Annotated in this window: 44 protein-coding genes, 1 tRNA gene, 1 other RNA gene and 1 pseudogene (1 of these 47 running past the window's edge); 18 read left to right on the top strand and 29 right to left on the bottom strand. The window is 29.8% G+C overall.

The features are described from left to right. Window positions 1–51 precede the first annotated feature (51 nt). The 7 genes and pseudogenes from ACIQ66_RS04520 to tpx form a co-directional block, all read right to left on the bottom strand. Window positions 52–136, bottom strand: a tRNA-Ser gene (locus tag ACIQ66_RS04520). Between the two features lie 148 nt (window positions 137–284). Next, on the bottom strand, window positions 285–1,418 hold the full coding sequence (gene ribB, locus ACIQ66_RS04525; RefSeq protein ID WP_396211618.1) for a 3,4-dihydroxy-2-butanone-4-phosphate synthase: 1,134 nt from the start codon (window positions 1,416–1,418) through the stop codon (window positions 285–287). 385 nt (window positions 1,419–1,803) lie between these two features. After that, window positions 1,804–3,243 (bottom strand): annotated as a pseudogene (locus ACIQ66_RS04530) (LptF/LptG family permease); the annotation flags it as partial. Window positions 3,244–3,252: 9 nt separating this feature from the next. Next, window positions 3,253–3,894, bottom strand: a complete 642-nt coding sequence (locus ACIQ66_RS04535) for an outer membrane lipoprotein carrier protein LolA (RefSeq protein ID WP_396211619.1) — start codon at window positions 3,892–3,894, stop codon at window positions 3,253–3,255. Window position 3,895: 1 nt separating this feature from the next. Then, the gene (locus tag ACIQ66_RS04540) at window positions 3,896–6,361 is read right to left on the bottom strand and encodes a DNA translocase FtsK (protein ID WP_396211620.1); all 2,466 of its coding nucleotides are present in this window, start codon (window positions 6,359–6,361) and stop codon (window positions 3,896–3,898) included. Between the two features lie 16 nt (window positions 6,362–6,377). Next, window positions 6,378–6,752 (bottom strand): diacylglycerol kinase, encoded by a 375-nt coding sequence (locus ACIQ66_RS04545; protein ID WP_396211621.1) that lies wholly within the window; start codon window positions 6,750–6,752, stop codon window positions 6,378–6,380. Window positions 6,753–6,762: 10 nt separating this feature from the next. Continuing rightward, window positions 6,763–7,260 carry a thiol peroxidase gene (gene tpx, locus ACIQ66_RS04550; protein WP_396211622.1) on the bottom strand — a complete coding sequence of 166 codons (498 nt, stop codon included), beginning with the start codon at window positions 7,258–7,260 and terminating at the stop codon, window positions 6,763–6,765. A 140-nt stretch (window positions 7,261–7,400) separates the two neighbouring features. Between tpx and ACIQ66_RS04555 the strand changes: the two genes are divergently transcribed. The 4 genes from ACIQ66_RS04555 (at window position 7,401) to arsB (ending at window position 10,080) form a co-directional block, all read left to right on the top strand. Beyond that, entirely contained in the window at window positions 7,401–7,724 is a 324-nt protein-coding gene (locus ACIQ66_RS04555; RefSeq protein ID WP_396211623.1) for an ArsR/SmtB family transcription factor, read from the top strand. Window positions 7,725–7,758: 34 nt separating this feature from the next. Further along, window positions 7,759–8,238: a DUF6428 family protein gene (locus ACIQ66_RS04560; RefSeq protein ID WP_396211624.1), complete on the top strand. Its 480-nt coding sequence runs from the start codon at window positions 7,759–7,761 to the stop codon at window positions 8,236–8,238. Between the two features lie 143 nt (window positions 8,239–8,381). After that, on the top strand, window positions 8,382–8,999 hold the full coding sequence (locus tag ACIQ66_RS04565; protein WP_396211625.1) for a protein-tyrosine-phosphatase: 618 nt from the start codon (window positions 8,382–8,384) through the stop codon (window positions 8,997–8,999). A gap of 49 nt (window positions 9,000–9,048) precedes the next feature. Next, on the top strand, window positions 9,049–10,080 hold the full coding sequence (gene arsB, locus ACIQ66_RS04570) for an ACR3 family arsenite efflux transporter (protein WP_396211626.1): 1,032 nt from the start codon (window positions 9,049–9,051) through the stop codon (window positions 10,078–10,080). A 150-nt stretch (window positions 10,081–10,230) separates the two neighbouring features. Here the strand turns inward: arsB and ACIQ66_RS04575 are convergent, their stop codons facing one another. The 8 genes from ACIQ66_RS04575 to ACIQ66_RS04610 form a co-directional block, all read right to left on the bottom strand. Continuing rightward, window positions 10,231–10,725 (bottom strand): hypothetical protein, encoded by a 495-nt coding sequence (locus ACIQ66_RS04575; RefSeq protein WP_396211627.1) that lies wholly within the window; start codon window positions 10,723–10,725, stop codon window positions 10,231–10,233. A 22-nt stretch (window positions 10,726–10,747) separates the two neighbouring features. Beyond that, entirely contained in the window at window positions 10,748–12,232 is a 1,485-nt protein-coding gene (locus ACIQ66_RS04580; protein ID WP_396211628.1) for a hypothetical protein, read from the bottom strand. Between the two features lie 283 nt (window positions 12,233–12,515). Beyond that, a complete protein-coding gene (locus tag ACIQ66_RS04585) occupies window positions 12,516–13,073 on the bottom strand; it encodes a hypothetical protein (RefSeq protein WP_396211629.1) in 558 nt (185 codons plus the stop codon). Window positions 13,074–13,218: 145 nt separating this feature from the next. Beyond that, window positions 13,219–13,761, bottom strand: coding sequence for a hypothetical protein (locus ACIQ66_RS04590; protein WP_396211630.1), 543 nt, complete (start codon window positions 13,759–13,761; stop codon window positions 13,219–13,221). A gap of 303 nt (window positions 13,762–14,064) precedes the next feature. Next, window positions 14,065–14,709, bottom strand: coding sequence for an MAE_28990/MAE_18760 family HEPN-like nuclease (locus ACIQ66_RS04595; RefSeq protein ID WP_396211631.1), 645 nt, complete (start codon window positions 14,707–14,709; stop codon window positions 14,065–14,067). Continuing rightward, the gene (locus ACIQ66_RS04600; protein WP_396211632.1) at window positions 14,699–15,808 is read right to left on the bottom strand and encodes a DUF262 domain-containing protein; all 1,110 of its coding nucleotides are present in this window, start codon (window positions 15,806–15,808) and stop codon (window positions 14,699–14,701) included. Before ACIQ66_RS04600 ends, ACIQ66_RS04595 begins: the two co-directional genes overlap by 11 nt. Window positions 15,809–16,283: 475 nt before the next feature. Further along, window positions 16,284–17,906: a M1 family metallopeptidase gene (locus ACIQ66_RS04605; protein ID WP_396211633.1), complete on the bottom strand. Its 1,623-nt coding sequence runs from the start codon at window positions 17,904–17,906 to the stop codon at window positions 16,284–16,286. A 123-nt stretch (window positions 17,907–18,029) separates the two neighbouring features. After that, window positions 18,030–19,658: an acyl-CoA carboxylase subunit beta gene (locus ACIQ66_RS04610; protein WP_396211634.1), complete on the bottom strand. Its 1,629-nt coding sequence runs from the start codon at window positions 19,656–19,658 to the stop codon at window positions 18,030–18,032. 150 nt (window positions 19,659–19,808) lie between these two features. Between ACIQ66_RS04610 and ACIQ66_RS04615 the strand changes: the two genes are divergently transcribed. From ACIQ66_RS04615 to ACIQ66_RS04630, 4 genes are all read left to right on the top strand, one after another. After that, a complete protein-coding gene (locus ACIQ66_RS04615) occupies window positions 19,809–20,453 on the top strand; it encodes a DUF47 domain-containing protein (protein WP_396211679.1) in 645 nt (214 codons plus the stop codon). A 24-nt stretch (window positions 20,454–20,477) separates the two neighbouring features. Next, a complete protein-coding gene (locus ACIQ66_RS04620) occupies window positions 20,478–21,806 on the top strand; it encodes an anion permease (protein ID WP_396211635.1) in 1,329 nt (442 codons plus the stop codon). A gap of 89 nt (window positions 21,807–21,895) precedes the next feature. Then, entirely contained in the window at window positions 21,896–23,119 is a 1,224-nt protein-coding gene (locus ACIQ66_RS04625) for a porin (RefSeq protein WP_396211636.1), read from the top strand. Window positions 23,120–23,263: 144 nt separating this feature from the next. Next, window positions 23,264–23,611: a toxin-antitoxin system YwqK family antitoxin gene (locus tag ACIQ66_RS04630; RefSeq protein WP_396211637.1), complete on the top strand. Its 348-nt coding sequence runs from the start codon at window positions 23,264–23,266 to the stop codon at window positions 23,609–23,611. A 73-nt stretch (window positions 23,612–23,684) separates the two neighbouring features. On the opposite strand, the gene ACIQ66_RS04635 is transcribed toward ACIQ66_RS04630, so the two are convergent. Together ACIQ66_RS04635 and ACIQ66_RS04640 are read right to left on the bottom strand one after the other, a co-directional pair. Further along, window positions 23,685–24,851 (bottom strand): hypothetical protein, encoded by a 1,167-nt coding sequence (locus ACIQ66_RS04635; RefSeq protein WP_396211638.1) that lies wholly within the window; start codon window positions 24,849–24,851, stop codon window positions 23,685–23,687. A 145-nt stretch (window positions 24,852–24,996) separates the two neighbouring features. Next, window positions 24,997–27,783, bottom strand: coding sequence for a carboxypeptidase-like regulatory domain-containing protein (locus ACIQ66_RS04640; protein WP_396211639.1), 2,787 nt, complete (start codon window positions 27,781–27,783; stop codon window positions 24,997–24,999). Between the two features lie 342 nt (window positions 27,784–28,125). On the opposite strand from ACIQ66_RS04640, the gene ACIQ66_RS04645 reads away from it, so the two are divergent. Continuing rightward, window positions 28,126–29,661, top strand: a complete 1,536-nt coding sequence (locus tag ACIQ66_RS04645) for a YifB family Mg chelatase-like AAA ATPase (protein ID WP_396211640.1) — start codon at window positions 28,126–28,128, stop codon at window positions 29,659–29,661. 180 nt (window positions 29,662–29,841) lie between these two features. Here ACIQ66_RS04645 and ACIQ66_RS04650 read toward each other — a convergent pair whose 3' ends face one another. From ACIQ66_RS04650 to panB, 6 genes are all read right to left on the bottom strand, one after another. Continuing rightward, entirely contained in the window at window positions 29,842–33,822 is a 3,981-nt protein-coding gene (locus tag ACIQ66_RS04650) for a PAS domain S-box protein (RefSeq protein ID WP_396211641.1), read from the bottom strand. 202 nt (window positions 33,823–34,024) lie between these two features. Then, window positions 34,025–38,005, bottom strand: a complete 3,981-nt coding sequence (locus ACIQ66_RS04655) for a PAS domain S-box protein (RefSeq protein WP_396211642.1) — start codon at window positions 38,003–38,005, stop codon at window positions 34,025–34,027. Between the two features lie 110 nt (window positions 38,006–38,115). Then, window positions 38,116–38,895: a hypothetical protein gene (locus tag ACIQ66_RS04660; RefSeq protein WP_396211643.1), complete on the bottom strand. Its 780-nt coding sequence runs from the start codon at window positions 38,893–38,895 to the stop codon at window positions 38,116–38,118. A 20-nt stretch (window positions 38,896–38,915) separates the two neighbouring features. After that, complete coding sequence (locus ACIQ66_RS04665; protein ID WP_396211644.1) at window positions 38,916–40,316, bottom strand: hypothetical protein; 1,401 nt, start codon at window positions 40,314–40,316, stop codon at window positions 38,916–38,918. Between the two features lie 73 nt (window positions 40,317–40,389). Further along, window positions 40,390–41,085, bottom strand: coding sequence for an RluA family pseudouridine synthase (locus ACIQ66_RS04670; protein ID WP_396211645.1), 696 nt, complete (start codon window positions 41,083–41,085; stop codon window positions 40,390–40,392). Window positions 41,086–41,118: 33 nt separating this feature from the next. Continuing rightward, complete coding sequence (gene panB, locus ACIQ66_RS04675; RefSeq protein ID WP_396211646.1) at window positions 41,119–41,937, bottom strand: 3-methyl-2-oxobutanoate hydroxymethyltransferase; 819 nt, start codon at window positions 41,935–41,937, stop codon at window positions 41,119–41,121. A 124-nt stretch (window positions 41,938–42,061) separates the two neighbouring features. Between panB and ACIQ66_RS04680 the strand changes: the two genes are divergently transcribed. Both ACIQ66_RS04680 and ACIQ66_RS04685 read left to right on the top strand, forming a co-directional pair. Beyond that, complete coding sequence (locus ACIQ66_RS04680; protein WP_396211647.1) at window positions 42,062–42,493, top strand: nuclear transport factor 2 family protein; 432 nt, start codon at window positions 42,062–42,064, stop codon at window positions 42,491–42,493. A 3-nt stretch (window positions 42,494–42,496) separates the two neighbouring features. After that, entirely contained in the window at window positions 42,497–43,555 is a 1,059-nt protein-coding gene (locus ACIQ66_RS04685) for a porin (protein WP_396211648.1), read from the top strand. A 314-nt stretch (window positions 43,556–43,869) separates the two neighbouring features. Here the strand turns inward: ACIQ66_RS04685 and ACIQ66_RS04690 are convergent, their stop codons facing one another. Continuing rightward, window positions 43,870–45,195 (bottom strand): TlpA family protein disulfide reductase, encoded by a 1,326-nt coding sequence (locus ACIQ66_RS04690; RefSeq protein WP_396211649.1) that lies wholly within the window; start codon window positions 45,193–45,195, stop codon window positions 43,870–43,872. A gap of 21 nt (window positions 45,196–45,216) precedes the next feature. Then, entirely contained in the window at window positions 45,217–46,641 is a 1,425-nt protein-coding gene (locus ACIQ66_RS04695; RefSeq protein ID WP_396211650.1) for an L-serine ammonia-lyase, read from the bottom strand. A gap of 271 nt (window positions 46,642–46,912) precedes the next feature. Between ACIQ66_RS04695 and dnaK the strand changes: the two genes are divergently transcribed. Beyond that, complete coding sequence (gene dnaK / locus ACIQ66_RS04700; RefSeq protein ID WP_396211651.1) at window positions 46,913–48,802, top strand: molecular chaperone DnaK; 1,890 nt, start codon at window positions 46,913–46,915, stop codon at window positions 48,800–48,802. 89 nt (window positions 48,803–48,891) lie between these two features. Here the strand turns inward: dnaK and ACIQ66_RS04705 are convergent, their stop codons facing one another. Together ACIQ66_RS04705 and ACIQ66_RS04710 are read right to left on the bottom strand one after the other, a co-directional pair. Next, a complete protein-coding gene (locus ACIQ66_RS04705) occupies window positions 48,892–49,773 on the bottom strand; it encodes a hypothetical protein (RefSeq protein ID WP_396211652.1) in 882 nt (293 codons plus the stop codon). 48 nt (window positions 49,774–49,821) lie between these two features. After that, window positions 49,822–50,718, bottom strand: a complete 897-nt coding sequence (locus ACIQ66_RS04710) for a Brp/Blh family beta-carotene 15,15'-dioxygenase (RefSeq protein WP_396211653.1) — start codon at window positions 50,716–50,718, stop codon at window positions 49,822–49,824. A 132-nt stretch (window positions 50,719–50,850) separates the two neighbouring features. Here ACIQ66_RS04710 and ACIQ66_RS04715 point away from each other — a divergent pair, with 132 nt between their 5' ends. Together ACIQ66_RS04715 and ACIQ66_RS04720 are read left to right on the top strand one after the other, a co-directional pair. Continuing rightward, entirely contained in the window at window positions 50,851–51,576 is a 726-nt protein-coding gene (locus ACIQ66_RS04715; RefSeq protein ID WP_396211654.1) for a bacteriorhodopsin-like, read from the top strand. A gap of 105 nt (window positions 51,577–51,681) precedes the next feature. Then, on the top strand, window positions 51,682–52,266 hold the full coding sequence (locus ACIQ66_RS04720) for a hypothetical protein (protein WP_396211655.1): 585 nt from the start codon (window positions 51,682–51,684) through the stop codon (window positions 52,264–52,266). A gap of 68 nt (window positions 52,267–52,334) precedes the next feature. Here ACIQ66_RS04720 and ACIQ66_RS04725 read toward each other — a convergent pair whose 3' ends face one another. After that, window positions 52,335–53,402, bottom strand: a complete 1,068-nt coding sequence (locus ACIQ66_RS04725) for a glutaminyl-peptide cyclotransferase (RefSeq protein ID WP_396211656.1) — start codon at window positions 53,400–53,402, stop codon at window positions 52,335–52,337. Window positions 53,403–53,487: 85 nt separating this feature from the next. Between ACIQ66_RS04725 and ffs the strand changes: the two genes are divergently transcribed. The 4 genes from ffs to fsa all read left to right on the top strand — a co-directional run bounded on the left by ffs (window position 53,488) and on the right by fsa (window position 56,285). Continuing rightward, window positions 53,488–53,586, top strand: an RNA gene (gene ffs, locus ACIQ66_RS04730) — signal recognition particle sRNA small type. Between the two features lie 65 nt (window positions 53,587–53,651). After that, window positions 53,652–54,650 carry an enolase C-terminal domain-like protein gene (locus ACIQ66_RS04735; protein ID WP_396211657.1) on the top strand — a complete coding sequence of 333 codons (999 nt, stop codon included), beginning with the start codon at window positions 53,652–53,654 and terminating at the stop codon, window positions 54,648–54,650. Between the two features lie 36 nt (window positions 54,651–54,686). Then, the gene (locus ACIQ66_RS04740) at window positions 54,687–55,490 is read left to right on the top strand and encodes an SDR family oxidoreductase (RefSeq protein WP_396211658.1); all 804 of its coding nucleotides are present in this window, start codon (window positions 54,687–54,689) and stop codon (window positions 55,488–55,490) included. 138 nt (window positions 55,491–55,628) lie between these two features. Further along, window positions 55,629–56,285, top strand: a complete 657-nt coding sequence (fsa, locus tag ACIQ66_RS04745; protein WP_396211659.1) for a fructose-6-phosphate aldolase — start codon at window positions 55,629–55,631, stop codon at window positions 56,283–56,285. 114 nt (window positions 56,286–56,399) lie between these two features. Here fsa and ACIQ66_RS04750 read toward each other — a convergent pair whose 3' ends face one another. Continuing rightward, a protein-coding gene (locus tag ACIQ66_RS04750; protein WP_396211660.1) for a TlpA family protein disulfide reductase crosses the window boundary here: on the bottom strand, window positions 56,400–57,671 show its 3' portion. 141 nt of this gene lie beyond the right edge of the window; only the last 1,272 of its 1,413 coding nucleotides appear in the window; its start codon lies beyond the right edge, outside the window; it ends in the stop codon at window positions 56,400–56,402.

Consider the following 57,671-nt stretch of genomic DNA (forward strand, 5'->3'; position numbering starts at 1 on the left):
ATTTTTTTGAAATAAAAAAACCGATTAGCTATGCTAATCGGTTTTCTTTCGCGGAGAAAGAGGGATTCGAACCCCCGGACCTGTTACAGTCAACAGTTTTCAAGACTGCCGCATTCGACCGCTCTGCCATTTCTCCAATAAATCACAATCATTTTCTGATTGCGGTTGCAAATATAGTAACCTTTTTTGGTTTTCCAAATAGATTTACATCAAAAAAATATTATTTTTTTCAATGTTTTTATAATCATTTCATTTTGTTCAATTTAAGATTCAAAATAGTAATCTTAATAGCCAACATATTCTGTAATTTCAAGTCCATAACCTATCATTCCAACTCTTTTGGTCTGTTCCGAATTTGAAACAAGCTTGATTTTTGAAATATCTATATCATGAAGAATTTGTGCGCCAATTCCAAAATCTTTTGAATCCATTTTGATTTGTGGTGCTTTGTTTATACCTTTTTCTTGTAAAATCTTTAATTCGGTTAAACGATTTAATAAATCCAACGATTTGATTTCTTGGTTAATAAATAAAACGGCTCCTTTACCAGCTTCATTTATCAGTTTAAACATATCATCTAATTTCTTGTCTGCATTATTAGTTAAGGTTCCTAAGATATCATTATTAATTTGTGTCGAATTTATTCTAGTTACTATAGATTCTCCTTTATTCCAAGTACCTTTGGTTAGCGCTAGGTGAACTTGTTTGTTGGTAGTTTGAAGGTAAGCACGAAGTCTAAATTGACCAAAACGTGTTTGTATTTCAAAATCTTCCTTTTTTACAATCAAACTATCATGCTGCATTCTATAAGCAACTAAATCTTCAATCGAAACTAATTTCAAATCAAATTTTTTAGCTACTTCTACCAGTTGTGGTAATCTTGCCATTGTACCATCTTCATTCATGATTTCTACAATTACTCCAGCTGGTTTAAAACCGGCAAGTCTTGCAAAATCAATCGCGGCTTCTGTGTGACCAGTTCGCCTTAAAACACCTCCTTGTTTGGCAATTAATGGAAAAATATGTCCTGGACGACCTAAATCGTGCGGTTTTGTTTCTGGATTTACTAACGCTTTAACTGTTTTTGCTCTGTCACTTGCCGAAATTCCTGTTGTTACTCCATCTCCTCTTAAATCTACAGAAACTGTAAAAGCCGTTTCCATTATGTCGGTATTGTTAGTTACCATGGCATGAAGTTCTAATTCTTTGCAACGGCTTTCTGTAAGTGGAGCACAAATCAAACCACGACCATGAGTTGCCATGAAATTAATCATTTCGGGAGTAATTTTTTCGGCTGCAGCCAGAAAATCTCCTTCGTTTTCTCTATCTTCATCATCAACTACAATAATAACTTTGCCTTGACGAATATCTTCAATGGCTTCTTCTATAGAGTTGAGTTTAATTTTGTTGTCAGTCATGTTGTTAGTTGTATTATTTTAAATTTTTCAAAAAGGTTTTGTTTCTGAAATAAAATAGAATGTAAATTGGAAATAAAAGTACTACTACTAGTGCGTTTTGTGGAACAACTTTTTGATTGGTTATAGTTCCTATTTTTTCAATATTATTTTGAGATTCATATATATAATGTAATAATATTGCCAAAATGAAGATGCTTGCAATGCCCGTAAATAGAATGGTTTTTGGTAAAATTAATAAAATTAGAACCATCATTACAAAAGCTACAAAACTTATAATAGCAAATTTACTATTATTACTATATTTTTCAATTTCTGATGCTAAAGGTGGAATTTCTTTTTTTACGTTTTGATCCAATGAAACGCCAAGTTGTCTTTCTTTTGCTGCTTTAGAAGTAAATAAGTTGGTGAAAAAATCTTTAATTAGACTAAAATCAAATGAAATCATTCCGCCAATATCATTAATTGCTCTGTAAGTAAGCAAAATTGCTAGTGGTGTCAACACCATTGAAGACATCCAAGTTCCTAACAATGGTGGCATTCCATTTTGTGAGGCAAATCTTTTTCCAAAGGAATTGATAAAGTGAAAAATGATAAAAATTGTTACTGCAAAAACAATGGGTAAACCCAAACCACCTTTTCTTATTATGGAACCAAGTGGCGCACCAATAAAGAACATCAAGATACATGCATACGCAATGACAAACTTATCGTATAGCGCTATCCAATGTACGTTTATATATTTTTGTTTTTCTTCTTGTTCTGTTTTAGAACTTTCAATACTCATTATTATATTATCAACACTACTTGATGCAACTTGAAGAATAGTTTTTCTTTGAATAGTAGTATAATTTTTTAAAATAGGATTTTTAACGTTACTATTTTTGACCAAACTATCCTTTGAATTTATAAAATAATAGGATGGAGTTGTGATGCCTGTTCTTGAGTAACTATTATCACCAAATGAAATTTTGTCTTTTTTTAAATTAGTAGCAAGCGAATCGATGGTGTATTTTAGTTCTCTGACATTGAGCATATTGTCGGTGTTTGTGATTTCACCTTGTTCAAAACTTGAACTCGTCAGTTTAGACAAATCCATGTTGATTACATACTTTTTAAAAGAACTTTTGGCAAATGGTAATCTGATACGTTCTTCATATTTTTTTGGAATCAAATCTTCATAAAAATAGCCATTATTTAGAACTAATTGCAAATTATTTGAATCTTCACTACTAATTAGCAATCCATTTTTAGCTTTGATTACAGTTTTATTTCCGCTGCCATCTATTGCTTTTTTGTGAATGGTAATTCCAGTTAAAATATTTCCGTTTTCGCCAGACTTTTTATCAACTTTAATATTGTAATTACCTACATTGCTAAACTGACCTTCGGCTATTGCCATTGCAGGAGTGCGTTGGGCAATGTCTTTTCTAAAATTTATAAATTTATATTCTGCATAAGGAATTACATTATTGGCAAATATGAAAGCCCCAATACTTAGTATAAAAATAAAAACGGTCAATGTTTTTAGTGTTCTTTGAAATGAAATTCCAGACGATTTCATGGCGGCAAATTCATAGTTTTCTGCCAAATCGCCAAAAGTCATTATAGAAGCAAGTAGTACTGATAGCGGTAGCACTAACGGAATAATTCTTGGCATTGAAAACAATAAAAATTTCACTACCATTAAAAAATTTAAATCTTTACCAGCTAATTCTGAAATAAACAACCAAACGGTTTGTAATATAAAAATAAAGAATAAGATAACAAAAACCGTAGTTAATGTTGTTAGGAAAGTTTTTAGTAAGTAGCGATCAAGAATTTTCAAAACAAAAGATTAGTCTAGTTTGTTGATGTAATATTTTGGATATTTTGCTTGAACAAATGTAAACTGATTTTTTGACAATGGCTGATCGGTTTTGAAAGAATTAACAGTCAAGGTAGTTTTAGTACCATTTTTTCCTGTTTCTATAAGGTTGTAAATATGTTTAGTCTGAATATCAATACCTAGCAAAATTTCTTTTCTTGAATCTTTAGTGTTGTTTGGAATAAGCTTAATATATTGAATTTTTCTGCCTTTTACATTTTGTAAAATATCCCAAGAGTATTTGTAACCCGAATTAAAAAACGTCAACATTTTGTTTGGAGAAATCGAAGTATCATCTTTTTCATCAAATTTTGTTATCGTAATTTCTTCATCTTCAGGATTGATTGTGTAATTTTTTTTGCCATCAAACATTTTAGTAACTCCCATAATATTCAACACATATAAATTATCTTTGATAGTAACATTTCCTTTACTTTCTTGGTTAATGTTTTCCTTAGAATTGTTTAGAGTATATTTAAAGTCGATTACAATATTAGCATAACTTTTTACTTTTGCTGTTACTTCGTCTAATAATGTTTTTGCTTTTTTGTCTTGTGCCTGTGTTGTTAGGCTTAAAAGTAAGAATAAAGAAATTTGAAAAATCTTTTTCATTTTAAAAATTGTTTTGTTCATTGTTTAAAAATTGATCTAAAGAAGATAAGTCAGTAATGTTTACACTTCTAGCTTTACTTCCTTCAAATGGACCTACAATTCCTGCTGCTTCTAATTGATCTATCAATCTTCCGGCACGGTTGTAACCCAGTTTCAATTTTCTTTGCAATAATGATGCCGAACCTTGTTGAGCTGTTACAATTATTTCGGCGGCTTCTCTAAATAAGGCATCTCTTTCTGAAATATCAATATCTAATGATGAACTACTTTCTTCACCTATAAATTCAGGTAGCATATAAGCATCTGAATATCCTTTTTGTGATCCAATAAATTCAACTATTTTCTCAACTTCTGGTGTGTCAACAAAGGCACATTGTACACGAATTACATCATTTCCGTTAGAAACAAGTAAATCGCCTCGACCTATCAATTGATCTGCTCCTCCAGTATCTAAAATGGTACGTGAATCAATTTTTGACGTTACTCTAAAAGCTATTCTCGCAGGAAAATTAGCCTTAATCATGCCTGTAATTACATTTACCGATGGTCGTTGGGTTGCTATAATTAAATGAATTCCAATAGCACGAGCCAATTGAGCCAAGCGAGCAATAGGTGTTTCTACTTCTTTACCAGCGGTCATAATCAAATCGGCAAACTCATCGACAACCAAAACTATATAAGGTAAAAAACGATGCCCAGCCTCTGGATTTAATTTTCTTTGCTTGAATTTATCGTTGTATTCTTTGATATTTCTAACCATCGCATCTTTTAGTAAAGAATAGCGATTGTCCATTTCTACACAAAGAGAGTTTAATGTGTTAATTACCTTACTGTTATCTGTTATTATTGCATCTTCAGAATCTGGTAATTTGGCTAAATAATGTCTTTCAATTTTATTAAAAAGTGTCAATTCTACTTTTTTCGGATCGACTAAAACGAATTTCACTTCTGCAGGATGTTTTTTGTATAAAAGCGAAGTTAAAACAGCATTCAAACCAACAGATTTTCCTTGTCCAGTAGCACCAGCCATCAATAGGTGAGGCATTTTGGCTAAATCGACAACATATGTTTCGTTTGAAATTGTTTTTCCCAGAGCGATTGGTAATTCCATTTCAGCTTCTTGAAATTTTGGAGAACCAATAACACTTCGCATCGAAACCATGGTCGGATTTTTATTCGGAACTTCAATGCCAATTGTTCCTTTTCCCGGCATTGGTGCTATAATACGAATTCCTAATGCGGCAAGTGAAAGCGCAATATCATCCTCAAGACTTTTAATTTTTGAAATTCTAATTCCGGCTTCTGGAACAATTTCATATAAGGTAACAGATGGACCAACCGTTGCTTTAATTTGAGCAATTTCAATTTTATAATTACGAAGCGTTTCAACAATATTATTCTTGTTGTCTTCTAACTCTTGTTGGTTAATGGTAATTCCGCCCGAAGTATATTCTTTTAATAAATCTAATGTTGGAAATTTATAATTTGACAATTCTAAAGTTGGATCAAACAAACCAAAATCGGCGACTAGGCGAGAGGATAAATTTTCTTCAAAAATATCTTCTTCGGGAGCTGTTTCTATTACAAATTCTTCAGTTGATGAAATAGTTTCAACAGGTTTTTGAATAGAAGTTGTTTCTAAGTTAATTTCAGAAGAATGTGAAATGGTTGGTTTCAAATCTTCTTTATTGATTTCAAATTGTGAAGTCGATTTTAAAACAGGTTCAGGGAGTTCTTCATCCTCTTTATCAAAATAATTGGGAACTTTTTCTTGGTTTTCTTCTTCGTCTTCATTTACAGCAAATTCTTCTAAATTATAAGATAAATCGCTTGAAGATTTTGTTGCTGGCGTTAGTTCATCTTTAATTTCTTTTTTCTTTTTTTCAAAAAATGATTTGATTGTTTCAGGCGACATTTTTATTTTGAAAATCAAATAAATCAAAAGTCCAAATACCAAAACTAAAAGTGTTCCAGTTTTACCTATGTAATCTTGTAGAAATTGATTCATTTCAAAACCAATGGTTCCTCCAAGTTCAGGCATTGAAGTGGCAAAAAAACCAAATAGAACCGAAAGAATAATGATTACAAACAAATCCCAAAACCAAATATTTTTTAGTTTTTTGAATGAAATTTCTAAAGCTAAAAACGCACCTGTTAAGAAAATTAATTTGACAAATAGGAAAGAAGAAATACCAAATCCTTTGTAAATAAAGAAATCGGCTAAAAAAACACCAAATTTTCCTAACCAATTGCCAGAAGTTTCTTCGCGACTAGCAAGCTCAGTTAAAATGCTTTGATCTTGTTGACCATAAATAAAAAAAGAAATAAATGAGACCAAAAGTGCTACTGAAAAAAGAACGAGTAAACTTCCAAAAAGCATTTTCTGCTGTCTTGAAAGCTTCCAAAAATTCCTGTTTTCGGTAGATTCTGTTTTTTTAGTTGTTTCTTTTTTTGATGTTTTAGTCATTGTAATTTTGCTTTTTTTATAAAAACTTCGGAATATAAATGATACAACCAATCGCAATGGCTGTCATTGCTGCAAAAAATACAGCACCGGCTGCAATATCTTTGATAAAACCAATGCGTTCATGGTATTCTGGATGAATAAAATCGGCTACTTTTTCAACAGCAGTGTTTAATCCTTCAATTCCTAGAACCAAACCAATTGCTAATGTTTGCACCAACCATTCTTCATGAGAGATTTCAAAATAAAAACCAGCTATAATCATCAAAACTGCCAATGCGCTCTGAACCATTACGCTGTGTTCTGTTGTAATCAATTTGATAGCACCATTTAGTGCAAATCCCATGCTTTTAAATCTTCCTGTGAAAAAAGTTTTATCTCTTTCAAATTCCATATAAATACTATTATAATGCTGCTAAAGCGGCATCGTAATTTGGTTCGTCTGCAATTTCTCCAACTTGTTCGGCATATTTTACATCTCCATTTTCATCTATAATTATCACAACTCTTGAATGTAATCCTGCTAACGGACCATCTACAATTTCTAAACCATAATTTTTTCCGAAGCTACCTTCTTTAAAATCAGATAAATTCACTACATTTTCTAATCCTTCTGCACCGCAAAAACGTTTTTGTGCAAACGGTAAATCTCTCGAAATACATAACACTTTTGTGTTTTCTAATGCGCTTGCTTTTGCATTAAAAGTTCTTACCGATGTAGCACAAGTTCCAGTATCAATACTTGGAAAGATGTTTAAAACTAATTTGATTCCTGCAAAATCTGCTAAAGTTGCTTCTAATAAATCATTTTTAATCAATTGAAAATCAATTGCTTTTGAACCTACTTGCGGTAACGAACCATTTGTATGTATTGGGTTTCCGCCTAATGTTATTGATGCCATTTTTTTATATTTTTTGAGAATTCAAAAGTATGAAATTATTTCCGAATAGGGAAAAATCATTTGATTATAAAATTTAACATAAAATAGTCACTTTATTATATTTGTATATCGTAATATTGCAATATAATAATTTTATAAAAATGGGAGCATCTAAATTAGAATCTTTTTCGGCAGAACAAAACGAAATGGCCAAGATATTTAAAGCACTTTCGCATCCTGCAAGAATTGCAATTGTCGATTATTTATTGTCGGTTGACACCTGTATTTGTGGCGATATTGTAAACAAATTGCCACTGGCGCAACCAACTGTTTCTCAGCATCTAAAAGAATTAAAAAACGCCAATATCATAAAAGGAAATATAGAAGGAACTGCTATTTGCTATTGTATAAATCCTGATACCATCGATAAAATTGAAAATCATTTTGGCATAATTCGTCACAAACTAAAAAACAAATGTTGTTAGCTTATCACTATTTACTAATCACTAATTACTAAAAATGAAACTATCAGAACTAAAAAACAAGTTAAAAAAACTTTCTAAAATTGCCTTTCAATTACCTAATGGAGAATTAGTTCCAAATCATTTTCACATTACAGAAGTTGGTAAAATATCAAAACATTTTATCGATTGTGGTGGCGTTATAAGAAATGAAGAAGTAGTAAATTTTCAACTTTGGGAAGCAAAGGATTATGATCATAGATTGCATCCAGAAAAATTACTTAACATTATTGAATTATCTGAAGAAAAACTTCAAATTCCAGATTTAGAAATTGAGGTAGAATACCAAATGAAAGAAACTATTGGAAAATTCAGTTTACATTTTGACGGAACTAATTTTCAATTAAAATCAAAATTAACCGATTGTTTAGCAAAGGATAATTGCGGAATTCCTGTTGAAAAATTGAATACTAAAATAGGCGAGTGGAAGCAAAAAGAAGTAACTTCTTGTTGCACGCCTGATTCTGGTTGTTGTTAAAAAGTAGCACAAGGTTTTCAAGAAGTTTCTCAAAGAAATCTGTGCTAATCTGTGAAATCTGTGGTAAAAAATAACAGTTAAAAATTTTAAAATCTTTGTGAGCTTTATGCCTTCATTGTGCGCTTTGTGGTAAATATATATATATGCTAGAAAATCTATCAAAAACAATACAGTTAGTTTCAAAAATTTCTGTTCCAAATGAAAGAAAGGAAGTTTTACAACCTTTGATTGAGTATGTTCAAAATAAAGTAAATTCCAATAAAGAAATTCGGCTAAACTTCATTTGCACACACAATTCTCGAAGAAGTCATTTGTCGCAAGTTTGGGCGCAAACAATGGCATTTCATTTCGAAATTCAAACTATATTTTGCTATTCTGGTGGAACTGAAGCTACTGCTATGTTTCCAAAAGTTGGCGAAACATTGGCCAATCAAGGTTTTGAAATTCAGAAACTGAGTGAAACACAGAATTCAGTTTATGCTATAAAAATTGATGAAAATCAGCATCCAATCATTTGTTTTTCTAAAACATATTTTGATAGTTTTAATCCGAAAAGTAAGTTTGGAGCCATCATGACTTGCAATAATGCCGATGAAGGTTGTCCGATGGTTTTTGGTGCAGAAGCAAGATTTTCAATAAAATACGATGATCCAAAAGCCTTTGACGGAACGGATGTAATGAACGAAAAATACACAGAACGCAGTTTACAAATCGCCAGCGAGATGTATTTTGTGTTTTCTCAAATAAAAACGAACCTTTAAAATCTTAGTGAACTTTGTGCCTTCATTGTTCGCTTAGTAGTTAAACAACATGAAAAAACGCCTCAACTTTTTAGATAGATTTTTAACACTTTGGATATTTATAGCCATGCTAATTGGCGTTGGTATTGGATATTTTATTCCTAATTCAGCCGATTTTATTAACTCGTTTTCTTCAGGTACAACTAATATTCCGTTGGCAATTGGATTGATTTTGATGATGTATCCTCCATTGACCAAAATCGATTTTTCTAAAGTGCCACAAATGTTTGAACAGCCCAAATTATTGACAGCTTCATTTTTTATCACTTGGATTGTTGGGCCGTTTTTAATGTTTTTGTTGGCTACTTTTTTCCTAAAAGATTATCCCGAATACATGACAGGTTTAATCATTATCGGAATTGCGCCGTGCATTGCAATGGTTATTGTGTGGAACGAATTAGCCGAAGGCAATCGCGAATTAACCGCTGGTTTAATCGGAATTAATAGTTTATTACAAGTATTTTTCTTCAGTTTGTATGCTTATTTCTATTTGGAAATTATGTTGCCTTTATTCGGAATAAAAGGGTTGGAACTCAATATTACTATTGTCGAAATTGCAAAAACGGTTGGAATTTACCTCGGAATTCCTTTTGCGTTAGCAGTTATTAGCCGCTTTGCGATAAAAAAATACGCTGGCGAAAAATGGTTCAATCAAAAATTTATTCCGTTTGTTTCGCCTATTACTTTGGTGGCTTTGCTTTTTACCATTGTAATTATGTTCAGCCTAAAAGGCGAAATGATGGTCGATTTGCCAATGGACGTCATTAGAATTGCTATTCCGTTAGTAATCTTCTTTGCGATTATGTTTTTTTTGATGTTTTTTGTTGCCAAGAAAATCGGCGCCAATTATCGAGATGCTGTTGCGTTATCGTTTACCGCTTCGGGCAATAATTTTGAGTTAGCTATAGCTGTTTCCATAGGTGTTTTTGGTATTAACAGCGGACAAGCATTTGCTGGTGTAATTGGACCTTTAGTAGAAGTTCCTGCTTTGATTATCTTAGTAAATGTGGCGTTTTGGTTGCGCAAGAAGTATTTTGGTTAAACATTGAAAACCAAGAATACAAAACTAATTTTATAATAAGCACAACTTAGCTATTTATTGGAACTGTTGTTGGCGGTTGTTGTAATTATATGGTAAATAAAAAAAGCGATTAATAATTATTAATCGCTTTTCTGTTAAATTGTAAAAATTTTAATCATTTAATATAACCCACATTCTATCAACCAAAGGAGACCGTAGAAAATAATCACCATTTGGTGTTTCAATTTCGCAAGCTAAAACTTCATTTTCAGTATATTGTTGTAACCGAAAATTTACTATAGGTTTATCAAACATTAATTGATTTAGTCTTTGGGGTTCAATATGAGCATCAAAACTTATACGTTTAACATTTAGTGGTATAATTGATTGTTTTGTTTTTATAAGAAATCTATATTCAATTCCGTCTCCTGAATCCTCAGTAACTTGATCTCTTCTATACACTATTAATGTATCACCAATTTTTCTATCAAACCATTGGTTATCACCCAAATCTTGATATGTATCAGGCCAACGTGGATATATATTATTTGATGACAGACCCAATTCTTGAAGATTATGAGAATTTGAATTTACAGGTACGACTTCACAATTTTTTGAACAAGAAGTTATTATAAAAGCAAAAGAAATTAGTATTATACTTTTCATTATATATTGATTAAATTATGATTTAGTTCTTAAATATAGTTTTTTGGTTAACAAATCCCGACTCTGTTTCTTTAGTAATTATATGATATTCTTGAGACTGTAATTGCTCAAATAAGTTTGGGTCTGATGCTTTAATTTGATCTAATGTTTCATACATTATAACTGGAGAACCTAAATTAGGCAATGACTTGACATCACCTTTTATATAGGGCTCAAAAGAACTAAAACATTCAATACCTCCAGCTTGATGAACTTCACTTCCCAAATAGGGGATTTGTACGTTTACCAAGTGGTTATTTATTGAATAGTTATATTGATCGGTAACTGTTTTATTTAAAGTTCCTATAGTAGAATTTGAGAATATCCAATTAAATCCTTTTTGGAAACGTAAAGTATAGGTCGGACAATTCCAAACATTTGCACCAGTATTTGTTTCATTTGGGGTATAAGTTTTTGAATAAGCTGTTGTATTGCTAGTTGATGAACTGCCAACATCTACTACTGCAAATGGCTCGTATAAGCTCTCAATTTCATTTTTTGCATTTCTATAACCATAAATATTTGTAGGGCTGTTGTAGTAGGCTTCGATTTGTTCTCGCATTCTATTGGCTTGTCCTTGTGTAAATTCTGCATTTCCAGGCAATAAATCTGCGCCAATTTGTCTACATGGTCCACCAGTATTGGTACTCATGAAATTTTTAACTGGACAATTAACATAAACGGTTCCCATACAATCTGTTGCATTTATTGGATTAAGATAACCACAAGTAGGGCTAACAAAGAGACTAGATGGAATATGAGAAGCAGGTGTATCTGTTACTAAATCTCCAGCAGTATCGGAATTAGATCCATCAACTAACTCGCAATTAGCGGTGCCATAACCTTGATGAGTATGAAGCAGATTGAAATTATGTCCAATTTCATGAGGCAAGGTTGCAGTAAGTAATCTATTATATGCAAAAGCACTGTTTATTCCAGGTCTGTTGGCTACGCCTGATGTTTGAGCTGATGAATTTACAGTACTTATGTCAATAGCCTCAACAATATACAAATTCATTGCATTATAATCATAAACAGGATTTGTCATTCCTGTCTTACTATATTGCACCATTTCAGAAAAAAATGGGTGTGCAGCATTCTGATTTTGAGCACCGCCATTGAAAGAACGTATCTTCATATACAACGAATTCTTAATAACATCAAATCCAATATATTTAAAAAAAATATTATACTTATTGAAATGAGTGTTTAATATTAGAATTGCGTTCATTACTTCGTTTTCTCCATAATTAGCCGTTACGCCTGTTCCGTTAGTGTTTTTTACAATGTGAAACTTGACATTAAAGACATATTTAGTAGATTCTGGTGGTGGAGCTAATACAGACCTACTATATAAAGCACTAGGTGGTTGAACAAAGTCTGGATTTGGATAATCTGGACAATCTAGAATTTGACTAAATGTCAAAATAGAATTTAAAAACGCGAAAATTAAAATAATTTTTTTCATAATTTTAAAATTTAATATGTTAAAAAAAAAGTTTTCTTTTCATTTTGCGTTAACCTTTTCGATTAATTTTTTCAAAATGTTTGTTTTACGTTTCAGTTTTGGTACACAAAATAGTTAGTTAGTAGGATTTTTTTTTAACAATCGCCAAAACTTCTTAGCTCTAGGAGAAGTTTCGTACTAAAGTAATCACAATTTTTGAATTCACCAAATCTTTCTGACAAAAAATTAACTTTTAATTAAAATTATACCCGTTCTATTGCAAGAGGCGGTTATGAAAGGTTTTTTATTTTCTTTTTAAATCAAATCCTAAGTTAAGCTGTACCATAATTGGTAAAATGTTTCCATTTCCATTTGTGTCAAAGTAGTATTGAGGTCCGAGGTCAAATAGTAAGTGAAAATTTTTCCCGTATTTTCTTTGGATTCCCCAAGTTGGTCCAAATGCAAAATCCAAATCTGATGTCCGATTTACATTTTCGGCTATTGAATTTCCGCGTGTTACAAATCGTAAGGACACAAAATTTCCCGAGTTGTTTGCTGTATTTCGTTTTTTTTCGTTTCTTTTATTTAGGTTGTAAAACCATTTTTGTTGAAAATCCGCAAATGGACTAATTATATAAATAAATCCGTTTTCGCCATAAGTCAAATCAGGATATCCTCCACCATAACCAACTCCTAGAGCTGAAGAAAAAGTAGAATAGTGTCCTGTTGGAATTTCCAATTCAATTGCTGGATTTAAAAAATTTACACGCAAAACTTTTTCAGTTGTTATGTCATTTTTTTCTTGAGAATAATTTAAAGTTGAAAAAACTCCAAATGTTAAAATAAATATGATTTTTTTCATTTAATTCTATTGTTTGTTTTAGTAAGTTATTGAATTCGTCCACTGACTTTGTAAGTACAAAACCAATTTTAGAGTAAGCCCAAAAGCTATCATTTTTGCAAACTTCAATTGGAAGATAGTTATTTTTTAATTTTTTATTTGGTCATTAATCAATTTGTTTAATGAAGTTTGTTAAAGATTTCTTTAGGTTTGGATCAATTTGATAGTTTATAATATCCTTATCAAAATAAATGTTGTCAATTTTCAAACCATTTTGGTCAATAAATATAATTTTCTCATTCCATGTTTTTTGAGTTGGATAATGTTTATTTGACAAATTTACAGTTACTTCAATTTTTTCATTTACAGTTTTTATTTCATTGATTTTAAAATCAGTTACACCTTCATATAAAGAGGATACTCTACTTCCCTCTCTCAAAAAGGGTTTATCTGTTTGATGCTTGCTGTTTGCTATTCGTTGTGCATCAACTTTTGATACAGAATCACATTGTCTATTTAATGCTACTATTTCTTTAGAAAAAATTAGGGTATCATTCAATGGGTACTTATCGTGGCTATCACCATAGTACATTTTTTGTAAAGAGCTATTTAGTATCTTTTCTTTTTCATTATTTGTGTTTTCTGAATTATTCTTTTGATTACAAGCAATAACGCTCATTAAAATTCCTAAAATTACGATTTTCTTCATTTTGATTAAAATTTATGTTACTTATACTATAATATATATTTTCAATTTTATTTACAATGAAAGTTAACGTAAGACATTGAAATACTTAACAATCTCATAAACAAATAAAAAAAATAAATGTAAGAAAAATAGAATTTTTGTGTTTTTATTCTGCCGCCTACACAAGGTATTTGCAAAAAATAACGTTTCGCGGCTTTGCGAGGTGCAAGGCTTCGGACTGCATATTTTCTATTTAAGATAAAAGTTCAATGCGAAATGTAAACGTGTATTTATTACATAATTCGCAATTGCGAGAAACGGCTGTTATGCGATGGTTTTTTTGTATTGTTCAAGTACTACAATATTTGTTAATCTATCTTTTATATCATCCATAATAAATAGAATTTCTCTGTTTAATTCAGAGTATTCAACTTCATCTAAAGGTACATATTCCCCATGTGCAATAGAATTTCTATTTTTTAATAATATTTGATCAATCAGGTTACTTTTTAATTCATAATTAGTATAATCTATACCAACTGTTGTTAATATTTCTCTCAAAATATGTGAGCTTAAATTAGAACCTGTTTTTATTACATTATCTGTTGGAATATTTGCTCTTTGATTTAGTTTATTCTGAATGAAATCAACAATTTGGCAATGAATAGTTGCCTTGTTTGATTCCTCAAAATTCTTTAATTCATATTTTAAACTTGTTGCTAATATGTTTTCTGTAAGCTCAACATAATTTAATCTTTTAAGTTTTATATGTTTAAGATAGTTTTCGCATGCACTTTTTATGAAACCTTCATAATGTGCATAAAGTAAAAGGACACCAATTCTTAAATTTGTTTTATAATTCGGTGTTCCATCCTTTATGTTTGATTTAATGTAAGTCAATTCTTTTTTACGCCAAGCTATGTCCTCATTTATGGCATCAAAAAAATCCTCTTTTGTATTAAGCCTCATTTGAAAACATTTTTTCTCCTAAAGGAATTAGTACAGGTAGTCTTGAAGTAACGTTTACACCGCTACCATATTTTGTTAAAAAATCTGTTGATTCCCATATTTTTTTTATACTATTTAGTATTTCAGTTTCATCCAGCAAACTACCTTTTTCTATATTTTTACCAACTCCAATTGAAATTGTTTCAAATAGAGATAATAAAAATTTGCCTTGAAATTTATCATTTGCTTTTACATATCTTTTAAAAACATCTTCACCTAAAATTTTGTTTAGAATAGCAAATGTTCCTTCAAAAATTGCCTTTTCTTTATCTTTATCAAATGTTGTATCTTCAGCATATTTAATCATTTTGTCAGTAATGAATTCTGATAAATCTGTAACACCTTTTATTTCACTCAATTCAATATTTTTATAGATAAAATATCTTAAAGCTAATTCAATATGATATTGTTCTTCTATTAGTCTGTCAGCTAATGATATTGTATTTAAGAAATTTTCATTATTAGAAATAGACTTTAACCAATGATAGAATTCTTTATTAATCATTATTAATAAACAATTCCTAACTTCTTGATCAGACAATCTTGAACCTAATGTATTGATTCTTTGAAATAGTTCAAATTTTACATTTTTGTCACTTTGTTTTTTGACAATTTTCACATCAATTTTCACTCTTTTAATCTCAAGCTTTAAACTACTATCAATTTCAAATTGTTTATTTGGATTATTCCATTTAAATCCTGCAAGTTTGTCTAAATGCGGAGTTGAAACAAGCGTGCTACCTGGCAAATTATTTCCATTTTCATCTTTTAAAATTTCCATAAACTCAAATATTGTAGAAAGACGTTGTAAACCGTCGACTACATCCCAAATACCATTTTCTCTTTGAGAAACAAAAATTGAAGGAATAGGAATTCCCAACAATATTGATTCAATTAATTTTGACTTTTGAACATCGTTCCATCTAAAAATCCTTTGAAAATCAGGATGAATATCTAGCTCGCCATCTTTATAAATACTTGCTAATTCGCCTATTGACATTGGATAACCATCTGTGTGAATTTCCTTTGATTTCTCTTGAACTTGTTCTAAAAGTGTCATATTATTTTTTTTAAATTTTTTATTTACTTCGGTTCTTGTAAACTATCGCATAACGTCAGACTGTGAAAAAACATCGCAATCTTTGCACCAAATATAGTAAAATAGTTGTAAGAAAGTTATAGTTTTTTTATCTTTAACCATGCAACCTATACAAGGAATAGCTCGCAACCAACTACAAGTAAGTAGTCTAGAAGACACCATTAGTCATGATAATCCTGTTCGATTTATAGATGCTTTTGTCAACAGTATCGATTTAGAAAAAATAGGATTTACACCCAGAGTATTAAAAACCGAAGGTCGCCCAAGTTTTGATACCAGGGTATTTTTAAAAATTTATTTATACGGCTATTTAAATGGCACCTGTTGTCCCAGTTACAATGTTGTCTATATTTGTTATTTTTTTAGGTTTTTGTTTTTAAGTTTCGTTGGTCAAAATGACGTACAACATATTAATTTGTGCCATAAAAAATATCTTCTACCTCTCAATATCCACAAAAAACTCATTAGTCAAGACTTCAACTTCTTTCATTTTCTTTACTTTGAAAGTTGATTTTTGCCATTCGTTGGTTGGTTGTAAGCGTGTTTCTTTTCCTTTTATTTTGATGTCAATTGGCATTGCAAAATTAGGTTCGTCTGTTTTCCAGCGGTATTCTAATAGTTTGTTAGTGATTTTTAATTCAAGAACTGGAATGTTTTTATATTTTAAATATTGATTGAAAACGGGTTTCAAATTTAATCCTGTTTCACGTTCAAAATAAGCCAATACCATTCGGTTGTCTATAATTTTATGACGAAATTTTTCTGAATAACTTAACAGTAATTTCCACCATTTGGCATCGTCGTTTAGTATATGTCTTATGGTATTTAGCATCAACGCACCTTTATAGTACATATCGCCCGAACCTTCGTTGGCAACATCAAATTGTCCCATTATAGGTTTGTCATTTAGTACATTTCGTTTCAATCCGTTGATATAAGTTTGTGCTTTTTCGTAACCATATTGGCATTCAACAAAAACCGATTCAGAGTAGCAAGTAAAACCTTCGTGAATCCACATATCGGCAACGTCTTTGCTAGTAATACTGTTACCAAACCATTCGTGACCACTTTCGTGAACAATAATAAAGTCGAAAAGCAAACCAATTCCAGTATCAGATAAATCAGTTCCTTGATAACCTTTTTTATAGCCATTTCCGTAAGCAACGGCACTTTGATGTTCCATGCCTAAATATGGAGTTTCGACTAGTTTGTAACCATCTTCGGCAAAAGGATATTTTCCAAATTTACTCTCAAAACAATCTAACATTGGTTTGACTTCTTCAAAATGAGTTTTGGCTTTTTCTTCATTTTCTTTTAGAACATAATAATCCAAATCTAACCCATTGTGCGTATCATGAATATGCGCATAATCAGCAATATTTACCGTAATATTGTAATTGTTTATTGGATTTTTTACTTCCCAATCCCAGCGAGTATAACCGTTTTTAAGGTCTTCACTGCCAAGCAATCTTCCATTGGAAACATTCATCAAACCATTTGGAACGGTAACTTTTATCGAAACACCATTATCGGGTTCATCAGTTTGAGAATCTTTACATGGAAACCATAAACTGGCGCCATCGCCTTGGCAAGCAACACCAATCCAAGGTTTTCCTTGTTTATCTTTAGAAAAAACAAAACCGCCGTCCCATGGAGCACGTTTTGCAATGGTTGGTTTACCTGAGTAATAAACCCTGATTTTCTTTTCAAATTTCTGCACTAAAAATTGCGGAAAAGTTAAAAAGACAGCATTGAATTCACGTGTAAACGGAATTTTTTCGTTATTATGGATGATGCTATCAATCACCATATTTTCAAACAAATCAATTTGTATATCCTTTGTTTTGTTGACAGTTGCTTTAAAAGTAATGTCATTATAACCAGAAATTGATTTTTCTTCAACATTCACTTTGATGTTTAGGTCATAACGCAATACGTTATAATTTCCTTTTCCGTATTGTAAGCTACCACGAAGCGAATCTTTTCGTGTAAACGTTTCTTGAGCAAAAAGCGATTGAAAACCTAATAAAATTAAACTAACAATAAATATTTTTTTCATGATAATTTGATTTAGAATTGATGGTAGTTCGTTTTTGTGATTTGTTACTTGATAAATAAAATTAACACAAAAGTCACAAAAGTTAAGTATTAATTTTTTTGTGACTTTTGTGGTTAAAAAATATCAAACCTGAATAACTCCCAAGTTAAATTTCTTCTCAATAGGTGAGTGGTTCGCTGCTTCAATTCCCATAGAAATCCATGTTCTGGTTTCTAATGGATCTATAATAGCATCTGTCCACAAACGAGAGGCTGCATAATAGGGAGAAACTTGTGCATCGTATCTTGCTTTTATTTTATCAAATAATTCTTGTTCTACTTTTTCGTTAACCGTTTCGCCTTTTGCTTTTAGCGAAGAAGCTTCAATTTGTGCTAATACTTTTGCGGCTTGTGTTCCGCCCATAACAGCTAGTTCGGCACTTGGCCAAGCTATAATTAATCTTGGATCGTAGGCTTTTCCACACATGGCGTAATTTCCAGCACCATAAGAGTTTCCTATAATTACTGTGAATTTTGGTACAACCGAATTGGAAACCGCATTTACCATTTTGGCACCATCTTTAATGATTCCGCCGTGTTCCGATTTGCTACCAACCATAAAACCTGTAACATCTTGCAAGAAAACCAACGGAATTTTCTTTTGGTTACAATTGGCAATAAAACGAGTAGCTTTATCTGCCGAATCAGAATAGATGGCACCACCAAATTGCATTTCGCCTTTAGCGTTTTTCACCACTTTTCGTTGATTGGCAATTATTCCGACTGCCCAACCGTCGATTCTGGCATACGCTGTTATGATTGTTTTTCCGTAATCGGGTTTGTATTCGTCCCATTCTGATTTGTCAACTAATCGTTTTATAATGTCGTACATATCATATTGATCGGCGCGAGATTTTGGTAAAATTCCAAAAATATCGTTTTCTATTTCGGTAGGTTTTTCGGCTTTATCTCTGTTGAAACCTGCTTTATCGTAATCACCAATTTTGCCAACAATACTTTTTATTCTGTCTAGAGCATCTTTATCATCTTTGGCTTTATAATCAGTTACACCTGAAATTTCGCAATGCGTTGTTGCTCCACCAAGTGTTTCATTATCAATATTTTCGCCAATTGCCGCTTTTACTAAATAACTTCCCGCAAGGAAAATACTTCCTGTTTTATCCACAATCATGGCTTCGTCACTCATAATTGGAAGATAAGCGCCACCAGCTACACAACTTCCCATAACGGCTGCAATTTGGGTAATTCCCATGCTACTCATTATGGCATTGTTTCTGAAAATTCTACCAAAATGTTCTTTATCTGGAAAAATTTCGTCTTGCATTGGCAAATAAACACCTGCAGAATCTACCAAATAAATTATTGGCAGACGGTTTTCCATGGCAATTTCTTGTGCACGAAGATTCTTTTTTCCTGTAATTGGAAACCATGCGCCTGCTTTTACAGTGGCGTCATTGGCAACTACAATACATTGTTTTCCTGAAATATAACCCATTTTTACCACCACGCCACCAGAAGGGCAACCGCCATGTTCGGCATACATTCCGTCACCCACAAAAGCACCAATTTCGATAGATTTTGATTTGGCATCTAGTAGATAATCAATACGTTCTCTAGCTGTCATTTTGCCTTCGGCATGTAGTTTTTCTATTCGTTTTTCGCCACCACCAAGTTTAACTTTGGCAAATTTTTGCTTTAAATCGGATAGTAAAAGTTTGTTATGATCTTCGTTTTTGTTGAAGTTTATGTCCATAAATAGTTGCTTATTTTGTTGTGGCTAATGTACGAAAACGTTTTAAATTTTTTTATAAAACTAAATTTAACGGTTTTTAGTAACTTTTTATATAAATTAATATTCACTTAACATTAAATGAATACTTTTGCGTCATTAAATCAAACAGTAATGACATTAAATAGTATTTTTCAGTTTTTAGTTCCTAAGGATAAAAAGTTCTTTCCATTATTTCAACAGGCTTCTGCAAATTTAGTAATTCTTGCCAGAACATTACATGAAGGTGTTAATGCACCAAAGGAACAACGTGAAGAATATTTTAAGAAAATTGAAGAATTAGAAGCAATAATTGAAGAGATTACACATAAAACTCACTTAGAGTTAAGTAGAAATTTTATCACTCCATTTGACAGAGAAGATATTCACGCATTAATTAAGTCTATTGACAATGTGGCTGATAATATGCATGGTGCTGCTAGTAGAATCCGTTTATATCAGGTTGATAAAATTACAAAATCTATTAGAAAATTGACAGAAATTAATTTGGAAGCATGTGAACTTATTAATGAAGGAATTTGTCAGTTAAAAAACATTAACAATGCTAAGATGATTAAGGAAACGTGTAAAAAAATCAATAAATTAGAAAGTAAAGCAGATGTTGTATTTGATAAAGCCGTTGCTGATATTTTTGAAAATGAGACAGATGCCAAAAATATAATCAAATATAAAGAAGTTCTTTCTGCATTAGAGATGGCTTCAGATAAATGTAAAAGTGTTTCTAATGTTATGGAACAAATTTCTGTTAAACATTCATAAATAGTGCTTTTTTAAAAAATATTTATGGATTTTACTTTACTTATTATAATAATTGTTCTTGCTTTAATCTTTGATTACATCAATGGTTTTCATGATGCTGCAAATTCAATTGCCACTATTGTTGCTACAAAAGTATTAACGCCTTTTCAAGCGGTAATGTGGGCTGCTTTTTTTAACTTTTTAGCGTATTGGGTCTTCGGTTTTGGTATTGCAGACACCGTTGCTAAAACTGCTCATACGAGTAGTATTAACTTGAACGTTATTTTGGCAGGTGTTATTGCTGCAATTATTTGGAATTTATTTACTTGGTGGAAAGGAATTCCATCATCCTCATCACATACATTGATTGGTGGTTTTGCTGGAGCTGCTGTAGCTCACGGATTTGTAGGTGTTACAGATTTAGATCATGCTGGTTTTAAAATTGTAAATTGGTACAAAGTTGCTAAAGCTGGTGAATTGTTGCCGTCTGGAGTGTTAATTGTAGTATTATTTATAGTTTTTGCACCATTACTTGGAATGATAATTTCCTATTTCATTTCACTTTGGTTAATGTATTCTTCTAAAAAAAATATATATCCTAAGATTCTAACAGTAATTTTAATGCTGCTAGTAGCTTGGTTTTTGTTTTCTGTAATGATTTCATATGAAGATATTAAAAAGCCTAGGTTTGAAAATCATTTTTGGAGTGTTATAACTGAGCCTCACAATATAAAATGGTTTTTGGTAGCCTTTATATTTTATGCTTTGGCAATTTTCAATCTTTTATTTAGTAGCTTTTCGACAGCAACAGCTGAAAAAGTTTTGAAGAAAATGCAACTTCTATCTTCTGCGGCTTTTAGTTTAGGACATGGAGGAAATGATTCTCAAAAAGTAATGGGAATTATTGCGGCAGCTGTAGCCGTTTTTATTAAAGACAATCCAAATTTTGATTTATCTGGATTTATATTAGATTTGAATGTTCAATTACCATCAGAAGCCAACGGAGTTAAAATAGATGGAATCATGCCAGAATGGATTCCTTTAACTTGTTATACAGTTATTGCATTGGGAACGCTAAGTGGCGGATGGAAAATTGTGAAAACAATGGGGTCAAAAATAACCAAAGTTACCGCATTTGAAGGTGTTGTGGCTGAATCTGCAGGAGCATTAACTTTGTTTATAACAGAGCATTTCAAGATTCCGGTATCAACAACGCACACTATAACGGGTTCTATCATTGGAGTAGGAGTTACTAAGAGAGTTTCGGCTGTACGTTGGGGTGTAACAGTTAAACTTCTTTGGGCTTGGATTTTGACTATTCCAGTTTCAGCTTTACTTGCTGCCTTAGTATATTACTTTATGCTTTTGTTTTAATGTAAATACTTTATTTAATATATACTCCTAAAGTTCTTAGTTCTTTAGGAGTTTTTTTATATTTGCAAGACACGAAAATCAAAAAAACAATGAAGCTTTACTATTTAATATTTTGTTTGCTTTTTATAACTATTTCCAACTCGCAAGTAACCATTAAACAATCAAAAAACGATAATGATTTGAAGTTATCTGCAATACCATATTACAGTTTTGGAAAAGGAGTTGGTATTACATCACCAGATAGTTTATTTCAATTTAATATTCGTTTTCGTTTGCAAAATAGAGTTACATACATTGATAACGAAGATGAAAAACCTTTATATGATGGACAAATACGTCGATTGAGACTTAGATTTGACGGGTATGTTGGTTCTCCAAAATTGCTTTATGCAATACAATTATCTTTTGCTCCTGGTGATGTTGGAGAAATAAAAGAAGGTGAAAATATCAATATTATTCGTGATGCAGTTGTTTTTTATCGTCCAAATAATCATTGGAATATTAGTTTTGGTCAAACTAAATTACCAGGAAATAGACAGCGTGTGAATTCTTCTGGCGGATTACAATTGACAGATAGAACCATAAATAACACTAGATTTACAATTGACAGAGATTTTGGTTTTCAAGTCCATAATATGAACGAGTTTGAAGATTCCTTTTCATACAATTTTAAAGCAGCTGTTTCTACTGGAGAGGGCAGAAATGTAACAGATAAACCAGATGATGGTGTTGCTATTACTGGTAAAGCGGAACTCTTTCCGTTTGGAGCATTTTCTCGAGATGGAACCTATTTTGAAGGAGATATTGTTAGAGAGAAAAAGCCAAAGTTTATGATTTCTGGTGCTTTTCAGCAAAATAATAATGGTTTAAGAACACAAGGTCAACTAGGAAACGACTTATTTGAAGCTAGAACAATGAAATCTGTTTTGCTTGATGCAATGTTTAAATATAAAGGTTGGGCTGCAATGACAAGTTATATGTCAAGAACTACTAATGATAATGCTGTAACTATAAATCCTTTAGATAATACTAAATCAAACTATGTTTTTGTTGGAAATGGTTTTGATTACCAAGTAAGTTACAATACAAAGAAGAACTATGAGTTTATAGGTAGGTATTCGCTTCAAAATGTTGGAAATGATATTGAAATTAGAGCTCCAAGAACTAAACAATATTCATTAGGTTTAACAAAATATATTTGGGAACACGCATTTAAACTTCAAAGCGAACTTACTTTTGACAAACTTTATTATTTTGATGGAACAACTAAAAACAACTGGTATTTCCGTGTTCAACTTGAAATTGGAATTTAGAATTTTGCATTAAAATTTAGAAAGTGGCATTTTGTCATTTTTTTTATTTTTCTAATGTTACGAAATTGTTAAGTAAAAGTTTTTTTATTGTAAAATAAGTTATATATTTGTTATCGAAATATTAATTAAAAACCCAAAGTACTTATGAAAAAGATGATTTTAATTACGTTAATGATGGTTTCAGGAGTAATTTTTGCACAAGGAGAACCACAATTAGAAGCAGTAGGACAATTGGTTAAAGCAACTTATTATTACGATAATGGAAACGTACAACAAGTAGGTTACTTTAAAGACGGAAAACTAGAAGGAAAATGGACTTCATATACTGAGAATGGTGCTATACAAGCAATTGCTGAGTATAGTGATGGAGATAAAACAGGAAAATGGCAATTTTTTGATAATGCAGTTGCAGTAAAAGAAGTTGATTATTCTAAAAATCAAATAGCAGTTATAAAAGATCTTAACACTAAACCAATAGCTGTTAAAAATTAATTCAAACGTTTGTTATAAAAAGGAAAAGTTCGTCTAGTGATAGACGAACTTTTTTGTTAAAAAAAATATTAAATTATTGTATCAAGTTAGTTCCGCTAACTGTTGACCATGCACCAGTTGTTAATGAAGCACCAGTTGCAGTATTTGAAGTTGTATAAAAACCATCAGGAAAAATAACAGAAGTAACCGTTGATGTACCGCCAAATAGAGGAGTAGTTCCGTTTATTTTTACATTAGTAAGTTTAATTTTGCTTGCGTTAACTTGGTTATTATTAGTATTAGCATCTTGAATTCTAACAGCTACAGCACTTGCATTTGTAGTATAACCATCAATTAAAATGTTAGAGTATTCGCCATTACCTTGATTTTTAAACTGGATTGCATCATATTCAGCAGCATTATTTTCTGTCAATGTTCCAGCAGCTCTTTTTAATGTAATGTTTGAAACTTTTGGCCAAAATGAATTGTTATTGTTTTTACATTCTATTTCCATACCAAAGTTTCCAGTTCCAGTTTGATAAGCATACCAATTTGAGCTTAATTGACCTCTCCATCCATCTTGCCAGTCATAAGAATCGTCAAAGTTTCCATAAGAAATAGCATTTATCAAACTTACAGTACCACCATAAAACTCAAAACCATCATCAGCTCCTTTGTAAGTAACTAAATTTTCCAATACTGTACCTGAACCAACTGAGTAAAATGAAAAGCCATTCATTTCAGAATTACCATCATTAATTTTTTTACCAGCGTATTCTACACGCACATATTTTAATGATCCACCATTGTGTTCTGCATTAGCACCTCCATAAGGTAAGTTTAAGCCATCTTCAGAATATGCATTTGTTGCACCACCAACAGCTACAATAGGTGCGTCTCCATACATTATAATTCCTCCCCATGAACCTGGTATTTGGGAAGTTTCAGTAAATATTACAGGTTCTGCTGCAGTTCCGTTTATTACTAGTTTTCCACCGTTTTCAACAACTAAAGCATCAGTACCATCAGACAAAGTAGCTGTAAATTTTGAACCTGCATCTATTGTTAAAGTAGCACCATTTTTTATTCTAACGATACCTTTTAATGTATAATTTCCAAATGCCAGGGTTCTGTTTGTAGTTAAATCACCCGTAATTTCGCCCACAACTGGAACTTTAACTGTTGGCGTTTCATCGTTGTCTTCTGAACAACCTGTAAACAATAAACTTAATGCTGTCAAGCTTAAAAATAATTTTTTCATGTGTGTTTGTTTTTTAGATTTATAATTATGCAAATATATTTTTAGCATATTACTTACTGATTAATCAATTATTATTAAATTTTTAATATTATCACACAATGTAAATTTTTTGTAAATAAAAAATCCTGCCGAAACAGGATTTTTGTTAGAATACATAACTTACATTTAGGCTAAACCCTACACCCCTTTTAAAATCTCTCACTATTAGCGATTGTTCTATAATTGGTGTTTTATTGTTTGAACCTAATTCAAATTTTTGAACAGGATTTAATATGTTGTCTGCGGAAAACTTAACATTTATATTTTTAGTTAATTTACTAGAATATACAAAATCTAATTTTTGGAATGGTAATTCATAAATATGATCAACACCGGCGCTTCCCACAGAAAAAATGCTTTTGCTTTTTACACCATACACTAGAGAAACTGTGTTTTTAATATCTTTTCCAAGAGTAAAATCATATTTAGCATCGGCATTTAGAACCCAATTTGAAGCTCCTTGCAATTCTCTTGAAGAATTATTTTCTAATTCATTTTCTTCACTAATTTCTACTTTGGTTTTCATTAGTGACGCATTAAAACCCACTGATAAGTCTTTTAAAGCATAGGAAAGATTAGATAATTGGAAAATTGTTTCAAACTCAGCTCCGTATAAGTTTGCTGATTTAGAATTTTTGTAGGTTGTTAAAAGGGATGCACTTGGAATAAAAACGCGCTCTATAGGGTCTTTAATATTTTTTGCGTAAACTCCGACTACAAAAATATCTTTTTTGTCTGATAAAAATTCATACTTCAAATCAGCATTTAAGTTTTGGGTATCTACTAAGTTTAAATTACCAAGTTCTACATCACCGTCAGCATTAACAAATTTTATGGGTAATAATTCCATTAAAACTGGTCTTGTGATAGTTTGAGAAGCTGCAAATCTTATATTTGATTTCTCGTTTAATTTGTATTTACTGTTAACAGTTGGTAAGAAATAATTTTTTTTAGAATCATTTTTAAGATATGGATCGTTAAATTCAATTGTTTTGTTATTACCTAACTCACGATATTTAATAATTCTGCTAGAAGATTCTAATCTTATACCTCCATTAATTTCTAATTTTTTAGTAGCATTGATTAATATATTTACATAACCAGCATTTACAAATTGGTCAAACTTTTGTTTATAGGAAACGTCAGATTCTTCTCTTTCAAAAATTAATCCATTTGTAATATCATCTATAATTTCTCCATTAATAGTGTTTATGTTGGTGTTTGTTTGTAAACCAGTATTTATAGGGATAGTAGAGAATAATCTATAGGTAGCACTTAAATTATTTCTGAAAGAGTTAAACCCTACAGATAATTTATTGGTTTTACCATCTATTTCTTTACCAAAATTATAATTATACTCTAGCAAACCACTCATAAAATAGTTTCCTTTTAGTGTAAAATGTTGACGGTTTAGTGTGCTACCTCCATAAGTATTTGAAAATGTACCGTCATTGTTTTTTAAACCAACTAAAAATTTTCTGTCTGGTAATTCATATAAAGTTTTTACATATCCTATTCCACCTCTTATACTTTGTTTGTTATCAGATGTCAATTTGTAACTTGTTGTCAATTGATTGTTAAAGTAATCGGTTTGTTCAAACTGGTTTAAACGAATAAATCTATTGGGAGTATCTTTTTGATTTTGTAAAAAACCTAATTGATCTTCAATTAAATTTTCAGTTGTTCTTATAAACATCGAATTAGTTGCTAATTGAAATCTATTTGATTTATATTTTAATCCTACCAAAGCAGATGTACTGGTAATATAATTATTTGATGTTGTTTTTAGATTATTGTTATATTCATTTCCACCTTCAATAAAAGTCCTTTCGACACCTTCTCTAAGTTGGTATCTATTGTCCCAATTTAATGATACTAAATATGTAAATGAACGACTATTTTCAAATTTAAACTTATTTGAGTGACTAAAACTAATTGAATTGTTTATAGGAGCTCCAACCTTATCAACATTCCATGAATTATTTTTATATGAATTTAAGTATTCAGTAGAGTTAAGTCTTACATTACCAATGTTTCCATACTCTTTAGGTAGTTCTCTATACTTTTTTTGAATACCAAAAAAACCTTGGTCATTAGTAGCAGTTTCAGATAGTAAAAAATCTGTAGTATTGTTATTGGTAACATAACCAAATCCTACACTTAATTTTGTTTGAGATGTTTGAGGTTCAGAAGTTTCAACATTAATAGTTGCACCTGCAAAGTCTCCAGGCATGTTTGCATTAAATGTTTTGTAAACACTTAACACACCAACAATATCTGTAGGGAATAAATCTAATGGTATTATCTTTTTAAATGGACTATTTGATGGTACTTGTAAATCATTTATAAGTAAGTTGTTGTATCTATTTTCTAAGCCTCTTACGAATAATCCTCTAGACTCAACTTTAGTTATACCTGTTACTTTGGTTAATCCTTCTTCAACATTACTAATTCCTTTGCGATCCATTTCTTGTGCACCAATACTTTGTTTCATTTCAACAGCTTTCATCTGCTCTAGCAATAGTGCCGACTCTTTTTCTCTGTTTTTTCCAGCAGATTTTACAACTACATCTTTCAATGTATAATTTCCAGAACCAAGACTACAATTTAGTGTTGAAGTTTCACCAACTTTAACGGTTACTGATTTTTCAACGTTTTCATAACCAATAAAACTAAATTGAACAATATAATTTCCAGGATTTAAAGAAATTGAATAATTTCCAGTTTCATTTGTGGTAACTGCAATTGAAGTTCCTTTAACAATCACATTTGCAAAAGGTAAAGCTGTGTTGCCAGCTTCTTTATCGGTGATTACACCCGATAGTGTTCCTTTTGATTGAGAAAATGAGAATGTTACAAAAAGTAGTGTAGTAATAAGTAAGTTAAATTTCATCGTTTAGCTCGTTAATTTTTTTTGCAAAGAACGGCTTGAAATGTAAAATTGAAGTTACTTAAAGTTTATGATTTGGTTTAGTTAATATTACCTAAAAGTTAAGATGTTAAATTAAATCAATGTTTGATTGGGTATATAAAATACAAAAGCCAATCTGGAGCGATTGGCTATTGTGGTGAGGTGTAACTTCCTTTCGGAATCCTCGTTGCAAATATAGCACTAAAAAATGGATTTTCTTTTGAAATATTTTAAAAAAGTAAACTTTTTAGTCAACTTAAAATTGAGTTTTCAAAAAACTTTTTATATTTGCATCATTATAAGCCATTTAAAAAAGTATATGCCATGTTAGTAAAAGTATTCGGTAGCGCCGTCTTTGGCGTTGAAGCCACGACAATCACTGTAGAAGTAAATATTGATAAAGGTGTTGGGTACCATCTTGTAGGTTTACCCGATAATGCCATTAAAGAAAGCAGTTATCGCATTGCTGCAGCACTCAAGAACAATAACTATCAACTTCCTGGAAAAAAAATTACCATCAATATGGCACCTGCCGATTTGAGGAAAGAAGGTTCTGCTTATGATTTGACATTAGCAATTGGAATTCTTGTTGCTTCTGGTCAAATTAGAGCTGATGATGTTGCCAAGTATGTCATTATGGGTGAATTGTCATTAGATGGAGGTTTGCAACCAATAAAAGGTGCTTTGTCGATTGCAATAAAAGCTAGAGAAGAAGGGTTTAAAGGCTTTTTTCTGCCAAAACAAAATGTAAAAGAAGCCGCTATTGTTGACGGATTGGAAGTTTACGGAATTGAAAATGTAACTGAAGTTATCAATTTTTTTGAAGGAAAAGAAACCATTGAACCAACAATTATTGATACTAGAGAAGAATTTAATAAAACACTAGACTTCCCCGAATTTGATTTTTCGGATGTAAAAGGGCAGGAGAGCATCAAACGCTGTATGGAAATTGCTGCTGCTGGTGGTCATAATATTATTTTGATAGGGCCGCCGGGTTCCGGTAAAACAATGTTGGCAAAGCGTTTACCTAGTATTTTGCCTCCAATGACTTTGAAAGAGGCTCTAGAAACCACCAAAATTCATTCGGTTGCTGGAAAAATTAAAGATGCTGGTTTGATGAGCCAACGACCTTTTCGATCACCGCATCATACCGCATCAAGTGTTTCTTTAGTTGGCGGAGGAAGTTACCCGCAACCTGGTGAGATATCGCTTTCGCATAATGGTGTTTTATTTCTTGATGAATTACCCGAATTTAAAAGAGAGGTTTTAGAAGTAATGCGACAACCGCTTGAAGATAGAGAAGTTACTATTGCTAGAGCAAAATTTACTATAACATATCCTTCATCTTTTATGTTAGTGGCAAGTATGAATCCGAGTCCGAGTGGTTTTTTTAATGATCCTGATGCTCCTTTAACATCTTCTCCAGCAGAAATGCAAAGGTATATGGGTAAAATTTCTGGTCCATTATTAGACAGAATTGATATACATATTGAAGTAACACCAGTTCCATTTGAAAAACTGACCGAAACTAGAAAAGCCGAAAGTAGTGTTGAAATTCGTAAACGTGTTATTGGCGCAAGAGAAATTCAAACGAATCGTTTTGCTGCATTTGATAATATACATTACAACGCCCAAATGAGTTCAAAGCAAATAAGAGAATATTGTGCGTTAGATGATGATTCTTTGCAATTATTAAAAACAGCTATGGAAAGATTAAACTTGTCTGCAAGAGCTTACGACAGAATTTTAAAAGTTGCTAGAACAATAGCTGATTTGGAAGCATCAGAAAATGTAGTTCCTAATCATATCGCAGAAGCTATTCAGTATAGAAGTTTGGATAGAGATGGTTGGTTGGGATAAAAAAAATCGTCTAGTTTTATAGCTAGACGATTTCTATTTTTTTTAAAACAAAATGACTATTGAAACAATACTTAAAAAGTTGCTCCTTGTTCTATGTTAACAGTTTGACATCTTTATAAAATCGATTTATAGCTCTAATCCATTTAATACTTTATATTTATTAATTAGCAGACTATTATTTTAAATTCTAATCCACTTAGAAATTATTGTTTGAAGTGTATCTTTAACAATTGGTTTTGAGGCATAATCGTTCATGCCTACATTTAAACATTTTTCCTTTTCACCAATAACTATGCCAGCGGTTATTGCAATAATTGGAACGAGAGTACCAAATGACATTTTTCTAATTTCTTGAGTTGCTTGATAACCATTCATTACGGGCATTTCAACATCCATTAAAATAAGGTCTGGCTTCAAAATTGAAAATTTTTTAACAGCTTCTTTTCCATTAATTGCATCATAAACGGTTGCGTTTGGTATAATTTGTTTAACGAGTGTTTTAGCGAGAAGCATATTAATTTTATTATCTTCAACAATCAAAATTTTATAATTCTCTTGCCCAAAATCTATAGTTTTTTTTGTTTCTGTATTTTCTATTGGTTTCAGAATTAATGCTTTGTTCTTTATTGATTCTGAACCCTTGAAAGTAATTTCAAAGAAAAATTCACTACCTTCTTTGTATATACTATTTATTTGCAATTTACTTTTCATTAAAGAAAGTAATTGATTTGAAATTGTTAACCCTAAGCCCGTTCCTCCAAATTTTCTTGTTGTTGAATTATCACCTTGTGAAAATGCATCGAAAATTTTATCTATATATTCTTCTTTTATTCCTACACCAGTATCTTTTACTGAAAAGCGTAGTTTAAAATTAGAATTTTTTGTTTTCTCTAACAAATTTATTGAGAAATGTACCGATCCTGTTTTAGTAAACTTGATGGCATTACTTAATAAATTAATCACTATTTGCTTTAATCTAATACTATCTGTAAAAATATATTTGGGAATATTTTCATCTACAGAAAAACTTAAATTTAAATCTTTTTTTATTGCTTCATACTTTACTAAAATAATAACTTGATTAGATAATTCACGAATATCAGATTCGGATATATTTAAATCTAATTTTCCTGATTCTATTTTGGAAAAGTCTAAAATATCATTAATTATTTCCATAAGTAAGTTTGCTGACTGACTTATAGTTTCCATGTAGTTTAATTGAGTCTTCTCTAGTGTTATGTTTTTTAGCAAATCAGTAAAACCAATAATTCCATTAAGAGGTGTTCGTATTTCATGACTCATATTTGCCAAAAAATCTGATTTTGCCTTATTAGCAGCTTCAGCAAGTAATCTTTTTTCTACTGCTTTTTCATTTTTCTTTCTATTGGTTATATCAATAAAAATACCTTCAATATATTCAATTTTGGAATCTTTTTTTATGACATCTCCAAACTCTTCAACCCAAACTATTTTTCCTGCTTTATTATAAATTCTATAGACTTGATGAATTTTACGACCTTCTTTTATTGCATTTTTTTGATTTTCGACAACATCGTCTTTCTCGTTTGGATGAATCAAGTTGCTATATACAATTTTGTTTTCTAGAAAATCTGATTTTGGAAATCCAGTTAAATTTTCAATTTCATCGTTTATATAAACTTTGGTAAAGTTAGGGTCGTTTTTAGATAAATATACGGTTCCTGGGATATTTTCGGCAAGTAATTTAAATCGTTCTTCGGTTTCGGTTACAAGATTATCGCTTTCATTTCTTTCTATTGCTGATGTGATGTTGTTTGCCAAGTTTTGAAGAATATTTATTTCATCTTCTGACCAAATTCTCTCATTAGTACAATCGTCAAAACCAATAAATCCATATAGTTCATTTTTAATAAAAATTGGAATATTGATGATTGATTTTATATTTTTTTCGACAAGACTTTGTTTGTATATTTCGTCTTCTATATTTTTTACAATAAAGTTAAATGATTTATTTATTTTTAGTAATTCGATATATTCTCTAAAATTTTCATGAGGAAAACTTATAATTGCTTCTGCATCTATAAAAGTTTTTATAGTATCGCAAACCCATTCATACTTTTGAATAACAATTTGATTTTCGGCATCATTTAAATAGAAATAGGCTCTATCAACTCTTGCAGCTTTTCCTATTATAGCTAGTGTTTCATTGCAGTTACTAAAAATATTTTTATTTTTTATGAAGCTATTTGTAATTTTGGTTAGCGCAGAAAGAAGTTCACTTTTGTATTTTACTTTTTTCTCAGTTTCTAGACGATGGTTAGTTTCTATAAAAATAGCTATAAAGTCTGATATAGATTGCACAAAATTAATATCTTCAGTATCCCAAATTTTAATTTTTGTATTTGACTCTAAGCATAAAACACCTTTTAGATCACCATTTAGATATATAGAAGTATCCAGCATTGATTTTATTTGGGTTTCTGGAAAGTAGACTGGAATAAACTCTTTTAAGGCTTTCTTTTTATATACGTCACTTGCAACAATAATATGTTTTTTTTCTATAGTTTCAAAATAGGTTGGATAATCCTTTTTGTATAAAATCATATTATACTGAAAGGTATCGGTGTTTTGTTCATAAAGTTTTGTACACACAATTTTATCAGGATAATATTCCCAATAGCTAACTCTGTTAATATCAACAATTTTGGTAATTGATTTTAATATAAAAATTAAAAAACTTTTAAAATCTACATTTGAAGAAAAACTTTTTAAGGTTAACTCATTTTTAAAATCATCGTATTTTTTAACTTTTATCTCTTTATATTTTTTTTCAATTTCAAGTTTCTTTAAGATTGTTATATCTCTAGCAATTGCTGAATAGCCTGTAATTATTCCTTCATCATTTCTATTTATACTGATTTTTTGTGAAAGCCATATTGCTTCACCATTTTTCTTTATAATTGGATAATCAAATGCTTGTTTTATTATTTCTTTGGAGTTGAGGTAGTTTTTTAAGAACTCGCTTGCTTTTTTTATGTGATCTTTTCTTATAAATTTTGAATAATGTTGATTTATAGTTTCTTCAAGTGTATAGCCTAGACTTTCTTGTACAAACTTGTTTAGATAGGTAAAATTACCATCTTTGTCGGTTTCAAAAATTAAATCTGTCGCATTTTCAATAACATTATTATATTGATTATGAATTTGTTGGTATTGAGTAATGTCTTTTCCAATTGAAACAATTGTATCGTCAGAAAATATTTTGTCTGTCCATTGAATGTATTTAAATTTTCCATCAGCACATTTTAGTTTTCGGACATAAATTTTATTTTCAATTTTTTTTGTGAAATTTTTTTCTGAATTTTCTGTTAGTATCCAAAAATTTTTGCCAATTACTTGTTCAGGATAATAACCAAGAATTTTTGTAATGCTCTCACTACAGTAAATTACCTCAGATTTTGTATTTATAGCAATAGACAGTGAATTGTTTTTGTCATCAATAGAACTTGCATAAAGAATATTTTCGGTATTTGTAATTATGGATAAATATCTTAAGTAATTAACAAAAGCAATTAGTATAGAAGAAATCACAATTATGAGTGCTAATTTGTCTGAAATTAAATGTTGCGTGAAGGTATAGAGATATAAAAACCCCAAGAATGTATGAAAGAATATAAATTCTTTTAGAGTTTTATAAATAGTAAAAGAAAAATATACAATTAGTAAAAAAGCACTATAAGTTATTAGGTTAAATTCTCTAGTTACAAGATTGTTAAATTCAAATAAAAGGTAAAGAATATATATAAAAGTAAAAATAACTCTAATATTTTTTACTAAAAAAGGAATTTTTTTGATGAATAGATATAGTAGTAGTAATGTGAAACCTATAGAAAAGTTTATGATAGCTAATGTTTCAGGTCTTAAATCATAAAAGCTATATATTATTTCTGTTAAAACGATTAGAAATCCTAAAAAAAATATTGATGCACCGTATTTGTCGCTGTTATATTTTAACTGATAATATTTTTTAATATAATTTGCGTACTGTTTTTTATTCTTTTTGTTTAAAATAAATGTTATGCCAATAATACATATAAAAGCAAAACTAAAAATCCATTTTAAGTTCGGATTAAGCATTGCTATATTTTGAGCATATTGACTCATGGTTAAATAGAGTTGCATTTGCATTGTAATAATACAAATAAATTAAGGTAAAGTTTAGCATTTATATCAATTTGGGACTTGAAATATGTATTCAAATTTAATAAAATTGCCTTACAAAAACTATTAATTTGATATTATTTTTCATAAATTACTTTAAAAAACCAGTAGATTTATGATAAAATATTTTTAAAAATGTATGTTATAACATTATTGTTAAACCTTAAAGTTTAGTCAATATCCATTTTGCAATTTTCTCCTCTAATAAATCTTTATCAATCGGTTTGGAAATATAATCATTCATACCAGCTTCTATACATTTTTCCTTTTCACCGACAACGGTTCCTGCTGTTAACGCTATTATTGGAATGTGATGACCTGTTGGTGTTTTTCTAATTTCAGATGTAGTCTCATAACCATTTAAGACAGGCATTTGAACATCCATTAAAATTAAATCTGGTTTTAAAATTGAAAATTTATTAATAGCATCTTTACCGTTTTCGGCTTCATATAGTGTTCCATTTGGAATGATTTGCTTTATAAAGGTTTTGGTTAGAAGCATATTTATTTTATTGTCTTCAACAATTAGAATTTTATAATTTTCTTGACCAAAATCAAATTTCTTTATTTTAGCTAACTCAATTTTTTTTATTTTTTTATTTGTAGAATTACTTGTTTTAAATACCACATCAAAAAAGAACTCACTTCCTTCTTTATGGGTACTATTTAGTTCAAGCTTGCTTCCCATTAATTCAAGCAATTGATTGGAAATGGACAAGCCTAATCCTGTTCCTCCAAATTTTCTTGTTGTAGAATTGTCTCCTTGCGAAAAAGCTTCAAATATTTTATCGAAAAATTCTTTTTTAATTCCTATACCAGAATCTTTAACTGAAAAACGAATTTTGTGTTCGCTTAAGTTTAGATTTTCTATCAATGAAATAGTTAGACTTACATAACCAGTATTTGTAAATTTTACCGCATTGCTTAATAAGTTTATTAATACTTGTTTCAGTCTTGTTGAATCTGTATAAATAGCGTTTGGAACTTCTTTTTGAATTTTAAATTTTAAATCTAAATTTTTTATATCTGATTGATATTTTACTAGACTAATTACCTGGTTAGTAAGTTCATCCAGATTACATTCGGTAATTTCAAGATCTAATTTACCTGCTTCAATTTTAGAAAAATCAAGAATATCATTAATAATTTCCATTAGAGATTGAGCCGATTGGCTGATGGTATTCATGTAATTTTTTTGAAGATCTTCAAGATTCGTACTCTTTAGTAAGTCTGTAAAACCTATAATACCATTAAGTGGAGTTCTTATTTCGTGACTCATATTGGCTAAAAAATCTGATTTTGCCTTGTTTGCAGCTTCGGCATATTCTTTAGCTTTGATAGCGTCTTCGTTAGTTTTTTTAGAAGTAATATCAAAATAAACGCCACCTATAAAGTCAACTTCGTTATTTTTTAAAATTACATCTCCAAATTCTTCTATCCATATATAGTTTCCATTTTTATGTTTTATTTGATATATTGAATGAAAAGGTTTTTTATTTTTAATACAATTTAGTTGATAACTAGTTGTTTCTTCTAATTGTGTTGGTAAAATTAAATCAACGAAATGTAGCTTATTAGTAATAAAATCATCTTTACAGTACCCTGTTAATTTTTCAATCTCATTGTTTACATATAGTTTAGTCGACTCTTCATCATATTTTGTTAAATAAATTGTACCAGGAATAGTTTCAGAAATTAATTTGAAACGTTTTTCACTTTCAATAATTATATTTTCAAATATATTTCTCTCAATAGCAAATGATATGTTGTTACTTATTGTATTTAAAATAGTTAACTCATCATTTGACCAATCTCTTTGTATGTCTGAATCGTCAAAAACTAATGTTCCATATAACTCATTATTTACAAAAATTGGAATAAAGAGTATCGATTTAATTTCTAATGATTCTAGGTAAGTTTTAAATTCAATATCATCAATATCCTTAACTAAGTTGTAATAATTATTTTTTTTCAGAATTTGTTTATGTGGCTCGCTTAGTTTACTATATGGTATTGTGCGATTTGGTTCATTCGATTCTTTTAAGTGTTTATTTTCTTTAGACCATCTATACTTTTGTATATATACTTCATTCGCAATATCGCTTTCAAAAAATGATAATCCACTTACTCCAAGTGTATTACCAATAGCATTAAAGGTTGTTTCAAATAGAATATCGTTGTTTTTATATCTAATAAACTGTTCTGTATTTTTTGCAACAACAGAAAGCAAATCACTTTTATAAGCAAGTTTTTTTTCGGCTAAAATTCTTTGATTTGTTTCAGTTACTACTGCTAAAAAGTCAGCTAATGAGCGGGCAAAACTTATATCTTCATTGTCCCAATCTTTAAATTTGGCTGTACATTCAAATGACAGTATTCCTACCATTTTACCTTCAAGATATATTGGTGTGTCTATCAATGAGCAAATATTTTCTTTTGGAAAATAGTCAACTATAAATTCTTTTAGATCTTCTGTACTATATACATTAGATGCTACAATTTGAATTTTATTTTCAAGCGATTCAAAATAATTTGGATAGTCTTTTTTTAAAAAAATTGTATCATATTCAAATTCATCTTTGTCATAATTATATAATCTTTTGCACTGTATTCTGTTTTCATAATTCTGCCAAAAACTTACTCTGTTTACATCAACTTTGATAGCTATAGTTTTTAATATTCTTTCTAAAATTATTTCAAAATTGATAGTTTTCGCATAACTTTTTGAAGATAAGTACTTAAAAGCCTCATTATAAATTTTTGCTTTTTTCTCTTTAATTTGTTTTTCAAATTCAATTTGTCTAATTTGAGTTATATCTCTTCCAATTACAGAATAACCTATAATTTTATTGAATTCATTTTTTTTGTATGATATATTTTGTGATAGCCATATTTCACTTCCATTTTTTGTAATAATAGGAAATTCCAGTGTTGGAAAACTTGTTACTTCTTTTGGTGTATTGTTATAAAAATCGTATATTTTTTCTTTATAATCTTCACGAATTAATTTTGTAAAATAAAATTGAAGTATTTCTTCAGAACTATATTCAATAACTTTCTCAAAATATTTATTGATGAATGTAAATTTTCCATATTTATCAAGCTCATAAATATAGTAGGAAGCATTTTCTACAATATTTTTATACTGATTTTGAAACATTATTTGCTCGGTTACATCTTGACCAATTCCAATAATGACATCATCTGAGAATTTTTTATCTTTCCATTGAATGTATTTATATCCCCCGTTTTTACACTTAAGCCTTCTAACATATAGACGATCATCTTTATAATTATCATGATATGCTTCTCCTATAAATTCTTCATCACCAGTAAGTTTCCAGTAATTTAAGCCCATTACTTCACTTGGCGAATAGCCTAAAAAATCTTTTATTTGTTCACTACAAAAAAAGACTTCACCTTTTCTATTAGTTACAATAGTTATAGAATTTCCCTTATTTACAATTTTATCATTAAACAAGAATTTATTTTGAGTTTCAAGCAATGTAACATGTCTAGCTAAGTGTACTGTGGTAATTACTAAAAATGAATTAAATAATATAATTACAAGATCATTTGGTATAATACCTTTGTTATAAATACTTATTGTAGAAACTAAAGTTATAAATATAAAAGTTAAATATTGTAAAATGTTTTTGAAAGCAAAGTAAGATAGAAAAAAAACAAGAATTAAACCAACATATGATACAAGTTCAAAAGGTTTAAATATAATATTATAACATACAAAAAGAAAGTAACTGATAAAACAAAAAATAAAAATTGAGCTTAATCTTTTAGAAACAAATTTATATTTTAATGCTATAAAATAGATTGAAATTAAAACTGCACCAACTATATAATTGATAATTAAAAGGCTTTTTTCTCTAACTTGAAATAATTCATTTATTGATTCAACAATTGGAAGTATAATTCCCAAAAAGAGTAAAAACAGTGAATATTGTTGCTCTTTTGGCTCATATTCTGAAAAGTTAGTTTTTAATTTTACTTTTAGTTGTTTTTTGATTACCATATATACCAATCCCACGATCAGTATCGAATTTATTATAAAAATAATCAAATTATCGGTTTTAGATAAATTGATAAATGATAAAGTTGAAATAGGATTCATAATAACTGCTTTCAAATATTTTAGTAAATTAGTAAATCTTTTTCAAATAATCAAAATCAATTTAACAAAAGAGCTATTATTTTTCTAAACAATAGAAATAGAGTTAGTTATAAAAAAAATAGGTGTTAAAAAACACCTATTTCATCTATTTCATCTTTGTTTTCAAGAGGAACAATATTCTTATAGACTATATAATATAGAGAAAAAAGGAATGGAATAGTAAAAATAATTCCTATACAAAGTGCAAAAATACCAAGCATAACAAATAAAAAGGAAACAATTATCAATGCTAACAGCAGTAAAGGTTTTTTTAGTACCAACCTACTACTCATTGTTATTGCTTCAAAAGCTTTTAGGTCTGAAAAAATGATTAATGGAATTGTTAAGAATGTTAAAAACGAAACTACATACGTAAGTACATTTCCTAAAAAAGGAACGCCAGCAAATTCTATTGTCATGCCTATACCTGTTCCAACAAGAGTAATTATTGAGGAAGAGATGAATAGTTCTTTGAAATGATTTGTTTTGAAGTAATCAAAAACATTGTTTATGCCAAATGGTTGATTGGTATCAGCTAAATAAGCCATTTTGATAAATCCAGCATTTATTGGACTTAATAAACCTGCAAAAATGGTTGAAAACACTATAAAACCAACTAATGCTGTATTTGTCATAAATTCAGGATTTAAACCCATTAGCGTTTCTGTATAGTCAGAAAACCCATAGATAATTCCAAAAATTGCAATTATAAATGCTACAAAAACTATCGAAACTAATAATAGTGCAACTCCGGCAATTCCCCATATTTTCTTAAAGTTGTCAAAGGTTTTTTCAAATACTAATCCAAAATCTAGTTCGAATCCTTCATTTGCAATTTTTTCAATTTTAGTATAATTTTTTTCCATATTTAGTAAGATGTTATTTGTTATAGAAATCCCCAACGAAATCCTGTATAAAAGTCGGCTTGTTTGCTATTTTTTTGATCTAATAATGAGGTAATTGCAGATCCTGAGCCTAAGTAAAATCCGCCAAGTCTAAAACCAAATCCAGCATTAAAACCAGATATTTCACTATCAGACAAAGGTACGTATGCTTCAAAAAAACCTAAATTAATTCTTGGAGTTACTGTAATATAATTTTGTGCTGTAATTTGATCATTATTAGCATCATCAGAAAGTTTTTGTTGGATAAAACCAGAAATGTATAGTTTAGAAACTAATTTTAAATCAGCATATGCTACAAATGTTGTTGGAAGTTTTACAACAAAGTCGGTTTTGTCTTGACTGTTTACTAAATAACCTTTTCTAGTTAAGGTACTTTCAATGTCACCTAATTTATCAATATTTTGTATTTCTGCTAAATTAAATCCTAATGGATTATCATTATTAGGATTTGAATCAGATAAATTTTGACGAATATCTAATTGATAATTAGTATTATAATTATTATCATCTTTAAACGTCATAGAACCAATATTTTTTATAGATGCTCCTATACTTAACTTGTATTTATTTTTACTTTTTACTACATCTAAAATACTTTTATCTTTTCGTTGGTAACTAACACCAATATCGCCAACAAAACCATTAAATCCGCCAAAAACAGATTTAGAGTAATCACTAAAATCGGTAAAACTGTTAGCTAAGTTTCCAGAATAGGAAATATTTAGTCCAGCTGTAGCATTGTTTAAATATAAATCATTCCCAACTTTAGTTATTGTTCCTTTGAAAGCAGATAAACCAACATTAGAGTAGGAACCAGGAAACATTAACTTCATAGTAGCACCAACACTAAACTTGTTATTTTCACTATCTAATATTGTTCTAGCCAAAGATAAACCTACTTCACCCCAAGTTGTACCTACAACTCTCTGATTATTTGGATAATTAATTGTTGTGCTCAAACCACTTGAAATGACATCATTTATCAATGCATCTCCAAGATTGGCATCTACATTAACAACATTTAGTTTACCATTGGCTTTTGTCGAAACTCCAAATCCCCATTTTCCAATTTTCAATCCAACACTTGGACCATATATTTCAGCATCTAATCTTGCATTTACAGCTTCACCAGGAGCAAAAAGAATTTTTTCAAGATTTTTTCCAGAAATAATATCTTCAAATCCTATTTTGTTATTGGAAGCATTAATACTGAATCCATATAAGTTAACTTCAATTTTTTTGGTAGCATTAGCAAATTCAGCTGGATTCATTGCGCTAGACAATAGCCCACCTCTGCTTGATGTGGTTAGTCCAGCAAAATGTTCTTGCGAAAATCCTACTGATGAAATTATGAAAAGTCCAATAATGATTATTTTTTTCATACCTATTTATTTTTTTGATTATAACAAAGATATATTTTTTTGGTATTTAAAAAATAGTTAAACAACTATATTTTTATATTGAACTCCATATTGAATCAGATGGAACAGGAGCAACAACCTCAATTTTTTCTTTAGAAACAGGATGAACGAATGCTAATTTTCTTGCATGAAGATGAATTCCACCATCTGGATTGCTTCTATCAAATCCATATTTTAAATCACCTTTAATCGGACAACCAATAGCTTGAAGTTGAGCACGAATTTGATGATGACGCCCCGTATGTAAATGAACTTCAAGAACGAAATAATTGTTTAATTCTTTGATTATTTTATAATCTAATGAGGCGATTTTACTTTCAGGAACTTCTTTTAAATGTGCTTTTGAAGAATTATTTTTTTCATTTCTTTTTAGAAAATGAACAAGTTTATCATCCGTTTTAGGTGGTTTATTTTTGACAACTGCCCAATAGGTTTTTTGGGTTTCTCTTTCGCTAAACATTTTGTTTAAACGTTCAAGAGCCTTACTTGTCTTAGCAAAAACAACAATTCCAGTTGTGGGTCTGTCTAATCTATGAACAACACCCAAAAAGACATCACCAGGTTTGTTGTATTTATCTTTGATATATTCTTTTACTATATCAGAAAGCGGTTTATCTCCAGTTTTATCACCTTGCACAATATCTCCAACACGTTTGTTAATCACAATTATATGATTGTCTTCGTGAAGAATTTGAAGATTATTTTTATTTGAAACTATTTTTTCTGCCAAAATTATTATTCACTAATTACTATTCACTAATTACTAGTATTGTTCATTCGCATTCGGAAAGTCTTGACTTTTTACATCTGTAACATAACTTTCTATTGCCTTAGTCATTTGATTATATAAATCTAAATAGCGTCGCAAAAATCTTGGACTAAATTCGTTGTTCATTCCTAACATATCGTGAATTACAAGAACTTGACCGTCAACACCACCGCCAGCACCAATTCCGATTACAGGAATCGAAATATTTTTTGCTACTTTTTCGGCTAAATGTGCAGGAATTTTTTCTAAAACCAAAGCAAAACAACCTAATTTTTCTAATAATTTGGCATCTTCCATTAATTTTTCGGCTTCAGCATCTTCTTTAGCACGAACTGTGTAAGTTCCAAATTTATATATAGATTGTGGTGTTAACCCCAAATGTCCCATGACAGGAATTCCTGCATTAAGTATTTTTTTTATTGAATCTTTAATTTCACTTCCACCTTCCAATTTTACAGCATGTCCACCAGATTCTTTCATGATTCTTATAGACGAACGCAAGGCTTCTTTTGGATCAGATTGATAGCTTCCAAAAGGTAAATCGACCACAACCAAAGCGCGTTCAATGGCACGAACTACACTTGAAGCATGGTAAATCATTTGATCTAGTGTAATTGGTAAAGTCGTTTCGTGTCCAGCCATAACATTACTTGCTGAATCTCCAACAAGAATAACATCTACGCCTGCATTGTCAACGATTTTTGCCATGGTAAAATCATAAGCTGTTAACATTGAAATTTTCTCACCATTGGCTTTCATTTCAATCAATGATTTGGTTGTAATTCGTTTGTAATCTTTTTTAGATACTGACATGAATATTAGATTTTAAATTTCAAATATTATTTTTAATGGTGTAAAAGTAATAAAATCGATTAGTTTTGTAATAAATAGAATTAAAAATATACTAATATATACAAAATTACAAATTTGTTCAAAAATGAAAAAAACAATAGTTCTACTATTAATTATTTTTACTAGTTATATTCAAGCACAAAATCAAGAAATTCAGAAAGTTATTGAAACTTTTTTTGAAGGTTTTCATGCTAAAGATACTGTTAAAATGAAATCAGTTTGTTCAGATAAAATCATTCTTCAATCTATTATGGAAAATGCAAAAGACGCTAAATTATCAGATGAATCAGCTAATGAGTTCTACCATTCTATTGCATCAATTCCGAATGATTTTAAATTTGAAGAAAAAATAGTAAATTATTCCATTCAAGTAGATGGAACTATGGCTCATGTTTGGACGCCTTATGAGTTTTATATTGATGGAAAATTTAGTCATTCGGGGGTAAATGCTTTTATACTTTTTAAAGAAAATGGTAGTTGGAAAATTATTTATTGCATTGATACTAGAAGGAAATAATTCATGAAAAAAGCACTCACAATTTTAGCGCTACTTATTTTTAGTCAACTATTTTCTCAAGAAAAAAGCGAACTTAAAACCACTTTTTCAGGATTTGTAGAAACATACTATTCCTATGATTTTAATCAACCATTAACCGATGCAAAATTGCCATTTATGTACAATTACAATCGTCATAATGAGTTTAATATCAATATTGGATTACTACGTGCAAAGGTGGAATATGAAAATGCTTATGCAGTACTATCTTTGCAATCAGGAACTTATGTTGACGATAATTATGTCAACGAAAAGATAAAATATCTAAACGAAGCCTATGTTGGTTTGTATCTTGATAAATCAAAAAAACAATCTGTAGAAGTTGGAATTTTACCAAGTTATTTAGGATTTGAATCATCAACAACGGCAACTAATTTAACCTTAACACGTTCTATTTTAGCTGAAAATTCGCCTTATTTTATGACAGGTGTAAAGTACAATTACAAACCATCAGATAAATGGAATTTTGCTGCTTTATTAACCAATGGTTGGCAACGAATCAACAAACCTCAAAAAGATGTTTCGCCTTCATTTGGAACTCAAATTATTTATAAATCATCTACAAATTCAACTTTAAATTGGAGCACTTTCGTAGGAAAAGAGTTTAATGGAATTGATTATACTATGCGTTATTTCAGTAATTTATATTTTGATAAAAAATGGAATGACAAATGGAGAACTATTGTAGGTTTTGATTATGGTTTACAAGATTTGAGTTCAAAAAACAATACCTCTGCATCGTGGTTAAGTCCTGTTTTTATTGCCCAATATTCAATAAATCCAAAATGGCAAACGGCATTTAGAACCGAATATTACCAAGATGAAAAGAATGTGATTATTGACATAAATGACGAATTTAAAACTCTTGGTTTCTCTTTAAATTTGGATTATTTACCCAATTCAAAGTTAAAATTAAGAATCGAAGCTCGTTACTTTGATAGCAAGAAAGAAGTATTTGCTAAAGGTTCTGATTTAGTTAATTCAAATTTCTTTTTGACAACTAGTTTGAGTTTTGAGTTTTAAGTTGTTAATTTTCAAGCACTAAAACTCGTAATTTTGGAACAATAATTCAAAATTGTATAATTTTTTTGAAGATTTGAATTTAGTTTTACCGTAATCTTTTAAATAGAAAAATTATAGAAATCAAGATTTATGTTCTCGAAAAATCAATAACAAACAAATTAGTGCATTTTTGATTCCAGTAAATGATGAAAACCTTACAGTTTTAGCTATGAATTCATAAATGGAAGTTGGTAAAAATGAAATTATAAAACTGCAATCAAAGAAATGGTAATAACCTAACTACAACTACTTTATTTTAAATCTACGTGTAAATTTTATTTAATAATTCCTTCAATGGCAATAGCATTCAATGATTTTAGTAAAATTTTCCCATTTTTATCAATTAAGAAAAACTTCGGATTTGAATATGAATTAAAATCTTCTTGATACGCTTTTTTAGGATCAACAGATTTTAAATTTAACCAGTTTGAAATATTTTTTTCCAACACAAACTGTTCCCATTTTGATTCGTCAGTGTCATTTAATATTGAAATTAATTTTATTTTTTTGGTAGGATATTTGTTTTTTATGTTTTCAAATGCTGCTTGTGCTTGTGGCATTGTAACCTCGCAATGATGACAAGTTGGACTGAAAAAAGCTATAAAAGTATAGTCGTTTTCAGGATAAATTTTTGAAAGAGTATAGGAAGTTGAATCTTTATCAATCATTGTAAAGTCAGGAATTTTTGAATTCATTGGATTCTTTAAAATAGAAAGATATGTGTTGTTATTTTTGTTTTTATCTGAATCTGAGAAATTATTACACTTATCAACTTCAATATAATTTTTATATAAATGAATATAAGAGCTTTCTAAATTTTCAGATTCATAATAACTCAAGTTAGACACAAGCCATTTAGTATAAATTTTATAATTCATTGATGAACAAGGAATTCCTTTCAATAATAAATCAATACTTTTAGTATAATTTTCGTTGTTTATTGGTAAACTTCTTATGTAATTATAAAGTAGTTTGTAAATGTTTGGCAATAAAAATATTCGTTTATCATTTTTGTCAATTGAAGCAAAGAAATCATTGCGATATTTTAGCTGACTTTCAATATCTTTTGGATTGGATTCATTGATTTTGTTTTCAATTTTAAAAAATAAATTTAAAATTGAATTTGGATATTTTTTAAGAATATTTGAACGTAAATTTATCTTTTCTTCTTTACTAAGTTTGTCAGAGTTAAGCTGAAAATCAATAAAATCTTTATTTATATTTTTTGATAAGCATGAAATATTGGTGATTTTGGTATCTATTGAAAGTTCAATTTTTGAGCCATTGTCAAGTGCAATTTGGATTGCATCATTTTGAGATTTAAGTTTGATAAAATAAATGGCTCCAATAATCTTTTTCGTTACTTTGAATACAACTCTTTGCTCATTTTCTGAAATTGATATACTATCTGCTATTACTTTTTTCTTGGTTATATCATATAAATAATAAAGTTGAAGTTTTTCGTCTTTTAAATTTTTAGTAGTAAGAACAACTTCATAACCATCTGTATTTGCCAATTTTTTAATTGCTTTTTTTTGAGAATATGAAGAAAAAATACAAGTTAAAAATGATACTAAAAGTATTTGAATATTTTTTTTCATTTTTTAATAATTTATATTTCACTAACAATCAGCTACATTCACCGCAACTGCCAAACCACCTTCTGAAGTTTCCTTATATTTAGAATTCATGTCTTTAGCGGTTTGCCACATGGTATTGATAACTTTATCCAAAGGAACTTTAGCATTTTTCGCATCGGTTTCCATGGCTAATTCTGCTGCATTTATTGCTTTAATTGCTCCCATTGTATTTCTTTCAATACACGGAATTTGAACCAAACCACCAATAGGATCACAAGTTAAACCTAGATGATGTTCCATTGCAATTTCAGCTGCCATTTGTACTTGATCTGGAGTTCCACCCATAACTTCACACAACGCTGCTGCTGCCATGGCACTAGAAACTCCAATTTCTGCCTGACAACCACCCATTGCTGCTGAAATTGTAGAACCTTTTTTGAAAATACTTCCAATTTCTCCAGCAACCATCAAAAATTGTTTAATTTCTTTATCACTAGCTTCGTGATTTTCAATGGTTAAATAATACATTAATACTGCTGGAATAACACCAGCACTTCCATTAGTAGGTGCTGTTACAACTCTTCCTAAAGCCGCATTTACTTCATTAACGGCTAAGGCAAAACACGAAACCCATTTTAGAATTTGTCTAAATTTAACTTCTGTTTTTCTAATAGTTTCCAGCCATTCTTGAGGATTATTATAATTAGATAAACCTATCAAACCTTGGTGCATATCAAAAGCTCTTCGACGAACATTTAATCCGCCAGGTAAAATTCCTTCGCTGTGGCAACCAATGTACATGCATTCTAGCATGGTATTCCAAATGCGCATTAATTCGTTATGAATTTCGTCTTCCGAACGCATAGATTTTTCGTTGTCATAAACAACTTCTGATATTTTTCTGTTTTGAGCGGTGCAATAATCCAATAATTCTTTTGCATTCTGAATTGGATAAGGAAAAGCACACTTTATTTGAAGTTTCTTTTTGGCATTCGCACGTTCTTCTTTTACTACAAATCCGCCACCAATAGAGTAGAAGGTTGAGGTGTACTCTTTTTTAGAAGTAAAAGCTGTAAACATCATTCCGTTAGCATGAAAAGGTAAAAAGTTTTTATTGAAAACAATATCTTTTTCAAAATCAAATGGAATTAAAAACTGATTTCCTAAGTTGAGTTGATGCGTATTTTTTATAGAAGTTATGATTTTATCAATATTTTCAACAGGAATATATTCAGGATCTTGACCGCTCAAACCTAACATAACAGCCAAGTCTGTTGCATGACCAATGCCAGTTAATGATAGTGAACCATATAAATCAACTTTGACGCGAGTGGTTGTGTTGAGAATATTTTCATGATTTAATTCTGCCAAAAATCGTTCTGCAGCACGCCAAGGTCCAAGTGTGTGCGAACTCGATGGTCCAACACCAATTTTTAACATATCAAAAACCGAGATGCATTCTTCCATAAAGAAAAGTTTAATTTGAAAGACAAATATAAATGAATAACTGAAAAATAAATAGTTTTGTTGGTATATAAATATGAATTTGATAATTTTCAACAGAATCTTTATACATTCAACTTAGTATTTGTTCTCTGAAAATGTCAGTTTGTCATATAAATAACTGTCATTTTTCTCTAAAACTGACAATTAATTCTCTTTTTGGCTATGGCATAATCATTGCTTTTAGTCAGGCAAGTTACAAAATTGAATTTTCTAAAATTAATTAAATATAAAAATGGGAAAAATAATTGGAATTGATTTAGGTACGACTAACTCATGCGTTTCTGTAATGGAAGGACAAGAAGCTGTTGTAATCCCTAACTCTGAAGGAAAAAGAACAACGCCTTCAATCATTGCATTTGTAGAAGGTGGCGAAATCAAAGTAGGTGATCCTGCTAAAAGACAAGCCGTTACTAATCCAACAAAAACGATTGCATCTATCAAACGTTTTATGGGACACACTTTTTCTGAAACTACTGATGAAGCAAAAAGAGTTCCTTATTCAGTTGTAAAAGGTGATAACAATACACCACGTGTTGATATCGATGGTCGTTTATATACTGCTCAAGAATTGTCAGCTATGACACTTCAAAAAATGAAGAAAACTGCTGAAGACTATTTAGGTCAAACAGTTACAGAAGCAGTTATTACTGTTCCTGCTTACTTTAATGATGCGCAACGTCAAGCTACAAAAGAAGCTGGTGAAATTGCAGGTCTTAAAGTAATGAGAATTATCAACGAACCAACTGCTGCAGCTTTAGCTTACGGTTTAGATAAAAAAGGACAAGATCAAAAAATTGCGGTATATGATTTAGGTGGTGGTACTTTTGATATTTCTATCCTTGAATTAGGAGATGGAGTTTTTGAGGTATTATCTACAAATGGGGATACTCACTTAGGTGGAGATGATTTTGACCAAACTATCATTGATTGGTTGGCAGATGAATTCAAAGCTGAAGAAGGAATTGATTTACGTCTTGACCCAATGTCATTACAAAGAATTAAAGAAGCGGCTGAAAAAGCTAAAATCGAGTTGTCATCTTCTGCTGAAACAGAAATCAACTTGCCTTATGTAACGGCTACTGCTTCAGGACCAAAACACTTAGTTAAAAAATTATCAAGAGCTAAATTTGAGCAATTATCAGATTCTTTAGTAAAACGTTCAATGGAACCAGTTGCTAAAGCTTTGAAAGATGCGGGTTTATCTACTTCAGATATTGACGAAGTTATCTTAGTTGGTGGTTCTACAAGAATGCCAAGAATTGCTGACGAAGTTGAAAAATTCTTCGGTAAAAAAGCTTCTAAAGGTGTAAATCCTGATGAGGTTGTGGCAATCGGAGCAGCTATTCAAGGTGGTGTTTTGTCTGGAGATGTAAAAGATGTATTGTTACTTGACGTAACGCCTCTTTCTTTAGGTATCGAAACTATGGGTGGTGTAATGACCACATTAATTGAGTCTAACACTACAATTCCAACTAAAAAATCTCAAATATTCTCTACAGCTGCAGATTCGCAACCAACTGTTGAACTTCACGTTCTTCAGGGTGCAAGAGCAATGGCTGCTGATAACAAAACTATCGGACGTTTCAACTTGGATGGTATTCCACCAGCACCAAGAGGGGTTCCTCAAATTGAAGTTACTTTTGATATTGACGCTAATGGTATCATCAAAGTTTCTGCAACTGATAAAGGAACTGGTAAATCACACGATATCCGTATAGAAGCTTCTTCTGGATTAACAGCTGAAGAAATCGAAAAAATGAAAAAAGATGCTGAAGCAAATGCCGACGCTGATAGAATTGCTAAAGAGAGAGCTGAAAAATTGAACGAAGCTGACAGTATGATTTTCCAAACTGAAAGTCAATTGAAAGAATTGGGAGATAAATTATCTGACGATCATAAAACAGCAATTGAATATGCATTAACCGAATTAAGAATGGCACACCAATCACAAGATTTAGAAGCGATTCAAAAAGGTTTAGACAATGTAAATGCGGCTTGGAAAACAGCTACAGAAGCAATGTATGCTCAAGGAGATCAAGCCGCTCAAGGACAACCTGCTCAACCACAAGGTGAAGCACAAGGTGACAATGTTCAAGACGTTGATTATGAAGAAGTCAAATAATTAGATGATTTTCAATTAGAAAATTAATTTTTATAGAAAACCGAGTTAGCATTAACTCGGTTTTTTTATGAATAGTATCCAAAAAAAAACTAAATATTAGTTTGAAGTTTTTCATACTTATTGTGTATGAATAAAATTATAATTCCAAATACTACTGATAAAACCAATAAAATTACATTCAAAATTCCTTCGGTATTAAAGGATAGTTTAATCATAATTGTAGAGATAATAAAGCCTGAATTTCTAATAACAGTACTAAACTTGTCAGAATGTAAAAACGAAAATAGCAAAATTAAAACATCTACTAAAATTAGAATAGTAAAAAAATCTTCAAAGAAAATTTTATTTATATCTTCAAATTTGTAAACTAAAGCATTTACCGAAAAGAAACTTTTTTGTATCCAATTTATAAAACTATATAAAGATAGAAACAATAAAACAGGTATTAAAAATGAAGCAATTCTTATTTTAGTTAGAATAAATCTTTCTATTTTTTCGTTACTAACTATATTCTTTTTTTGCAAATCGCTTAATCTGTAAAAAATAAAAATTAGAAAAAACAAAACTACTACCGCTACAATATCATATAAAAAAATTAAATCGTACTTAACAGCAAACCAATTGCTGGTTAATTCTAAATTAGAAATGTCTTTAAAAATTCTTCTAATAATAATTAATAAAATAATTTCATATTGTTTACCTATATATATAGTAGTTGATTTTGGAAGATAATAAACTAATAAATATACTTCATAAATAAGTATAAATGAAAAAGGGGTATAAATAGCAGCTATAGGATTGTTGAATAATTTTGTAACTAATTCAAGATGTATAAAATCAAGTTTATTTAGAAAAATTAACATCAAATGAACTATAAAAGCAAAAATAGAAATGTAAATAATTACATGTTCACTTTTGTCTTTAAACTTTTCATTTAAAAAAAAATTGAATAACGAATGTATTTTCTTCATAAACATAATTTTTATTCAATAAATAATAATTGTTAACCCTAAATATATTTATTGTTTGTTATTAAACTTTCTAATCATATTAAAAATAACGGCTACATGAGGAAAAGTAATAGCAGCTAAAAAGGAAAAAAACAATGCGTTGAATATTTTTTCATCTTTAAATAGTAAATAGAGAAATGCAATGCCAAATAATGAAGCTATCCAAAATACAATTCCTGATTTTATATACTTTTTTAAATTTGAAAAATTAAATTCTGAGTATAAAAACTCAATTTGATTTATAATTGATGGAACACTATGCCATAAAACAAAATAAATAGCAAATCCCCATATCAAACTTGACGAAATGAAAATTATAGAAAAGACTACTAAATAAAAGCTTTCAAGTAATAGTAGATTTCTTATTTCAACTATTTTAATATATAAGTATAAAAGCATACTTATAAAAAGAAACCCAACTCCTTTTAAAAGTAAATCAAAATATGACTTTGAGATTGTAATTGATGAAATTTCGAAAATAATAGATTGAACTTCTTTTTGATGAAAATTAAATAAAATAAGTAGTAACGTAATACCGTAGGTTAATTGAAATAATGTTACAAAATATTTATTTACATAATTCTCTAAATTTTGCCACTGTTGCTCTCCAAAATGATAAGCACTCACAAGAATAAATAGAAGTAATGCAATAAATGGAATTTTATAAAAACACACTATACCAATTAATACTACAATAATATAATAGCTCATTATTTTGTAGTAAGAAACTTTCTTTTTTTCACTGTTTAATCTTTGAATCAGTTTCAAATCATTTGCTCCATGAAGAATTCCTAAAGAAAATATCAGCGTAAATCCTATTAAAATCTGAATTTTTTCTGAAAAAAAGGAATCTATCCACAAACAAAAGAAACTAATTAAAATTACTACATGTTTATATTTATACATAAACAAATGTTAAATTTATATTTATTTTACAAAAATATTGAAAATAATTTAAAAAACGCATTTTATTTTTTTATTAATTTTATATATTTGTTAAATAAAATTTTTATTAACCCCAAAAAACAACTAAAATTTATGTCAAACTTTATGTTACTTTCTAGTTTAGTTTCAAGAATGTTACCAAATGATTATGTTGGTTTCACATTTTTTGTAGGATGCATGGCAATGATGGCCGCATCAGCTTTTTTCTTTTTATCATTAAGTCAATTTGATAAAAAATGGAGAACTTCAGTCTTGGTTTCAGGATTGATTACTTTTATTGCCGCAGTGCATTATTTTTACATGCGTGACTATTGGGCATCTTTTCAAGAATCCCCAACGTTCTTCCGTTATGTAGACTGGGTATTAACCGTTCCATTAATGTGTTTGGAATTTTACCTTATACTTAAAGTTGCGGGTGCTAAATCTTCATTACTTTGGAAAATGATTTTTTATTCACTAGTAATGTTAGTTACCGGATACTTCGGTGAAGCTGTTGACCCTGCTAATGCTTGGCTATGGGGATTAGTTTCTGGAATAGCTTACTTTGCAATTGTGTATGAAATTTGGATGGGTGAAGCCTCTAAATTAGCTAAATCTGCTGGAGGAGCAGTTTTAGAGTCACATAAAATTTTATGCTGGTTTGTATTAGTTGGTTGGGCAATATATCCACTAGGTTATATGCTAGGAACTGATGGTTGGTACACAGGAATTTTAGGAAAAGGTAATGTAGATGTTGCTTACAATATCGCAGATGCTATAAACAAGATAGGTTTTGGATTGGTTATTTATAATCTAGCCGTTAAATCTTCTAAAGAATAGTTTTATTCAGTTTTATTGATTATAAACCGTCCTATTTTTAGGACGGTTTTCTTTTTTATATTTACAATAGATATTGTATATTAGCCATAATTATTTTAACTAAATATGAAAAACGGAATTTACATAGTAGCCTTTTTGGTTTGTCTAACAAGTTTTGGTCAAAAAAAGAAAAGTGCTACACCAAAAGCTACTGCTGGATTAGCAAAAGTTGATAACCTCATTGCCGAAGTCAAAAACGGAAACTTTCAAGTATCTATTACTGAAAAAGGAAAAGAAGTAGATGCCATAATTGTAAAAAGTGCTGACAAATCGTTTGAACCAACAGGTTGTAAAATAACTTCTTTTAAAACAAGTAGCATTTCTTTGTACTTACTTTCTTGGCAAGAAAAAACAAATACTAAAACGCCAACAAAAACCGAAGATATTTTAACTATTTATACAAAAGTATATGATATTACCTCCAAAAAAGAAGTGTTTTCAAATTATCAAATCACGAATAATATAACCGAACAAGTTTTTCTTGACAAAAACAAAACCGTTTCTGAAACACAAAACAAAATTAGAAGAGAAGGTTTTGAATTTACTTTAAATCCTGATGGTTCGATTACTCAAAAAAGTAAAAACCAAGAAAATAAATGGGTTTATGATGCTACTAAAAAAGAATATTTAGATGCAAAAAAGAAAAAATAAAAAGTAAATTTACAACAAATTCGCAAATTTAATTTTCAGTATTTTTAATTTGCGAATTTGCGGTTTTATTATTTGTTGATTCTTATCTCAAACATTTTATCCCAATTTTTACCAGTAACAAATAATGTTTTGGTTTTAGAATTATAGGCTATACCATTAAATTCATCTGTGTCAGGAAGTTGAGTTCTCAAACTTAATAATTTGCTAAAATCTAAAATTCCTTCAACTTTTCCTGTTGCAGGGTCAATAATAATTACCGCTTGTTTTCCGTAAATATTACTGTAGATTTTTCCATCAATCCATTCCATTTCATTTATACTTGGAATTTTTGTGGTTGAAGAGTAAACATTTACAAAATCAAGTTGCTTAAAAGTGGCAGGATCTAAAATATGAATTCGCTCTGAACCATCATTCATATATAAGTTTTTGCCATCTGTTGTCAATCCCCAGCCTTCCATAGTTTTAAAGTAAGGAAATGTTTTTTCTTTCACAAAAGTATCAGCATTGTAAACATAAGCTTCATTATTTTGATAAGTCAATTGGTACACTTTATTATTCAAAATGGTAATTCCTTCTCCAAAAATGTTTTCAGGAAGCTCAATTTTTTTATACACTTTTCCTGTTTTATAATCCGTTTTTCTCAAACTTGAAATGCCCTTTTCTCCTGATGATCTTCCAGCACCATTTCCTGTTCCTTCATAAAGAGTATCTCTGTAAAATTCTAGACCTTGCGTATATGCGGCTGTATCATGCGGATAGGTGTTTACAATTGTATAGCTTAGCAATTTTGGTTCAATATTTGAAACAACTTCAATCCTAGTAGAATCTTGCTCAATTTCTCCATCAAAATAGGTTGATGCTTTTATACTATGATAACCTAATTTTTGATCTTTTAATTCAAATGAAAATTTAGCAGTTCCTTTACTTGAACCAATTATAACGTCATCCATATTATAAACAACACTATCAATTTTTTCCGATTTTGGATTCAAAATTTCTAATGAAAGTTGGTCTTTTTGGAAGTATTGTGCCTTTAATGCATTTTCATTTATGCTAAACAAATCTTCTTTCTCATCATTACAACTTGCAACAAAAACGGCTAATAAAATGATTACTAATAGGTTATAATTTTTCATTTATTCTTATAATTTTATACTCCACAAATATATTTATAAAGCTGTTAATTTCTTGCAAAAATATAAAAAGATTGTATCTTTGCACTGGCAAGTCCTACACGACCAGCTCCTGCAGACTCCTCCAGGATGGGAACATAGCAAAGGTATGTGGTTGTAGCGGTGCGATGTAGGTCGCTTGCCATTTTTTTATTCCGAACTTGATTCGGAATTTTTTATTTATATTTGATTCTAAATTTAAATTTTCCTTTGATGAAATTATCTTGGCAACTTGTTCAACTAAATTTAAAGGAAACATTTTCAATTGCTTACGGAAATTATTCTTTTAGAGAAGCATTGATTATTTCATTGTACCAAAACAATTTTTCAGGTTATGGCGAATGTACCGCTATCGATTATTATCAAATAAATCTAGCCGATTTTGTTCAAAAATTAGAATTGATTCAAACCCAAATTGAAAATCAAAAAATCATTCATCCTACTGAATTTTATGTTTTTCTTCTAAAATTAGAATTGCCAAGTTTTTTACGTTCTGCTCTAGATTGCGCTTATTGGGATTTATTCGGAAAATTAGAAAACAAAAGTTTTTTAGAATTAAATTTAATTGAAATAAAAAATCTTCCAGAATCTTCCATAACGATAAGTGTTGCACCAATTGAAGAGCAAATTAAAAAAATAAAAACTTCTTCATGGAATAAATTCAAAGTAAAATGCAATGGTTTCAATCAAAATGAAATTCTATCTTTACTCGAATTGGACTATCAAATTGCTTTAGATTCTAATGGAAGCTTTAAAAAAGAAGATTGTAGTTGGCTTGAAAATCAAGAAATAGTTTCAAATTTTTTATATTTGGAACAACCAATGCAAAAAAGTTCAGATAATTATCATTCCTTGCACGCTGATTTAAACGCTAATTGGATGGCAGACGAAGATTGTCAAGACGAAACGAGTTTGGAAAAATTGAAACCACATTATAAAAGTATCAATATCAAACTTGTAAAGTGTGGTGGTTTGACTCCAGCTTTGCAAATGATTACCAAAGCCAAAAGTCTTGATTACAAAATAATGATTGGATGCATGACAGAATCAACCATTGGAATTTCGGCAGGAGCAGTTTTAGCGCCATTATGTGATTTTACCGATTTAGACGGCGCGAATTTAGTAGCTAATGAAATTGCAAACGGAACAAAAATTGTAAACGGAAAAATTCAATTATCAGAAAAACCAGGATTAGGGATAAATATAAATTAAAGAGGATGAGATTGCTTCGTTCCTCGCAATGACAAAATGGAAAAAGTTGTACTTATAACAGGCGGTTCATCAGGAATAGGAAAATCTATTGGAGAATTTTTGCACAGCAAAGGTTTTATAGTGTATGGAACAAGTCGTAATCCTGAAAAAATAGACAATTCAGTATTTCCGCTATTGGCTTTAGATGTTAGGAATGTTGAAAGTATTCAAAATGCAGTTGCAGCAATAATTTCAAAATCGGGTAGAGTAGATGTAGTGATTAACAATGCTGGTGTTGGAATAACGGGTCCAATTGAAGAAATTCCAACAGAAGAAATCAAAAATAATTTTGAAACCAATCTTTTTGGACCAATTGAAGTTATGAAAGCTGTTTTGCCACAAATGCGTTCTCAAAAATCGGGTTTAATTATCAATATAACTTCAATTGCAGGTTATATGGGTTTGCCCTATCGCGGAATTTATTCAGCATCCAAAGGCGCTTTAGAACTAATTACCGAAGCTATTCGTATGGAAGTCAAAGGTTTTGGAATAAAAATTACCAATGTTGCACCAGGCGATTTTGCAACCAATATTGCGGCAGGTCGTTATCATGCGCCAGTTATCAAAGGTTCAGCTTACGAAGTTCCTTATGGTAATACGCTCAAAATGATGGATAAACACGTAGATAGTGGTAGCAATCCATATGAAATGGCAGAAGCAATTTATAAGATTATCCAAAATCCAAATCCGAATGTTCACTATATAATTGGCGTTTTCATGCAAAAGTTTTCAATTGTTTTAAAAAGAATTTTGCCTGATAAAGTATATGAAAAAATGTTGATGAATCATTATAAGCTTTAACAATTGCAAAATTTAACTTCAATGACAATGTAAATTCAGATATTTTATTTTTGCAATTGATTTTCTAATTGTCATTGCCATTGAATTTTGAATTCGTAATTTTGCACTTTATATAAAAAACACAACTAAATAAATATTATGAAATTTTTTATTGACACAGCCAACTTAAACGACATTAAAGAAGCACAATCACTTGGAATTCTTGATGGTGTAACAACCAATCCTTCGTTGATGGCAAAAGAAGGAATTACTGGAAAAAACAACATTTTAAAGCACTACGTTGACATTTGTAACATTGTTGATGGCGAAGTTAGTGCCGAAGTAAATGCTGTTGACTACAACGGAATGATTAAAGAAGGTGAAGAATTAGCCGATTTGCATCCTCAAATTGTAGTTAAACTTCCAATGACAAAAGAAGGTGTAAAAACATGTAAATACTTCACCGATAAAGGAATTAAAACTAATGTAACGTTAGTTTTTTCTGCTGGTCAAGCATTATTGGCTGCAAAAGCTGGTGCAACTTTTGTTTCTCCCTTTATTGGTAGATTAGACGATGTTTCAACAGATGGTTTGAATTTGATTCAAGAAATCAGAGAAATTTATGACAACTATGGTTATGAAACGCAAATACTTGCCGCTTCTGTTCGTCACACAATGCACATTGTAAATTGTGCCAAAATTGGAGCTGATGTTATGACTGGACCACTTTCGGCAATTTTAGGTTTATTAAAACATCCATTAACAGATATCGGTTTAGCTCAGTTTATAGCTGATTTTGAAAAAGGTAACAAATAAAAATACAAGTTACGAAATACAAAATACAAGGAATAAAAAAGCGATTTTCATTTTTGAAAATCGCTTTTTTAGTTTATGCTCAAAACTTCCAACCTTGTATTTCGTACCTCGTACCTATTTTAATTCTTCTTCAAATTTTACATCAAAAATGTTGGTAAAGGCATTTTTTATCAAACCTTTTTTGTCTAAAATTATAGTACGATGCACTTTGGTTATAGCCCATTTTTCTTTTAAATCTTCAAAATCGGTACATCTATATTCTGAAATTCCGTTGAATTTGTATTTTGCCAGTGTTTTTGTCCAAACATCTTGATCTTTGTCAAGATTTACAGCAACAAATTGATAATTAGGATATTTTTGTCTTAAAGAAAGTAACTTTTTATGTGTCGCTTCCAAATGTGAAGATAATTTTTGTGTCCAAAAGAAAATAACAGTTTCCTTAGTCGAAATTTTATCACTCGAAAACATTTTGCCATTTGTATCAATAATATTTACAATTGGAAGTTCAAATTTTGGACGTAATAACTGAATGGCATTTCCAATTTTTAATATTTCATTCTTATGACTTTTATCGGATGAAAGTTTATAATATTTATCAATAAAAATGTTGTTATTCACCACATTTTGATCTTCTAATAAATATTGAAAGGCAATATTATTTAGAATTTTATTTTTTACTTTTTCATTTTTAATTAGCGTATCAACAATGTTTAGTTTGTTGATATTGGTTTTTAATTCTTTATCAACTTCTGTTAAATGATTGTGGTACAGTATTGTAGATTTATTGTTTAACATATAGGAAACATACATTATAAACGGCGCATAATCAGAAAATTGACTTTCATTAAAATTTATTTCCTTTCTAAAATCGTAATAATTTTGGGGTATTTTTTCGTAAACATCTTTTCCAGTTCTTACTCTATAAACTTTTGGATAAAGTTCTTTTTTGGTATAATAGCTAAAGTCTAGCGCTGCTTTTGCAAACTTATCAAAATCTTCACTCCATTTAATTTCTTCTTTTTTGCTTTCGTAAAATCTAGTATTTGCTTTTTGAGTAGAATCTATTTTTGAATTGAATTTATCAAAATCATACTCAAAAAGGGAAAACATATTGTTTTTATCGGCTTCATTTTTCAAATATAATTCCATTAAGAAATTATTTTTTTGATCTCCACGACCACAAAAAGCTAGTGAATTATCAAAATCTTTCGCATCAATATGAACCATCAAACTATCATTTTTATCAAAATAAATATATTGATATTCAGGTTCATTTTTAAAACTATATAAACCTGGAGCAAGAGAATCAAAAGAAAAGAAAAAACGGTTTTTTTCATCAAGCTTTACGCTGTCAATTACTTCAGAATCTTTTAAAAAAAGGATGTA

The sequence above is a fragment of the Flavobacterium sp. genome (genome assembly GCF_044377315.1).
Taxonomy (GTDB): domain Bacteria; phylum Bacteroidota; class Bacteroidia; order Flavobacteriales; family Flavobacteriaceae; genus Flavobacterium.

What these genes read in the sequence shown, in the direction of transcription:
- ribB (WP_396211618.1), bottom strand. Translation starts at nt 1,418, where the DNA reads ATGACTGACAACAAAATTAAACTCAACTCTATAGAAGAAGCCATTGAA.
- ACIQ66_RS04535 (WP_396211619.1), bottom strand. Translation starts at nt 3,894, where the DNA reads ATGAAAAAGATTTTTCAAATTTCTTTATTCTTACTTTTAAGCCTAACA.
- ACIQ66_RS04540 (WP_396211620.1), bottom strand. Translation starts at nt 6,361, where the DNA reads ATGACTAAAACATCAAAAAAAGAAACAACTAAAAAAACAGAATCTACC.
- ACIQ66_RS04545 (WP_396211621.1), bottom strand. Translation starts at nt 6,752, where the DNA reads ATGGAATTTGAAAGAGATAAAACTTTTTTCACAGGAAGATTTAAAAGC.
- tpx (WP_396211622.1), bottom strand. Translation starts at nt 7,260, where the DNA reads ATGGCATCAATAACATTAGGCGGAAACCCAATACATACAAATGGTTCG.
- ACIQ66_RS04555 (WP_396211623.1), top strand. Translation starts at nt 7,401, where the DNA reads ATGGGAGCATCTAAATTAGAATCTTTTTCGGCAGAACAAAACGAAATG.
- ACIQ66_RS04560 (WP_396211624.1), top strand. Translation starts at nt 7,759, where the DNA reads ATGAAACTATCAGAACTAAAAAACAAGTTAAAAAAACTTTCTAAAATT.
- ACIQ66_RS04565 (WP_396211625.1), top strand. Translation starts at nt 8,382, where the DNA reads ATGCTAGAAAATCTATCAAAAACAATACAGTTAGTTTCAAAAATTTCT.
- arsB (WP_396211626.1), top strand. Translation starts at nt 9,049, where the DNA reads ATGAAAAAACGCCTCAACTTTTTAGATAGATTTTTAACACTTTGGATA.
- ACIQ66_RS04575 (WP_396211627.1), bottom strand. Translation starts at nt 10,725, where the DNA reads ATGAAAAGTATAATACTAATTTCTTTTGCTTTTATAATAACTTCTTGT.
- ACIQ66_RS04580 (WP_396211628.1), bottom strand. Translation starts at nt 12,232, where the DNA reads ATGAAAAAAATTATTTTAATTTTCGCGTTTTTAAATTCTATTTTGACA.
- ACIQ66_RS04585 (WP_396211629.1), bottom strand. Translation starts at nt 13,073, where the DNA reads ATGAAAAAAATCATATTTATTTTAACATTTGGAGTTTTTTCAACTTTA.
- ACIQ66_RS04590 (WP_396211630.1), bottom strand. Translation starts at nt 13,761, where the DNA reads ATGAAGAAAATCGTAATTTTAGGAATTTTAATGAGCGTTATTGCTTGT.
- ACIQ66_RS04595 (WP_396211631.1), bottom strand. Translation starts at nt 14,709, where the DNA reads ATGAGGCTTAATACAAAAGAGGATTTTTTTGATGCCATAAATGAGGAC.
- ACIQ66_RS04600 (WP_396211632.1), bottom strand. Translation starts at nt 15,808, where the DNA reads ATGACACTTTTAGAACAAGTTCAAGAGAAATCAAAGGAAATTCACACA.
- ACIQ66_RS04605 (WP_396211633.1), bottom strand. Translation starts at nt 17,906, where the DNA reads ATGAAAAAAATATTTATTGTTAGTTTAATTTTATTAGGTTTTCAATCG.
- ACIQ66_RS04610 (WP_396211634.1), bottom strand. Translation starts at nt 19,658, where the DNA reads ATGGACATAAACTTCAACAAAAACGAAGATCATAACAAACTTTTACTA.
- ACIQ66_RS04615 (WP_396211679.1), top strand. Translation starts at nt 19,809, where the DNA reads ATGACATTAAATAGTATTTTTCAGTTTTTAGTTCCTAAGGATAAAAAG.
- ACIQ66_RS04620 (WP_396211635.1), top strand. Translation starts at nt 20,478, where the DNA reads ATGGATTTTACTTTACTTATTATAATAATTGTTCTTGCTTTAATCTTT.
- ACIQ66_RS04625 (WP_396211636.1), top strand. Translation starts at nt 21,896, where the DNA reads ATGAAGCTTTACTATTTAATATTTTGTTTGCTTTTTATAACTATTTCC.
- ACIQ66_RS04630 (WP_396211637.1), top strand. Translation starts at nt 23,264, where the DNA reads ATGAAAAAGATGATTTTAATTACGTTAATGATGGTTTCAGGAGTAATT.
- ACIQ66_RS04635 (WP_396211638.1), bottom strand. Translation starts at nt 24,851, where the DNA reads ATGAAAAAATTATTTTTAAGCTTGACAGCATTAAGTTTATTGTTTACA.
- ACIQ66_RS04640 (WP_396211639.1), bottom strand. Translation starts at nt 27,783, where the DNA reads ATGAAATTTAACTTACTTATTACTACACTACTTTTTGTAACATTCTCA.
- ACIQ66_RS04645 (WP_396211640.1), top strand. Translation starts at nt 28,126, where the DNA reads ATGTTAGTAAAAGTATTCGGTAGCGCCGTCTTTGGCGTTGAAGCCACG.
- ACIQ66_RS04650 (WP_396211641.1), bottom strand. Translation starts at nt 33,822, where the DNA reads ATGCAACTCTATTTAACCATGAGTCAATATGCTCAAAATATAGCAATG.
- ACIQ66_RS04660 (WP_396211643.1), bottom strand. Translation starts at nt 38,895, where the DNA reads ATGGAAAAAAATTATACTAAAATTGAAAAAATTGCAAATGAAGGATTC.
- ACIQ66_RS04665 (WP_396211644.1), bottom strand. Translation starts at nt 40,316, where the DNA reads ATGAAAAAAATAATCATTATTGGACTTTTCATAATTTCATCAGTAGGA.
- panB (WP_396211646.1), bottom strand. Translation starts at nt 41,937, where the DNA reads ATGTCAGTATCTAAAAAAGATTACAAACGAATTACAACCAAATCATTG.
- ACIQ66_RS04680 (WP_396211647.1), top strand. Translation starts at nt 42,062, where the DNA reads ATGAAAAAAACAATAGTTCTACTATTAATTATTTTTACTAGTTATATT.
- ACIQ66_RS04685 (WP_396211648.1), top strand. Translation starts at nt 42,497, where the DNA reads ATGAAAAAAGCACTCACAATTTTAGCGCTACTTATTTTTAGTCAACTA.
- ACIQ66_RS04690 (WP_396211649.1), bottom strand. Translation starts at nt 45,195, where the DNA reads ATGAAAAAAAATATTCAAATACTTTTAGTATCATTTTTAACTTGTATT.
- ACIQ66_RS04695 (WP_396211650.1), bottom strand. Translation starts at nt 46,641, where the DNA reads ATGGAAGAATGCATCTCGGTTTTTGATATGTTAAAAATTGGTGTTGGA.
- dnaK (WP_396211651.1), top strand. Translation starts at nt 46,913, where the DNA reads ATGGGAAAAATAATTGGAATTGATTTAGGTACGACTAACTCATGCGTT.
- ACIQ66_RS04705 (WP_396211652.1), bottom strand. Translation starts at nt 49,773, where the DNA reads ATGAAGAAAATACATTCGTTATTCAATTTTTTTTTAAATGAAAAGTTT.
- ACIQ66_RS04710 (WP_396211653.1), bottom strand. Translation starts at nt 50,718, where the DNA reads ATGTATAAATATAAACATGTAGTAATTTTAATTAGTTTCTTTTGTTTG.
- ACIQ66_RS04715 (WP_396211654.1), top strand. Translation starts at nt 50,851, where the DNA reads ATGTCAAACTTTATGTTACTTTCTAGTTTAGTTTCAAGAATGTTACCA.
- ACIQ66_RS04720 (WP_396211655.1), top strand. Translation starts at nt 51,682, where the DNA reads ATGAAAAACGGAATTTACATAGTAGCCTTTTTGGTTTGTCTAACAAGT.
- ACIQ66_RS04725 (WP_396211656.1), bottom strand. Translation starts at nt 53,402, where the DNA reads ATGAAAAATTATAACCTATTAGTAATCATTTTATTAGCCGTTTTTGTT.
- ACIQ66_RS04735 (WP_396211657.1), top strand. Translation starts at nt 53,652, where the DNA reads ATGAAATTATCTTGGCAACTTGTTCAACTAAATTTAAAGGAAACATTT.
- ACIQ66_RS04740 (WP_396211658.1), top strand. Translation starts at nt 54,687, where the DNA reads ATGGAAAAAGTTGTACTTATAACAGGCGGTTCATCAGGAATAGGAAAA.
- fsa (WP_396211659.1), top strand. Translation starts at nt 55,629, where the DNA reads ATGAAATTTTTTATTGACACAGCCAACTTAAACGACATTAAAGAAGCA.